57 protein-coding genes (1 of these 57 running past the window's edge) are annotated in these 56,291 nt (G+C 66.0%); 24 read left to right on the plus strand and 33 right to left on the minus strand.

What is annotated here, in order from left to right; genetic code table 11:
* Window positions 1-24: 24 nt before the first annotated feature.
* From dnaA to ACPVPU_RS00020, 4 genes are all read left to right on the plus strand, one after another.
* Window positions 25-1,482, plus strand: a complete 1,458-nt coding sequence (dnaA, locus tag ACPVPU_RS00005; RefSeq protein ID WP_448658854.1) for a chromosomal replication initiator protein DnaA — start codon at window positions 25-27, stop codon at window positions 1,480-1,482.
* Window positions 1,483-1,584: 102 nt separating this feature from the next.
* Window positions 1,585-2,700, plus strand: a complete 1,116-nt coding sequence (locus tag ACPVPU_RS00010) for an 8-amino-7-oxononanoate synthase (RefSeq protein ID WP_448658855.1) — start codon at window positions 1,585-1,587, stop codon at window positions 2,698-2,700.
* Window positions 2,697-3,329 carry a dethiobiotin synthase gene (gene bioD, locus ACPVPU_RS00015; RefSeq protein ID WP_448658856.1) on the plus strand — a complete coding sequence of 211 codons (633 nt, stop codon included), beginning with the start codon at window positions 2,697-2,699 and terminating at the stop codon, window positions 3,327-3,329. The genes ACPVPU_RS00010 and bioD overlap by 4 nt, the downstream gene beginning before the upstream one ends.
* A complete protein-coding gene (locus ACPVPU_RS00020; RefSeq protein ID WP_448658857.1) occupies window positions 3,326-4,597 on the plus strand; it encodes an adenosylmethionine--8-amino-7-oxononanoate transaminase in 1,272 nt (423 codons plus the stop codon). Before bioD ends, ACPVPU_RS00020 begins: the two co-directional genes overlap by 4 nt.
* 44 nt (window positions 4,598-4,641) lie before the next feature.
* Here the strand turns inward: ACPVPU_RS00020 and ACPVPU_RS00025 are convergent, their stop codons facing one another.
* Both ACPVPU_RS00025 and ACPVPU_RS00030 read right to left on the minus strand, forming a co-directional pair.
* Window positions 4,642-7,524 (minus strand): TIM-barrel domain-containing protein, encoded by a 2,883-nt coding sequence (locus ACPVPU_RS00025; RefSeq protein WP_448658858.1) that lies wholly within the window; start codon window positions 7,522-7,524, stop codon window positions 4,642-4,644.
* A 2-nt stretch (window positions 7,525-7,526) separates the two neighbouring features.
* Window positions 7,527-9,146 (minus strand): DUF5597 domain-containing protein, encoded by a 1,620-nt coding sequence (locus tag ACPVPU_RS00030; RefSeq protein ID WP_448660553.1) that lies wholly within the window; start codon window positions 9,144-9,146, stop codon window positions 7,527-7,529.
* Between the two features lie 137 nt (window positions 9,147-9,283).
* Here ACPVPU_RS00030 and ACPVPU_RS00035 point away from each other — a divergent pair, with 137 nt between their 5' ends.
* Window positions 9,284-10,912 (plus strand): alpha-L-fucosidase, encoded by a 1,629-nt coding sequence (locus ACPVPU_RS00035; RefSeq protein WP_448658859.1) that lies wholly within the window; start codon window positions 9,284-9,286, stop codon window positions 10,910-10,912.
* A gap of 59 nt (window positions 10,913-10,971) precedes the next feature.
* On the opposite strand, the gene ACPVPU_RS00040 is transcribed toward ACPVPU_RS00035, so the two are convergent.
* The 3 genes from ACPVPU_RS00040 to rpsU all read right to left on the minus strand — a co-directional run bounded on the left by ACPVPU_RS00040 (window position 10,972) and on the right by rpsU (window position 12,617).
* Window positions 10,972-11,181, minus strand: coding sequence for a hypothetical protein (locus tag ACPVPU_RS00040; RefSeq protein WP_448658860.1), 210 nt, complete (start codon window positions 11,179-11,181; stop codon window positions 10,972-10,974).
* A gap of 442 nt (window positions 11,182-11,623) precedes the next feature.
* Window positions 11,624-12,250 carry an FKBP-type peptidyl-prolyl cis-trans isomerase gene (locus ACPVPU_RS00045; RefSeq protein WP_448658861.1) on the minus strand — a complete coding sequence of 209 codons (627 nt, stop codon included), beginning with the start codon at window positions 12,248-12,250 and terminating at the stop codon, window positions 11,624-11,626.
* A gap of 160 nt (window positions 12,251-12,410) precedes the next feature.
* Window positions 12,411-12,617: a 30S ribosomal protein S21 gene (rpsU, locus tag ACPVPU_RS00050; protein ID WP_448658862.1), complete on the minus strand. Its 207-nt coding sequence runs from the start codon at window positions 12,615-12,617 to the stop codon at window positions 12,411-12,413.
* 168 nt (window positions 12,618-12,785) lie between these two features.
* Here rpsU and ACPVPU_RS00055 point away from each other — a divergent pair, with 168 nt between their 5' ends.
* Together ACPVPU_RS00055 and ACPVPU_RS00060 are read left to right on the plus strand one after the other, a co-directional pair.
* Complete coding sequence (locus ACPVPU_RS00055) at window positions 12,786-14,099, plus strand: dicarboxylate/amino acid:cation symporter (protein WP_448658863.1); 1,314 nt, start codon at window positions 12,786-12,788, stop codon at window positions 14,097-14,099.
* 11 nt (window positions 14,100-14,110) lie between these two features.
* Complete coding sequence (locus tag ACPVPU_RS00060) at window positions 14,111-15,379, plus strand: MFS transporter (protein ID WP_448658864.1); 1,269 nt, start codon at window positions 14,111-14,113, stop codon at window positions 15,377-15,379.
* A gap of 18 nt (window positions 15,380-15,397) precedes the next feature.
* Here the strand turns inward: ACPVPU_RS00060 and ACPVPU_RS00065 are convergent, their stop codons facing one another.
* The 5 genes from ACPVPU_RS00065 to glmU all read right to left on the minus strand — a co-directional run bounded on the left by ACPVPU_RS00065 (window position 15,398) and on the right by glmU (window position 23,349).
* Window positions 15,398-15,784, minus strand: a complete 387-nt coding sequence (locus ACPVPU_RS00065) for a response regulator (RefSeq protein ID WP_448658865.1) — start codon at window positions 15,782-15,784, stop codon at window positions 15,398-15,400.
* Between the two features lie 62 nt (window positions 15,785-15,846).
* On the minus strand, window positions 15,847-18,312 hold the full coding sequence (locus tag ACPVPU_RS00070; RefSeq protein WP_448658866.1) for an ATP-binding protein: 2,466 nt from the start codon (window positions 18,310-18,312) through the stop codon (window positions 15,847-15,849).
* Between the two features lie 35 nt (window positions 18,313-18,347).
* Window positions 18,348-19,724: an EAL domain-containing protein gene (locus ACPVPU_RS00075; protein ID WP_448658867.1), complete on the minus strand. Its 1,377-nt coding sequence runs from the start codon at window positions 19,722-19,724 to the stop codon at window positions 18,348-18,350.
* A 342-nt stretch (window positions 19,725-20,066) separates the two neighbouring features.
* Window positions 20,067-21,890: a glutamine--fructose-6-phosphate transaminase (isomerizing) gene (gene glmS / locus ACPVPU_RS00080; RefSeq protein WP_448658868.1), complete on the minus strand. Its 1,824-nt coding sequence runs from the start codon at window positions 21,888-21,890 to the stop codon at window positions 20,067-20,069.
* A gap of 97 nt (window positions 21,891-21,987) precedes the next feature.
* Window positions 21,988-23,349: a bifunctional UDP-N-acetylglucosamine diphosphorylase/glucosamine-1-phosphate N-acetyltransferase GlmU gene (glmU, locus tag ACPVPU_RS00085; protein ID WP_448658869.1), complete on the minus strand. Its 1,362-nt coding sequence runs from the start codon at window positions 23,347-23,349 to the stop codon at window positions 21,988-21,990.
* A 77-nt stretch (window positions 23,350-23,426) separates the two neighbouring features.
* On the opposite strand from glmU, the gene gph reads away from it, so the two are divergent.
* Window positions 23,427-24,110 carry a phosphoglycolate phosphatase gene (gene gph, locus ACPVPU_RS00090; protein ID WP_448658870.1) on the plus strand — a complete coding sequence of 228 codons (684 nt, stop codon included), beginning with the start codon at window positions 23,427-23,429 and terminating at the stop codon, window positions 24,108-24,110.
* Here the strand turns inward: gph and ACPVPU_RS00095 are convergent.
* From ACPVPU_RS00095 to ACPVPU_RS00110, 4 genes are read right to left on the minus strand one after another with little or no spacing between them, the layout of a single operon-like run.
* Complete coding sequence (locus ACPVPU_RS00095; RefSeq protein ID WP_448658871.1) at window positions 24,095-25,102, minus strand: nucleotidyltransferase domain-containing protein; 1,008 nt, start codon at window positions 25,100-25,102, stop codon at window positions 24,095-24,097. The genes gph and ACPVPU_RS00095 overlap by 16 nt on opposite strands.
* Window positions 25,099-25,962 carry an HprK-related kinase A gene (locus ACPVPU_RS00100; RefSeq protein WP_448658872.1) on the minus strand — a complete coding sequence of 288 codons (864 nt, stop codon included), beginning with the start codon at window positions 25,960-25,962 and terminating at the stop codon, window positions 25,099-25,101. Before ACPVPU_RS00100 ends, ACPVPU_RS00095 begins: the two co-directional genes overlap by 4 nt.
* Window positions 25,959-26,228, minus strand: a complete 270-nt coding sequence (locus ACPVPU_RS00105) for an HPr-rel-A system PqqD family peptide chaperone (protein WP_448658873.1) — start codon at window positions 26,226-26,228, stop codon at window positions 25,959-25,961. Before ACPVPU_RS00105 ends, ACPVPU_RS00100 begins: the two co-directional genes overlap by 4 nt.
* 43 nt (window positions 26,229-26,271) lie before the next feature.
* Window positions 26,272-26,697, minus strand: a complete 426-nt coding sequence (locus tag ACPVPU_RS00110) for a hypothetical protein (RefSeq protein ID WP_448660554.1) — start codon at window positions 26,695-26,697, stop codon at window positions 26,272-26,274.
* 129 nt (window positions 26,698-26,826) lie between these two features.
* Here ACPVPU_RS00110 and ACPVPU_RS00115 point away from each other — a divergent pair, with 129 nt between their 5' ends.
* From ACPVPU_RS00115 to ACPVPU_RS00150, 8 genes are all read left to right on the plus strand, one after another.
* Window positions 26,827-28,044 (plus strand): ATP-binding protein, encoded by a 1,218-nt coding sequence (locus ACPVPU_RS00115; protein ID WP_448658874.1) that lies wholly within the window; start codon window positions 26,827-26,829, stop codon window positions 28,042-28,044.
* Between the two features lie 70 nt (window positions 28,045-28,114).
* Window positions 28,115-29,161, plus strand: a complete 1,047-nt coding sequence (locus tag ACPVPU_RS00120; protein ID WP_448658876.1) for a substrate-binding domain-containing protein — start codon at window positions 28,115-28,117, stop codon at window positions 29,159-29,161.
* Window positions 29,158-30,534: a phosphate ABC transporter permease subunit PstC gene (pstC, locus tag ACPVPU_RS00125; protein ID WP_448658877.1), complete on the plus strand. Its 1,377-nt coding sequence runs from the start codon at window positions 29,158-29,160 to the stop codon at window positions 30,532-30,534. The genes ACPVPU_RS00120 and pstC overlap by 4 nt, the downstream gene beginning before the upstream one ends.
* The gene (gene pstA / locus ACPVPU_RS00130; RefSeq protein ID WP_448658878.1) at window positions 30,527-31,795 is read left to right on the plus strand and encodes a phosphate ABC transporter permease PstA; all 1,269 of its coding nucleotides are present in this window, start codon (window positions 30,527-30,529) and stop codon (window positions 31,793-31,795) included. The genes pstC and pstA overlap by 8 nt, the downstream gene beginning before the upstream one ends.
* A complete protein-coding gene (gene pstB / locus ACPVPU_RS00135; RefSeq protein WP_448658879.1) occupies window positions 31,795-32,595 on the plus strand; it encodes a phosphate ABC transporter ATP-binding protein PstB in 801 nt (266 codons plus the stop codon). Before pstA ends, pstB begins: the two co-directional genes overlap by 1 nt.
* 20 nt (window positions 32,596-32,615) lie before the next feature.
* The gene (gene phoU / locus ACPVPU_RS00140; protein WP_448658880.1) at window positions 32,616-33,311 is read left to right on the plus strand and encodes a phosphate signaling complex protein PhoU; all 696 of its coding nucleotides are present in this window, start codon (window positions 32,616-32,618) and stop codon (window positions 33,309-33,311) included.
* Between the two features lie 4 nt (window positions 33,312-33,315).
* Entirely contained in the window at window positions 33,316-34,008 is a 693-nt protein-coding gene (gene phoB / locus ACPVPU_RS00145; RefSeq protein WP_260021367.1) for a phosphate regulon transcriptional regulator PhoB, read from the plus strand.
* A gap of 80 nt (window positions 34,009-34,088) precedes the next feature.
* On the plus strand, window positions 34,089-34,985 hold the full coding sequence (locus tag ACPVPU_RS00150) for an SDR family NAD(P)-dependent oxidoreductase (protein WP_448658881.1): 897 nt from the start codon (window positions 34,089-34,091) through the stop codon (window positions 34,983-34,985).
* 37 nt (window positions 34,986-35,022) lie between these two features.
* Here ACPVPU_RS00150 and ACPVPU_RS00155 read toward each other — a convergent pair whose 3' ends face one another.
* Complete coding sequence (locus ACPVPU_RS00155) at window positions 35,023-35,364, minus strand: DUF2794 domain-containing protein (protein ID WP_448658882.1); 342 nt, start codon at window positions 35,362-35,364, stop codon at window positions 35,023-35,025.
* Entirely contained in the window at window positions 35,364-36,056 is a 693-nt protein-coding gene (epsC, locus tag ACPVPU_RS00160; RefSeq protein WP_448658883.1) for a serine O-acetyltransferase EpsC, read from the minus strand. Before epsC ends, ACPVPU_RS00155 begins: the two co-directional genes overlap by 1 nt.
* A gap of 163 nt (window positions 36,057-36,219) precedes the next feature.
* On the opposite strand from epsC, the gene ACPVPU_RS00165 reads away from it, so the two are divergent.
* The 5 genes from ACPVPU_RS00165 (at window position 36,220) to ACPVPU_RS00185 (ending at window position 41,278) form a co-directional block, all read left to right on the plus strand.
* Entirely contained in the window at window positions 36,220-36,981 is a 762-nt protein-coding gene (locus ACPVPU_RS00165) for a sulfite exporter TauE/SafE family protein (protein ID WP_448658884.1), read from the plus strand.
* Window positions 36,982-37,158: 177 nt separating this feature from the next.
* Window positions 37,159-37,719, plus strand: a complete 561-nt coding sequence (gene ahpC / locus ACPVPU_RS00170; protein WP_448658885.1) for an alkyl hydroperoxide reductase subunit C — start codon at window positions 37,159-37,161, stop codon at window positions 37,717-37,719.
* Window positions 37,720-37,835: 116 nt separating this feature from the next.
* On the plus strand, window positions 37,836-39,416 hold the full coding sequence (gene ahpF, locus ACPVPU_RS00175; protein WP_448658886.1) for an alkyl hydroperoxide reductase subunit F: 1,581 nt from the start codon (window positions 37,836-37,838) through the stop codon (window positions 39,414-39,416).
* A gap of 91 nt (window positions 39,417-39,507) precedes the next feature.
* Window positions 39,508-40,413, plus strand: a complete 906-nt coding sequence (locus tag ACPVPU_RS00180; protein ID WP_448658887.1) for a hydrogen peroxide-inducible genes activator — start codon at window positions 39,508-39,510, stop codon at window positions 40,411-40,413.
* A 136-nt stretch (window positions 40,414-40,549) separates the two neighbouring features.
* Complete coding sequence (locus ACPVPU_RS00185) at window positions 40,550-41,278, plus strand: fasciclin domain-containing protein (protein WP_448658888.1); 729 nt, start codon at window positions 40,550-40,552, stop codon at window positions 41,276-41,278.
* Window positions 41,279-41,332: 54 nt separating this feature from the next.
* Here ACPVPU_RS00185 and ACPVPU_RS00190 read toward each other — a convergent pair whose 3' ends face one another.
* Genes ACPVPU_RS00190 through pgsA form a run of 3 tightly spaced genes read right to left on the minus strand, consistent with a single transcriptional unit; the run spans window position 41,333 to window position 42,597 of the window.
* Window positions 41,333-41,782, minus strand: coding sequence for a molybdenum cofactor biosynthesis protein MoaE (locus ACPVPU_RS00190; RefSeq protein WP_448658889.1), 450 nt, complete (start codon window positions 41,780-41,782; stop codon window positions 41,333-41,335).
* A complete protein-coding gene (gene moaD / locus ACPVPU_RS00195) occupies window positions 41,779-42,039 on the minus strand; it encodes a molybdopterin converting factor subunit 1 (RefSeq protein ID WP_448660555.1) in 261 nt (86 codons plus the stop codon). Before moaD ends, ACPVPU_RS00190 begins: the two co-directional genes overlap by 4 nt.
* Before the next feature lie 3 nt (window positions 42,040-42,042).
* Window positions 42,043-42,597: a CDP-diacylglycerol--glycerol-3-phosphate 3-phosphatidyltransferase gene (gene pgsA / locus ACPVPU_RS00200; protein WP_448658890.1), complete on the minus strand. Its 555-nt coding sequence runs from the start codon at window positions 42,595-42,597 to the stop codon at window positions 42,043-42,045.
* A gap of 156 nt (window positions 42,598-42,753) precedes the next feature.
* Between pgsA and ACPVPU_RS00205 the strand changes: the two genes are divergently transcribed.
* Window positions 42,754-44,085: an MFS transporter gene (locus tag ACPVPU_RS00205; RefSeq protein WP_448658892.1), complete on the plus strand. Its 1,332-nt coding sequence runs from the start codon at window positions 42,754-42,756 to the stop codon at window positions 44,083-44,085.
* Here ACPVPU_RS00205 and ACPVPU_RS00210 read toward each other — a convergent pair.
* The 7 genes from ACPVPU_RS00210 to ACPVPU_RS00240 all read right to left on the minus strand — a co-directional run bounded on the left by ACPVPU_RS00210 (window position 44,080) and on the right by ACPVPU_RS00240 (window position 52,083).
* Window positions 44,080-44,238 carry a hypothetical protein gene (locus ACPVPU_RS00210; protein WP_448658893.1) on the minus strand — a complete coding sequence of 53 codons (159 nt, stop codon included), beginning with the start codon at window positions 44,236-44,238 and terminating at the stop codon, window positions 44,080-44,082. The genes ACPVPU_RS00205 and ACPVPU_RS00210 overlap by 6 nt on opposite strands.
* 408 nt (window positions 44,239-44,646) lie before the next feature.
* On the minus strand, window positions 44,647-45,780 hold the full coding sequence (locus ACPVPU_RS00215; RefSeq protein ID WP_448658894.1) for an OmpA family protein: 1,134 nt from the start codon (window positions 45,778-45,780) through the stop codon (window positions 44,647-44,649).
* Between the two features lie 105 nt (window positions 45,781-45,885).
* Window positions 45,886-46,392: a DUF2793 domain-containing protein gene (locus ACPVPU_RS00220; RefSeq protein WP_448658895.1), complete on the minus strand. Its 507-nt coding sequence runs from the start codon at window positions 46,390-46,392 to the stop codon at window positions 45,886-45,888.
* Between the two features lie 24 nt (window positions 46,393-46,416).
* Window positions 46,417-48,576, minus strand: coding sequence for a GTA baseplate fiber-binding domain-containing protein (locus ACPVPU_RS00225; RefSeq protein WP_448658896.1), 2,160 nt, complete (start codon window positions 48,574-48,576; stop codon window positions 46,417-46,419).
* A complete protein-coding gene (locus tag ACPVPU_RS00230; RefSeq protein WP_448658897.1) occupies window positions 48,564-48,965 on the minus strand; it encodes a peptidoglycan endopeptidase in 402 nt (133 codons plus the stop codon). Before ACPVPU_RS00230 ends, ACPVPU_RS00225 begins: the two co-directional genes overlap by 13 nt.
* Before the next feature lies 1 nt (window position 48,966).
* Complete coding sequence (locus ACPVPU_RS00235) at window positions 48,967-49,776, minus strand: DUF2163 domain-containing protein (RefSeq protein WP_448658898.1); 810 nt, start codon at window positions 49,774-49,776, stop codon at window positions 48,967-48,969.
* A gap of 3 nt (window positions 49,777-49,779) precedes the next feature.
* Window positions 49,780-52,083: a DUF2460 domain-containing protein gene (locus tag ACPVPU_RS00240; protein ID WP_448658899.1), complete on the minus strand. Its 2,304-nt coding sequence runs from the start codon at window positions 52,081-52,083 to the stop codon at window positions 49,780-49,782.
* 452 nt (window positions 52,084-52,535) lie between these two features.
* Between ACPVPU_RS00240 and ACPVPU_RS00245 the strand changes: the two genes are divergently transcribed.
* On the plus strand, window positions 52,536-52,847 hold the full coding sequence (locus ACPVPU_RS00245) for a hypothetical protein (RefSeq protein ID WP_448658900.1): 312 nt from the start codon (window positions 52,536-52,538) through the stop codon (window positions 52,845-52,847).
* Between the two features lie 178 nt (window positions 52,848-53,025).
* Window positions 53,026-53,421, plus strand: coding sequence for a hypothetical protein (locus tag ACPVPU_RS00250; RefSeq protein WP_448658901.1), 396 nt, complete (start codon window positions 53,026-53,028; stop codon window positions 53,419-53,421).
* A 31-nt stretch (window positions 53,422-53,452) separates the two neighbouring features.
* On the opposite strand, the gene ACPVPU_RS00255 is transcribed toward ACPVPU_RS00250, so the two are convergent.
* The 7 genes from ACPVPU_RS00255 to ACPVPU_RS00285 all read right to left on the minus strand — a co-directional run.
* On the minus strand, window positions 53,453-54,016 hold the full coding sequence (locus tag ACPVPU_RS00255; RefSeq protein ID WP_448658902.1) for a tail tape measure protein: 564 nt from the start codon (window positions 54,014-54,016) through the stop codon (window positions 53,453-53,455).
* Window positions 54,009-54,167: a phage tail assembly chaperone gene (locus ACPVPU_RS00260; protein ID WP_448658903.1), complete on the minus strand. Its 159-nt coding sequence runs from the start codon at window positions 54,165-54,167 to the stop codon at window positions 54,009-54,011. Before ACPVPU_RS00260 ends, ACPVPU_RS00255 begins: the two co-directional genes overlap by 8 nt.
* A 116-nt stretch (window positions 54,168-54,283) precedes the next feature.
* Window positions 54,284-54,643 carry a gene transfer agent family protein gene (locus ACPVPU_RS00265; protein ID WP_448660557.1) on the minus strand — a complete coding sequence of 120 codons (360 nt, stop codon included), beginning with the start codon at window positions 54,641-54,643 and terminating at the stop codon, window positions 54,284-54,286.
* 74 nt (window positions 54,644-54,717) lie between these two features.
* Entirely contained in the window at window positions 54,718-55,125 is a 408-nt protein-coding gene (locus tag ACPVPU_RS00270) for a phage major tail protein, TP901-1 family (protein WP_448658904.1), read from the minus strand.
* An 80-nt stretch (window positions 55,126-55,205) separates the two neighbouring features.
* Entirely contained in the window at window positions 55,206-55,589 is a 384-nt protein-coding gene (locus ACPVPU_RS00275) for a DUF3168 domain-containing protein (protein ID WP_448658906.1), read from the minus strand.
* Entirely contained in the window at window positions 55,586-55,783 is a 198-nt protein-coding gene (locus ACPVPU_RS00280; protein ID WP_448658907.1) for a hypothetical protein, read from the minus strand. Before ACPVPU_RS00280 ends, ACPVPU_RS00275 begins: the two co-directional genes overlap by 4 nt.
* Window positions 55,780-56,291: the 3' portion of a head-tail connector protein gene (locus ACPVPU_RS00285; protein ID WP_448658909.1), read on the minus strand. The gene runs 28 nt beyond the window's last position; only the last 512 of its 540 coding nucleotides appear in the window; its start codon lies beyond the right edge, outside the window; the stop codon is at window positions 55,780-55,782. Before ACPVPU_RS00285 ends, ACPVPU_RS00280 begins: the two co-directional genes overlap by 4 nt.

Genomic DNA, 56,291 nt, shown 5'->3' on the forward strand with positions numbered 1-56,291 from the left:
GTGGCAGGCCTTGCGGGACAGGAAGTGAACATAGCATACGAACCCAATCCTGCCGTTGCCGATGCGTGGAGCCGGGTGCGCGACAACCTGCGCACGTCCGCCGGCGCTCGCCTGTTCGATCAGTGGCTGAAGCCGATTCGGCTGATGGAAGGCGAAGGCGACCGGCATGTCCGCCTGGGCTTGCCATCGGCGTTCATGGCCAGCTGGGTCCGCAATCACTACGCCGACCGCATCTTCTTCGAATTCCGCACGCTGTTGCCGTCGATTCGCAAGGTGTCGATCGAAACCCTGCCCGCCGCCGTCGAAATGCGGATCGTGGAAGCGGCACCGGCCAAGCCCGCTGCCCCCCAACCGGACAAGCGCCCGATTGCCGCCGCGACGGATATGCCGAGCGCACCCGCTGCGGCAGCGCCGGTCAGTGCGATGGTCGCCCCGTCCGATCCCAGCCGGCGCAGCGGCGGCCAGCCCTTCGATCCCCGGCTGACCTTCGACCGGTTCCTGACCGACGAATCCAACCGGGTGGCGTGCAATGCGGCGCGAGCGCTGGCCGAACCGGGTCGCCCGCGGTTCAGCCCGCTATATCTGCACAGTGCAACCGGGCTGGGCAAAACGCATCTGATGCATGCCATCGGCCAGGCGTTTCTGGACGCGCAGCCCGATGCCACCGCCATTTACATGCCCGCCGAACGGTTCATGTACGAATTCGTGCAGGCTGTCCGTGCGCGCGATACCTTTTCGTTTAAGGCGCGGCTGCGCGGCGTCGACCTGCTGATGATCGACGACCTGCAGTTCATCGCGGGCAAGGAATCGACGCAGGAAGAGTTTTTCCACACCGTCAATGAATTCATGGGGGCGGGCAAACGGCTCGTCGTCGCCGCCGATCGCCCGCCACAGCAGCTGGAGGGCGTGGAAACCCGGCTGATGACCCGACTGGCATCCGGGCTGGTGGCGGATATCCGCCCGCCCGAACTGGCGCTGCGCAAGCAGATCCTGACCGCCAAGCTGGCCGACATGCCGGGCACCGCCATTCCGGTGGATGTACTGGACCTGTTGTCCCAGCGGCTGAGCCATTCGGTCCGCGAACTGGAAGGGGCGCTGAACCGGCTGGTCGCCTATGCCCAGCTGACCGGTCAGGCCGTGACGATGGACTTCGCCGTCGCGACGCTGGGCGAGGTGCTGAAGGGTGCGCAGCGCAGGATCACCATCGACGAAATCCAGCGGGCGGTGTCAGCACATTATCATGTGCGCCAGATCGACCTGATTTCTGCCCGGCGCGCGGTCGCCATCGCCCGGCCACGCCAGATCGCCATGTATCTGGCCAAGCGGCTGACGACGCGTTCCCTGCCCGAAATCGGCCGAAAGTTCGGCAATCGCGATCATTCGACCGTCATTCATGCGGTCAAGCGGATCGAGGAACTGCGCGCCAGGGACCAGGAAATCGACGCAGCCGTCACCGTCCTGATGCGCCAGCTGGAAGGATAGGCGGCATCCACCGCCGGGCGGGCCGGGCGCATCGGCGGGGATAGCACCGGGCAATCGCCCGACCGGCTTTCCTTCGATCGCGGCTGATCCTAACAGCGTGCCATGCGTGCCAGCGAAACCCTTTCCACCGATCTTGCGGGATTGGCCGCAGTCAATCGGCACCGGGCTTTGGCGCCGCGATCCGGCTTCGATTTTTCCTCCAACGACTATCTGGCTCTGGCGCGGTCGCCGCGCCTGGCAAAGGCCGCGCAGGCCGCGCTGGAACGCGGCGTGGCAGCGGGATCGGGAGGGTCGCGCCTGCTGCGCGGCAACGATCCCGAGCATGAGGCGCTGGAGGCGGAAGCCGCAGCATTTTTCGAGGCCGAGTCATCGCTGTTCTTTTCCAGCGGGTTCGCCGCCAATGCGACGATCCTGTCGACCCTGCCCCAGCGGGGCGACCTGATCCTGCACGATGCGCTGGTCCATGCCAGCGCGCATGAAGGGATGCGGCTGGCCCGCGCCGATGTGCGGTCCGTAACCCATAACAGCGTCCAGGCCTTTGCCGACGCCATCGCCGACTGGCGGCGATCGGGCGGCATGGGGACGCCGTGGATCGTGGTCGAAAGCCTGTACAGCATGGACGGGGACCGCGCGCCGCTGGAGGCGCTGGCAGCGCTTGCCGAGGCCCATGACGCGGTGCTGGTAGTGGACGAGGCGCATGCGACCGGCGTGTTCGGCGATCATGGCCAGGGCCTGTCGCAGCCATCGCCCCGCCGGATCAGCGTGCATACCTGTGGCAAGGCGATGGGGGTGGAGGGCGCGCTGGTCTGTTTGCCGACGGTAATGCGCGACTTCATCGTCAACCGTGGCCGGGCATTCATCTATTCGACCGCTCCGTCACCCCTGATTGCCGCCATGGTGCGCGAGTCGCTGCGCATCCTGGCCGATGAACCGGATCGACGGGCCGGGCTGCACACGCTGATCGCCGAGGCGAATCGGGTGCTGGCACCGCTGGGGATCGAAGCGACCGGCAGCCAGATCATCCCGGTCATCCTGGGCGACGACGGACGGGTGATGCAGGTGGCGGCCCTGCTGCAGGCCGCCGGGTTCGACGTGCGCGGGATCCGCCCGCCGACCATCCCCATGGGCACTGCACGCCTGCGCCTGTCGCTGACATTGAATATATCGGCAGGCGATCTGGGGGGCCTCGCGGCCGCGCTGCAGGATGCGATGGCGTGACGACGGCACCCGCCATCATCGTCGCCGGCACCGATACCGATGCGGGCAAGACGGTGTTCGCCGCTGCGCTGGTCGGTGCGCTGGGCGGCGTCTATTGGAAACCCGTCCAGTCCGGCCTGGCCGATGGCTGCGATTCCGACCGGGTTCGCGACTTGTCGGGCCTGGCCGCCGAGCGGATCCTGCCCGAGCGCTACCGGCTGAACGCGCCGCTTTCGCCCCACCGTGCAGCGGAACTGGACGGCGTTACGATCGACCCGGACCGATTGACCCTGCCGCGCCATGCCCGTCCGCTGGTCGTGGAGGGCGCGGGCGGCGTGCTGGTGCCGGTGACCCGCGATCTGCTCTATGCGGATCTGTTCGCCCGCTGGGGCGCGCCGGTCGTGCTGGTCGCCCGCACCACTCTTGGCACCATCAACCACAGCTTGCTCAGCATCGAGGCGCTGCGCGCGCGCAGCGTCCATATCCTGGGCGTCGCCTTCAACGGCGAGGCCAATGAAGATAGCGAAGCGACAATCGCGGCGTTGGGCAAGGTCCGGCGACTGGGCCGTCTGCCCCGGTTAGACCCGCTGACGCGCGAAACGCTGACTGCAGCATTTTCGCAGCATTTCCGGCTGGACGCCTTTGCATGAGCAGCATCTGGCACCCATTCACGCAGCACGGGTTGAACGAGCCGATCCCGGAAGTGGTGCGGACCGAGGGCGCGGCCCTGCATACCCGCGACGGTCGCCGGATCATCGATGCCATTTCCAGCTGGTGGGTGACGACGCACGGGCACAGCCATCCCCGGATCATGGCCGCGATCGCGGAGGCGGCAAGGCAGATGGACCAGATCATCTTTGCCGGCTGGACGCATCCCTATGCCGAAGCGGTGGCGGCGGGTCTGCGCGCCATTATGCCGCCTGCCCTCTCCCGAGTGTTCTTCTCCGACAGCGGCTCGACGGCGGTCGAGGTCGCGCTGAAAATGGCCCTTGGCTATTGGCTGAACATCGGCGAGCCGCGCGACCGCATCCTGGTGATGGAACACGGCTATCACGGCGATACGATCGGCGCGATGTCCGTGGGCGCGCGCGGCGTGTTCAACCGTGCCTATCAGCCACTGCTGTTCGACGTCGCCACCCTGCCCTTTCCCGTCGCCGGACGGGAGCAGGCGACGCTGGACGCGCTTGAAGCCGCGTGTCGTGCACGACCAGCGGCGTTGATCGTCGAGCCGCTGCTGCTGGGGGCGGGCGGGATGCTGATCTTCTCGCCCGGAACACTCGCCGAAATGGCGCGTATCTGCGCCGCGCATGACGTGCTGTTCATCGCGGACGAGGTGATGACAGGCTGGGGCCGTACGGGCACGCTGCTGGCGTGCGATCAGGCTGGCGTAGTGCCCGACCTGCTGTGCCTGTCCAAGGGGCTGACCGGGGGAGCCGTTCCGCTGGCGGTCACCATGGCGAGCGAGCGGATCTTCGAGGCGCATCGGTCCGCCGACCGGGCGCGGATGTTCTTTCATTCATCCAGCTATACCGCCAATCCCATCGCCTGTGCTGCGGCCACCGCCAATCTGGCGATCTGGCGCGACGAGCCGGTGCTGGACCGCGTGGCCAGCCTGACCGCCCGGCAACTCGGCTGGCTGGCGCGGATTGCTGCACGGCCATGGGCGCACAATTGCCGCAACATCGGCACGGTCGCGGCGTTCGAATTCGGGCAGAGCGGGGACGGCTATCTGGCCGATATTGCCCCGCGCCTGCTGGCCGCGTTCCGCGAGCGCGACCTGTTGATCCGCCCGCTTGGCAATACCGTCTATGTCATGCCGCCCTATTGCATCGACGACGCCGACCTGGCCGCGATCTGGCAGGGAATCGAGGCGGTGTGCGACGGGATAGCGCAAGTCCCTCTGCTCTTGCGGGAATGAGGGGAGGCCACCTTAGGGAGTGTCCCCTCTCTCTCCCAGCTCCGCTACCGCAACCGATCCGGTCCCAGCGTGACCGCCTTGCCGTCATAGACGATCTGGACCGGCCCGGCATCGAAGCTGGGGGCAACCGCCCGGTCGGGGCGATGGACGCGCACCGAAATGCCACGCTTGCCCGCCATGCCGGGATAGCTACCCCGGCGCGCGCCGATGGTCAGCGTGCCCGCCTCGTCATCCCAGCGGATCGGGGTGCGCGCATATTCGCCGCGGGCAAAGCCCATCGACGTGCCGTCATCCTCATACAGATCGAAACTGGCATCGGCCCCGGCAAAGACGTGCAGGACCAGCGGACCATCCGGCTGTTCGGCGGTATGTTGCACCGCTGGCCCGGTCGGCACGATCGATCCGGCGCGAACGAACAATGGCATCCGTTCGCGCGGTGCGTCAGCGGTGATCGCCTGCCCACCCTTCAAATAGTTGCCGGTGGCGAAGTCGTACCAGTCGGCCCCGGCGGGTAGCCAGACGCTGCGGCTCTTCGCCCCGAACTCGGTCACCGGCGCGACGAGGAAGGCCGGTCCGAACAGATACTGGTTGTTCACGTCCCAGCCCTTGCGGTCGCTTGGGAAATCCATCGCCAGCCCGCGCATGATCGTGCCGGATTTGAAATGCGTGTCCGCCGCCAGCGTGTAGATATAGGGCATCAGGCGATAGCGCAGCCGGGTGTAATCGAGCATCGACTGATACGCCGCCTGATCGTCGCCCGCGAGATTATAGACTTCGCGGAGCGGGAACTCGCCGTGACTGCGGAACAGCGGACTGAACGCACCAAACTGGAACCAGCGCAGGTTCAGTTCGCGCCATTCGGCAAGATGTGCCGGATCCTCCTTTGAATAACGGTCCTCGACGGCAAAACCGCCGATATCGTGCGTCCAGTTGGGCACCCCCGCCATGGACAGGTTGACCCCGGCCGAAATCTGGTCACGCAGATCATCCCAGCGCGCGACGATATCGCCGGACCACAGCGCGCTCGATGCGCGCTGGACACCGGCATAGCCCGATCGCGTCAGAATGAAGGGCCGCTTGTCGGGATAGCTACCGCGCAGGCCATCGGCCATGCCGTCGGCATGGATCAGCGGAAAGCTGTTGAACCGCGCCGCGCCGACGCCGCTGTCCGGATGGCTCATCTGGAATTTGCGTTCCTCGACCGACAGGTTGGAATGCCAGTCCGGTTCGGTCGCATCCATCCACCAGGCATCGAAGCCCATGCCGACCAGCTTGTCCTCGATCTGCTTGTAGTAAAGCTCGCGCGCACCCTTGGTGTAGGGGTTGTAGAAGGTGTTCAGATAACCCTTGCCCACCCAGTCGAGTTGTCCCGCCTCCAGCGGACGGCGATAGAGCCAGCCCTTGGCGTCCAGCGCCTTGGCATGGTCAGTCGTTGGATAGAATTTCGGCCAGACCGAAATCATGATGCGCGCGTTCAGCGCGTGCACTTCGTCCACCATCCCCTTGGCATCGGGGAAGCGGGCGGTGTCGAATTCATGGCTGCCCCAGGCGTTTTCGGGCCAGTAGAACCAGTCCTGCACGATATTGTCGATCGGGAACTGGCGCTTGCGATACTCGCGCACCACGCCGAGCAACTCGTCCTGCGTGTTGTAGCGCTGGCGCGACTGCCAGAAACCATATGCCCATTTGGGCATCATCGACGCCTGGCCGGTCAGCGCGCGGTATCCGCCGATCACCTGATCCAGATTGTCGCCAGTGACGACATAGTAATCCAGCCCCTTCGCCAGTTCCGATGACAACCACAGCGACTTGCGGTCCGGCTCGGGCAACGGATCATTGTGATAGAGCGCGATGTACCCTGCATTGGGCGACCATTCGATCCGAACCTCGACGGGTTTGCCCGCCGTCATCGGCAATTCGAAGTTATGGAACCAGGGGTTCCAGTTCTGGCGCCAGCGCGACAGCACTTCCTTGCCGTTGGCGAACACCTTCACATAATGCGAGCTGTAAAGCTTGAACTTGTGCGTGCCGCTGGCCGCCGGGTTCAGCATGCCGGTCCACACCACCCGCTGCTGCTGCACGGCATTGCCCGCCGTGTTCTGACCCGTGGTCGCAGCCACGGTCTGCGCCTTGGCGGCTTCGGGCCAGTTCTTCTGGTCGCGGATATATTCGTAGTTGATCGTCGTTTCCTGGCGGCTGACCGCCAGCTTGTCGTCCAGGAAATATTCGGCCTTCCATCCCGGCTGGCCGTCGCTGGTGACGGTCAGCCCCTTGTCGTCCGCCGATCCGACATGGGCATAGGGCACGGGATCGCCGAACCGCGTGATGCTTTCATTATCCCACAGCACGCCGTAATTGTTGGTCGACACCACGAACGGGATGGCGATCGCCATATTGTGCTGGGCAAGTTCCACATCCTCGCCATTGTAATTCATCTGGCCGTTCTGATGCTGGCCCAGGCCGAAAAAGCCCTCGTCCGTGCCGCGATTGAATTGCTGGTTCACGGCGACGAACTGCTCGCCCTCGACCGTCACCGGCTGGAATGCGCCGCGCGCCGCCTCGGTCAGGACCGTATTGCCGGCCGCATCGGCAAAGCTGACCTGTCCGTCGGACAGCCGGATGGTCGCACTGCCCCGTTCCGCTTTCACGGTAACGGTGCCGCTGGTCTCGGTGACCGTGAAGGCGCCATCGGGCTTGGCGACGACGATGATGCTGTCGGGGCGGTTGAAATCCGCCGTGGGGGTTGCCGACACGCGGAACCGATCCGCGCCATAGACGAGCACCCGCACCTTCTTCGCCGGGCCACCATCGGGGGTGACCACCACGCCGCCCGGCACCTTTTCCACCTCGGCCGCCCATGCAGGAACCGCAGACACGCCAGCCATCAGCAGCGCCAGCGCCGCCCCCATCCCGTTGAACGCGCGCATCGTCACTCCTTGAAACTGCCCATGGTAATTTTCAGAAACACCGGCTCGGCACCGAAATTCAGGCCGTAATCGGTCTGGTCGCCATTCCAGACACGGCGCATGATCCAAATGCCGTTCGCGTCGAACCGCCCTTCTTCGACGCGCAGCACGATGCCCTGCCGCCCGGCAGGCAGCCCGGCCCCGCTGAACTTCAAACGGACATCGGTGCCCGCCGCCAGGAACTCGTCGTCCGAAAGCTGCGCCACCACCGCACCACCGACCGGCTGCCCGGTGGTCGGATGCGGATCGATCTTCAGCCAGGGGCTGTCCCGGTCGGCAAATTGCCATTCCTCGTAATGGGCGCTGACCTTCCACTGGCCCATCACGGTTTCGTCAACCAGGCTGTCGGCCCCCTTGGTCGTGCCCCAGGTTGGCCGTTCCAGCGCAATCCTGGCCCAGACCCCGGCGGCAGGGGCGAACAGGCGATAGGGCGCGGCAAAGGCATCCAGCGTGGCGTCGTCCAGCACCTTGGCACCCAGCGGATAGTTGGAATAGCCGCTGGCATCCATGCCGAACGGCGCCATGCCGATTGCACCCTTGCCCAGCATCGGCCAGAAAAAGCGCGCGAACTTGGCATGGTTGCCATATTCCGGGACCATCAGCGCATTGTCGGCCCGCGCATAATGATCGAGCTGTTTCAGGAACTCGCGCGCTTCGCCCGAATAAATGTCCGGCGCGACGAAATCGATATGCGGGGCCGCCGCCTTCCACACATCGATCATCATCCAGTCGGGGCCGCCCGATGCCCCGCTATTCTCGCCCGGCTTGGCGAACGCACCGCTCAGCGCGGCGTTGGTGTACATCGGCAGCGGCTTTACCGCCTTTCCGGCGGCGGCGATCTCGTCGATATAGCTGGCGGTGTGCCAGGCATTGAATGCGGTGTCCGCATCCTTGCCGAACACCTCGGTCCATGTCCCCTTGCGGCCCGTCTGGCGGGCAAGCGCATCGGGCACCGGGCCAGCGAACAGGCGATTGGCGGCGGTCGAAAAATCGCGTTTCTGGCCATACACGCCGACTTCGTTCTGCGGCTGGACCAGGATGACGGTGTGCTGCGGATCGCGCGCCTTCAGATGCTGCATCAGGCGGACAAATGCCCGCTTGTCCGCTTCCAGCGTCGTTCGGTGATGCGGGGACAGGGCGTAATGCGTCCCGCCCACTGCCGTGCGCATCCTTGGAAACCGCTGATTGTCCCGCTTTACCCAGGCCGGGACATAGCTGGGCCCGGTATTCTTCCAGGTGGCGAACCATAACAGCACCAGACGCTTGTCGTGCGCCCGCGCCTGTTCAAGCAGCGTGTCGACATAGCTGAAATCGAACCGCCCTTCCTCCGGCTCCACCTGTTCCCACGCCACCGGGATTTCCAGCGTGTTGGCGTGAATGCGGTCGAGCACCGGCCAAACGGTATCCAGCATCGCCGGATAATTGCTGCTGTTATGCGCCTGTGCGCCCAGGATCAGGAACGGCTTGCCATCGACGATCAGGGCGTGGCGGCCCGCCTGATTCGCCAACCGAGGGACCGGGTGAGCCTCGCTTCCCTGCGCGCGGGCGGCTGTCATCGTTGTCAGCAGCGCCGCCAGCCCCATGATCAACCAGTTTCCGGCACGAACCACGCGACGCTCCCCCTCCCCGTCTTCTCTATGCGGTCATTTGGCATATTTATTTTCGGAATTGAATGGCTGATGCTGCTCACGCCGAAAAACAGCGAAGCGGGTGGGTGAGGATGCGGCGACGGTCATTGATAAGGATCGGACTTGCAGCGGCGGGCGTCGCCGCCCTGCCGGGTCGGGCACAGGCGATGACTGGCCGCGCGGTCCCCGCCAACTGGTCGGCGCTGACCGCGGCCTATCGCACACCCGACTGGTTCCGGGACGCAAAGTTCGGGATCTGGGCGCACTGGTCGGCGCAGTGCGTGCCGGAGGCGGGGGACTGGTATGGCCGGTTGATGTATCTACCCGGCGATTACCGCTACGATCACCACGTCAGGACCTATGGCCACCCGGCCGATACCGGCTTCATGGAAATGGAGAACCGCTGGAAAGCGGAGGCATGGGATCCCGCCTATCTGATCCGGCGGTACAAGGGCCTGGGCGCGCGCTATTTCATGGCGCTGGCGGCGCATCACGACAATTTCGATTGCTGGAACAGCCGCCACCACGGATGGAACGCCGTCCGCGTCGGGCCGAAGCGCGACATTGTCGGCACCTGGGCGAAACTGGCGCGGGCAGAGGGGCTGCGCTTTGGCGTGTCGAATCACATCAGCCATGCATGGCACTGGTGGCAGACCGCCTATAGCTATGATGCCGAAGGGCCGCGGGCGGGCGAGCGTTATGACGCGGCGCGGCTGACCCGGGCCGACGGCAAGGGCAAATGGTGGGAGGGGCTTGACCCGCAACAGCTCTATACCGGCCCGGCCTTCGTCCCGCCGGACGGCATCACGACGAACGCGGCGATGCGCGACTGGCATGATGTGCATAGCGGCCGGTGGATGCAGCACGCCCCGCCGCAGAACCCGCATTTCGTCGCCAAATGGCTGGCGCGGCAGACGGACCTGGTGGAACAGCATGACCCGGATCTGGTCTATCTGGACGATTACGGCCTTCCGTTCGGATCGACGGGAATCGAGGCAGTGGCCCATTATTACAGCCGCAGCGTCGAGCGGCGCGGCGCCGTCGACGTGGTGCTGACCGCCAAGCAACTTTCCGGTTATCAGAGGCGCGCACTGGTCGAGGATATCGAGCGCGGCTTTTCCGACCGGTTGCGCGACGAACCCTGGCAGACCTGCACCTGTATCGGCGACTGGCACTATAACCGCGCGCGCTATAACGACCGGTCCTATGTCCCCGCCGAACAGGTCATCCAGCGGCTGGCCGATGTCGTGTCGAAGAATGGCAACCTGCTGCTATCGATCCCGATGCGTGGCGACGGCAGCATTGACAGCGAGGAGGAGCGCATTCTTGACGGCATCGGCGCATGGATGCAGGCGAACGGCGAAGCCGCGATCTACGGCTCCCGCCCCTGGCGTATCTTTGGCGAGGGGCCGACGGTCATCAAGGCCGGCATGCATACCGAGGATCAGTTGAAGGCCTTCACCGCCGACGACGTCCGCTTCACGGTGAAAAACGGCGCGCTGAACATCCTGTTCCTCAAATGGCCGACCGCACTGGTCCGGGTAGCGGCGCTCGGCAACAACGCTCTGCCCGGATCGAGCATCGTCCGCGCGGCGATGGCATCGGGCCAACCGGTGCGGATCGATCGCACCGACGCCGCCCTGACCCTGACGCTACCCCCGCCCCCCGCGAAAGGAGCGGTGGTGCCGGTGGTCCGGATCGAGGGGCGCGGGCTGCTCTAAACCTTGGCGGTGGACTTAGGAACGACTGCCAATGCGTGGAAAATCGACATGGCTACCGACTAAAAACGTGAGAAACGATAGATGGCGTAGGTGAGCAGAACAGCAATGAGGATCGCCGCAGCCACCACTATCGAATGACGAGCGCCATCACTTAACGGCGGTAGAAAATGCTCCGAAAGCCGGGAGGTCCCTACGCCCAAGACAGGGCCAATGAGGTAAAGCCACCACGGCACCTTCCTTGCGGCGATCTCGTTTGGTTTGGCCATCACTGGCAGTCTATGTCGACCACTCAATGTTCGCAATCGGGGCAAGGGCCAACGGGCAGGATTGACCGAGTGCCCCGCCAATCCGTTCATGCTGAGCCTGTCGAAGGCGACGATGTCTTTCGCAACCCCGATCCTCCCCTGCAAGGGGAGGTGGTCTGCGCCAGCGGGTCGGAGGGGTCACCGCTCACGAGAGGGCGCCACCCCTCCGTCAGGCCTGCGGCCTGACACCTCTCCCTGGCGGGGGAGGATCATATGCCCCCGGTTTGCAACAGACGGTATCGCCTTCGACAGGCTCAGCACGGGCTGGGCTGGACCGGGTGGCGACGGCAGCAACAGCCTTCGACCCTTTGCCTCGGCCTGGCCCGCACGCGCCCGGCGGGACCAAGCCAAAGCGCCAAAGCAAAAACGCCGGACCCCTCGGCCCGGAGTTTCGTGGTTCGTTGCCTTACTGACCGGCGCCCTGCGGCGGACCTTCGGCGCCGGGCGGCGGCCCGCCGGCACCAGGACCGCCCGGGCCCATCATCTGCATCTGCATCTGACGGAACGCCTGTTCGGGCATGAATTCCAGCATGTCGACGTCGAACACCAGCACCTTTTCCGCCAGTTCGGCCTGGGGCGAGCCCGGCTGCAGCTTGGCGACGATGTCCGGCGAACCATAGCCCAGTTCGGGCTTGATCCAGATGCGCGCCTTTGATCCGCGCGGCAGAAGCTTCAGCGCTTCCGAAAAGCCGGGGATCGACGCGCCGGGCGCGACCGGGAACGGCACCGGCTGCTGGCTGCGGTCAAATTCGGTCCCGTCGGTGAAGGTGCCGACATAGTTGATCAGCGCGACATCGGCATCGGTCGGCTTGGCATCGCCCTGCCCCGGCGACAGGATTTCATATTGCAGGCCGGACGCCGTCGTCACCACGCCGGAGCGCGAGGCATTGGACGACAGAAAGGCCGTTACCGGATCAGTGGCGCCGACCCGGGCCAACAACACGGCAAGCACCACCGCCGCAACGATTCCGACCCAGATCCACACCACATAGCTGCGCTTGACGGGAGCGATCGGCACTGCGGTTGCGGACATGGACAAGGATCCTCGAAACGAAAAAAGCCTGGAAACCAGAAAGGGGCGACTGTTGCAGCCGCCCCCCTAACCGGTCGTGCCGGAACAGTCCACGTCCAAACCCGGCCTTCGGGCAGACGGGTCGCATTCCGGCCGCACCACAACGGCGCGGCGGAGATGCTTACTTGGCGCCGTCGCGCTCCATGCGCTTGCGCTCCATCTTGCGGGCGCGACGCACGGCGGCGGCACGCTCGCGAGCGCGCTTTTCGCTGGGCTTTTCATAATGACGGCGCAGTTTCATCTCGCGATAGACGCCTTCACGCTGCAGCTTCTTCTTGAGCGCGCGCAGCGCCTGGTCGACATTATTGTCGCGGACGATGATTTGCATAAGGCCGTCGTTGCTCCGGTGAACAATAGAATAGGGATCGCCGGGAACGTATTCCCGGTCGCTGGCGCAGGCCCCTAACAGCGATTCCCCGCCGGTTCAAGCATTTTGCGGGCTGGCGGACCATGGTGCGCCGCGATAGGCTCTGCTTTTCGGGCAAAGGGACGGTGCATGGCGATCACCATCGATGGCAGCGCGGCGGCACCGGCCGCACCAAAAGGCCGATGGTGGACACATCTGTACAGCTGGGTGCTGATCGGCATCGCGGCGGGCATCGCCGTCGGCGTTGCCGCACCCGAAACCGGCGCGGCGCTGAAACCGCTGGGCGATGCGTTCATCCGGCTGGTCAAGATGATCATCGCGCCGGTCATCTTCCTGACATTGGTCACCGGCATCGCCGGCATCCGCGACATGGCAGAGGTCGGCCGGGTGGCGCTGAAGGCGTTCCTCTATTTCCTGTTCTTTTCATCGCTTGCCCTGGTCGTGGGCCTGATCATCGGCAATCTGGTCCAGCCCGGGGCCGGCCTGAACATCGATCCGGCGACGCTGGACGCCAGCGCAGTCACGGGCTTTACCGAAAAGGCGCATGAAACTTCGCTGGTCAAGTTCCTGCTGGGCATCATTCCGACGACGCTGATCAGCCCGTTCGTCGGCGACAACATCCTGCAGGTGCTGCTGGTTTCCATCCTGTTCGGCACGGCATTCGTCCTGGTCGGGGATCCGGCACGGCCAGTGCTCGACCTGCTGGAACGGGTGGGCAAGGTGGTGTTCCGGATCGTCGGCCTGTTGATGTGGCTGGCCCCGATCGGCGCGTTCGGCGCGATGGCGTTCACCGTCGGCGAATTTGGGATCGGCAGCCTGGCCAATCTGGGCAAGCTGATCGCCACCTTTTACGCGACATCGCTGATCTTTGTGCTGTTGGTGCTCGGCACGGTGGCGGCGCTGGCCGGATTTTCGATCTTCAAGCTGATCCGGTATCTGCGGGCCGAGTTGCTGCTGGTGCTGGGCACCTCGTCATCCGAGGCTGCATTGCCCGCCGTGATGGGCAAGCTGGAACAGGCCGGCTGTGCCAAGGCGGTGGTCGGGCTGGTGATCCCGACCGGCTATTCCTTCAACCTGGACGGCACCAACATCTACATGACGCTGGCGGCGCTGTTCATTGCCCAGGCGATGAATGTCGAATTGACCCTGGGCCAGGAAATCGCGCTGCTGGGGGTTGCCATGATCTCGTCAAAGGGCGCGGCAGGCGTGACCGGCGCAGGCTTCGTGACGCTGGCGGCGACGCTGTCCATCGTGCCTGCCGTCCCGGTGGCGGGCATGGCGCTGATCCTGGGGGTGGACCGGTTCATGTCGGAATGCCGGGCACTGACCAATTTCATCGGCAACGCCGTCGCCACCATCGTCGTCGCACGGTGGGAGGGTCAGCTGGACCGCGACCGGCTTGTCGCCGCGCTGGACGGCCGGGTGGACGAGGAACTGGCTTGACGGCGCCTGCAATGACGAGCCGCATCCGGTCGATCATCGGCGGGTCGGCGGGCAATCTGGTCGAATGGTATGACTGGTACGCCTATGCCGCCTTCACCCTCTATTTCGCGCCGCATTTCTTTCCATCGGGCGATCCCACGGTGGAATTGCTGCAGGCGGCGGCGGTGTTTGCGCTGGGTTTCCTGATGCGGCCCATCGGCGGCTGGCTGATGGGCGTCTATTCCGACCGGCATGGGCGAAAGGCGGGGCTGACGCTGTCGGTCACGCTGATGTGCGCTGGGTCGCTATTGATCGCTGTGACGCCGACCTATGCCACGATCGGCGTGGCCGCCCCGGCCCTGTTGTTGATCGCGCGGCTGATGCAGGGGCTGTCGGTCGGGGGCGAATATGGCGCCAGTGCCACCTATCTGTCCGAAATCGCGGGGCGCAACCGGCGCGGCTTTTTCGCCAGTTTTCAATATGTGACGCTAATCGGCGGTCAGTTGTCCGCGCTCGGCCTGTTGTTGCTGCTGCAACAGTTGCTGCCGCGCGAGGCGCTGGACGCATGGGGCTGGCGCATCCCGTTCCTGATCGGCGGCATCCTGGCGATCAGCGTCTTCTGGCTGCGGCGCGGGCTGATGGAGACGGAGAGCTTTCACAATGCCGACCCAGCCGCGCGGCAGCGATCGGGGCTGGTGGCATTGCTGCGCGATCATCCGCGAGAAACCGGCACGGTCATCGCGTTGACCGCCGGGGGCACGCTCGCCTTCTACGCCTATTCCATCTATATGCAGAAGTTCCTCGTGAACACGTCCGGGTTCAGCCGGGAAGTCGCCTCGACGATCAGCGCCGCCAGCCTGTTCGGGTTCATGGTGTTGCAACCGGTCATGGGCGCGCTGTCGGACCGGGTGGGACGAAAGCCGCTGATGGTCGGCTTCGGCGTGCTGGGGGTCACCCTGACCTGGCCGATCTTCACCATGCTGGAGGGGGTGCGCGATCCCGTCACCGCCTTCTGGATCGTGATGGGGGCACTGGCCATCGTGTCGGGCTATTCCGCGATCAGCGGGGTCGTGAAGGCGGAGATGTATCCGGCCGCGATCCGGACGCTGGGCGTTGCCCTGCCCTATGCGCTGGCCAATGCCGTCTTTGGCGGGACGGCAGAATATGTCGCCCTGCAGCTGAAATCGGCGGGGTGGGAACGCGGGTTCTACCTCTATGTCACCGCGATGATCGGCGTCTCGCTGATCACCTATCTGTTGATGCCGGATACCCGGAAGACCAGCCTGATCCACGAGGATTGAGGCGGGCCGAGGGACCGTTCACAGCAACAGGCCGCCGCCCCGGCTGGCCATGATCCGGCCCATCGCTTCGAACAGGGCATCCATGGCGACCGGCTTGAACAGTACCTCGTCCGCACCGGCGGCCAGGCACCGGTCGCGCAGATCGACGGCCGTATCGGCGGTGACCACGATCAGCGGCAGTGCCGCCTTTGCATCCGGCCGCGCCCGGATGTGGCGAATGGCCTCCATCCCGTCCATGCCGGGCATGCGCAGGTCGACCAGAACGACGTCGAAATCCTGATCGTTGATCAGCCGCAGGCCATCCTCGGCCAGCGGCGCCTCAACCATCGATGCCCCCGCCACATCCAGCATATCGCTGACCACGCGGCGGTTCATCGCATCATCTTCGATGAACAAAACCTTCATTTGCGACCTGTCCCGTCTTTTTGCCGGGCTATTGTGTGTTGCATGGCTATATCGCTATCGCGCTAAGCGGCCTGGGGCACAAGGCCCCTTTCCATCGTGTAACCAGCGAATTGTTGCAAGCTGGTAACAACCACATCGCCTGCAACCGGTTTTTGCAGGATTTGCGACGCACCTGCCGCCAGCAGCGCCTGTCGGTCCGCGTCCGCCATCGGCTGGGCCAGCATCAGCAGCGGGATCGGTCCATCCTCACCCAGAGCGACCAGACGGGCGATGACCGCCGCCGCATCCCCGCCCGTGCTGAGCGTCGCCTCGTCGGCCAGGATGGCGCGGCATGGCGGATGCTCCAGCGCCTCGTCCACCGATCCGACGAGCGCCACTGCGGGGAAGCGGGGCGCGAGCAGCGTTTTCAGCATGGCCCGCGCAATTGGATTGCGCTCGATCACCAAAATGCCGGTATCGTCGGCTGCGGGGACCGCGCCCGTCATCGCCGCGGGTGCATCGGCACGGATCAGCGGCAAGTCGACCGTAAAGGTCGATCCGACGCCGACGGTGCTGTCGACCGCGATATCGCCGCCCATCGCCCGCGCCAGATTGCGACAGATGGCCAGTCCAAGCCCGGTGCCGCCGAACTGGCGCGTCGTCCCGGAATCAGCCTGTTTGAACGATTCAAAGATTTCCTCGCGCTTTTCGGGCGGAATGCCGATGCCCGAATCGCTGATTTCCAGCAGCAGCCGGTCGCCCGCCGCCCGCGCGGCCAGGGCGACACGCCCCTCCACCGTGAACTTCAGCGCGTTGGACAACAGGTTGAACGCGATCTGGCGCAACCGTGCGGGATCGCCTTCCATCCATCCCAGCGCAGGATCGATGCTCAGGTCGAAGCTCAGCCCCTTTGCCCGCGCCTGATCCTGCCACAGCCGCGATACGTCGGTCAGCGTGGCGGGCAAGTCCATCGGCACCTGTTCGATGGTCAGGTTGCCCGTTTCCATCTTCGCCACGTCCAGAATGTCGTCGACCAGCGCGCGCATGGTGACGCCGGCACCATGCACCACCGTGATGCGATCGCGCGTCGCAGCCTCCAGCCGGGGATCGGCCAGCATCACCTGGGTCATGCCCAGAATGCCGTTCAATGGCGTGCGAATTTCATGGCTGGTCGTCGCCAGGAATTCGGTCTTGGCCGCCAGCGCCTTTTCAAGCGCTGTGTTGGTCCGGCCGAGTTCGACGTTGGCGGCGCGCACCTGGTTGCGGCTGCGACGCAGGGTGATGACGCCAAATCCCAGCAACGCGACCAGCACCGAAACCGCGACGGCGATGCCGATGAACAGGGTCAGCTGAAATCGCTGGCGCGCGCGTTCGAATTCGACGTTGCGGCGCAGTTCCTCCGCCTTCAGCCGGGCGATCTGCAGTTCCTGGTTCTGGAAATCGAACCGGGCCGCCATCAGGGCGGTCTTGGTGGATATGGCCAGTTTCGTGGCCTGTTCATCCAGCCGTTCCAACGCCTTCAGATGCACCAGCGCCTCACGCTGATCGCCGGCCGCCTCGAACGCCAGATAGGCGCTCAAATGCGTGTCCCGATACGCCAGGCTGGAATTGTCGGGATCGACCCCGTCCAGACTTTGCCGGGCCAGTGAAATCGCACGCCCGACATTTTTGCGGTCCAGCGCGACGCGCGATGCGACGCCCAGCAGTTGCGCCCGCGCGCTTTCGGTGCCTGGCCCCTGCAACAGCGCAAGTCCCGCGTTGATCGACTGGTCCGCCCGGTCGAGCTGGCCAAGCGGCCGATAGGCGCGGGCAAGGTTGCGATGAATGGTCGCCTCGACCTTGCTGCTGCCAAGAACCCGGACGCGCTGGAGCGCGGCTTCGAATTCCTGGACCGCCTCTTGGTAACGGTCCATTTCGACGAGGACGTTGCCCCGGTTGTTCAGGATGAAAACGGTCAGCTGTACATCGTCGTCATAGGCGGTCAGCGCCTGTCGATAATATTTCAGCGCGCTTTCGTAATCCGCGCCCTCCCGATACAGCGATCCGATCGCGACCAGCGCGACCGCCTGGCTACGCCGGTCCTTTGCATTCAGGAAATGACGATAGGCGGCCTGGTAATCGCTCAGCGACGCCGCGACATCAGTGCCGGCCGCCCGCACGCCGCCGCGCGTCAGCAACAATTGCCCGCGGGTCCGGTCGCTGACCCGTCCTCCCTTTGAAATCGACAGGGCCTGTTCGATCAGCGGCAATGCGCGGTCGGCCTGCCGCATCCGCAGCGCCGCCTCCGCCTGCAGCCCGATGGCGGCCGCCAGCGCGTCGTCGGCACCGGCCGCCCTTGCCTTGGCCACGGCAGCAGCAGCAGTCGCGTCGGCTCGCTCGGGATCGGTCGCCATCTGGGTCCGGGCAAGCTCGACCATGGCGGCCACGGGCTGGGCTGCGGATGCCGGAACGGCGACCAGCATGGCCGGCAGGACCAGCGCGATCAGCCGCAGGGCATGGCCGAACGGAATGACAGCCCGGATGGGCCAGGGGAGAAGATGGGACGCCACGGTCCCAAGGATGACCGAATGTCGTTAAGGACTGGCTAAACCGCCTGACCGACCTGTTTCCAGAAGCGGTCGCCGCGGTGAAACGAAAAGGTCGGGCGGGTCAACGCTTCCCGGTAGCGGTGCTGGCCCAGATAATCCTTCAGCGCGTCGATCTCGATCGGCCGACTGATCAGATAGCCCTGGATCAGGTCGCATCCCATCACGCTCAGAAGTGCCATCGCCGCCGGCGTCTCCACCCCTTCCGCCACAACCTCCATGTCCAGCGCATGGGCAAGATCGATCGTCGACCGCACGATCAGCGGATCGCGGTTGCTGCTGGTCAGCTGGGTGACGAACAATTTGTCGATCTTCAGCTCCGATGCCGGCAGCTGCTTCAGATAGGCCAGCGACGACAGGCCAGCGCCATAATCGTCGATCGCAATGGGAATCCCGGCATCGGCGAACAGCTTCAGGTGCCGGATCGCCACCTGCGGATCGCGTATGACCGATGTTTCGGTGATTTCGAACCCGATGCGCCCGTTGCTGGCGCTGACCATTTCCGACGCCAGCCGGACGAACTCGGCATCGGCCAGCAACAGGCCGGAAATGTTGACGAAAATCGGAATGTCGTGATCCACCGATGCCAGGTCGCCCTGATCCTCGATCGCCTGGGCAAGGGTCCACAGCGTCAGCGGCCCGATCTGGTCCGCCTGTTCGGCCAGGGTGATGAAGTCGCCGGGCAGGATCAATCCGTGCACTGGATGCCGCCACCGGACCAGCGCCTCGACACTCGCCACCTCCTGGCGGCGGACATGCACCTTTGGCTGATAATGCAGCACCATCTGTCCGTTGGCGATGGCACCCGGCAGGTCACGGATCAGCGCCATGGGATCCAGCCCGTCGTCGGATTCGCCAAGCGTGCGGACGATGTCACGCTCATCGGACTGCGCCTGGCGCAGCGCCGCTTCGGCCAGTTCGATCAACCGGATCGGGTCGTGGCGTGGGTTGCCAATGGCCGCGCCCAGCGTGATTCCGATCCGGTGCCGTTCGCCCTCGAGGATCAGCGGTTCGGAAAACAGCGCGCGGGCGTCGGCCAGCACCTGTTCCGCCTGCTCATCGGCATCCAGGGACAGCGTCAATTCCAGCGTCCGACGCCCGCTGATCGTGATCCGCGCGTTGGGCAGGCCGTGATGCAGATGATCGGCGATTCGATCGACCAGGGTAAAAGATGCCGCGATCCCCAGATGCCGACGCAGCACATCGAAATTGGCGATGCGGACCAGGATCAGCATTGCCTGGGATCGATCCGTCGGCAGGGCGGCTATTCTTGCCCCTTCGGATGCCCGGATCGACTTTGCCAATTCCAGGGGTGCCGCCGGCACGGTCCCTGCCGGTCGCTGGTAACTGGGACGCAAGGGCGCGGTTCCGGACATCCTCTCACCCCTATCTGTCAAGGGTTGAAGGAACGGTTAATTGTCGTTCGTGGGTGTCCCGGAACTGGCCGGAATGCAAATTGCGAAATGCTTAAAAATCGATTAATCATTTCGACGCGCATCGTGCGCCAAAACAGGAGAATCCTGATGTTCGCTCTGTTGTTTCGTGAATCCTACGGCGAAGACCTTCGCCCCTGGTAACGGACGCTTCCGGGCCGGCTGGATTCGACAGAATCCGTCCGGTCCGGACGTTTCACGAAACGCTGATCGAACGCCGGGTTCCCGATCCGGTCTTGCTGGATGCAGGTACCGGTTTTCGCCGTCTTCCCGTGTGACCGAGGCCTATTCCACCGTCACTGATTTCGCCAGGTTGCGCGGCTGATCGACGTCCGTGCCCTTGGCCACGGCGACGTGATAGGCCAGCAGCTGCACCGGCACCGCATAGACCAGCGGCGCGATCAGCGGGTGCACCTTCGGCATGGTGATCGTTGCCAGGCATCCCTCGCCCGCCGACGCCACGCCGTCATAGTCGGAAATCAGCACCACCTTGCCGCCGCGCGCCTGCACCTCCTGCATGTTGCTGACGGTCTTGTCGAACAGCGGGCCAGATGGGGCGATGACGATCACCGGCACGGCGTCGTCGATCAGCGCGATGGGGCCATGCTTCATCTCGCCGGCGGCATAGCCCTCGGCATGGATATAGCTGATTTCCTTGAGCTTCAGCGCCCCTTCCAGCGCCAGCGGATAATCGGTGCCGCGGCCCAGATAGAGCACGTCCCGCGCACCGGCAATAAAGTGCGCCATCTCCTGGATCTTCTCGTCATAGGCGAGCGCGGCGTTCAGCGCGGCAGGGGCTTCGGCCAGGTGGCGGACCACTTCCTTTTCCGCGCGCGCATCCAGCCGCCCCTTGGCCCGCGCCAGATTGGCGGCAAGCGCGGCGAGCACTGCCAGCTGACAGGTGAACGCCTTTGTGGACGCAACGCCGATTTCCGGCCCGGCATGGGTGGGGAGCAGCAGGTCGGCCTCGCGCGCCATGGTGCTGGTCGGCACGTTGACGACGGCGGCGATCTTCTGTCCCTCGGCGCGGGCGTGGCGCAGCGCGGCCAGCGTATCGGCAGTCTCGCCCGACTGGCTGATGACGATCATCAGCCCGCCATCCTCCATTACCGGCTCGCGGTAGCGAAACTCGGATGCGACATCCAGGTCGACGGGCACCCGCGCGAACTGTTCGAACCAGTATTTGGCGACCATCCCCGCATAGAAGCTGGTGCCGCACGCGACGATGGTCACCCGGCGGATCGCGCCCAGGTCGAATTCCGGGATCGGCAGCGACACCTGATCCTGTTCGCGCCGCAGATAGGATTTAAGCGTCTGGGCAACGACGATCGGCTGCTCATAGATTTCCTTGAGCATGAAGTGCCGGTGATTGCCCTTTTCCACCTGTGCGGCGGAAACGCCCGAAATCGTGATCGGCCGCTCGACCGGCTGATTGTCGCGGTCGAAGATTTCCGCCCCGTCGCGGGTGATGACGACCCAGTCGCCCTCCTCCAGATAGCTGATCCGCTGCGTCAGCGGGGCAAGCGCCAGGGCGTCTGAACCCAGGAACGTCTCGCCCTCGCCGTAACCGACGACCAGCGGCGAGCCGAGCCGCGCGCCGATCAGCAGGTCGGGATGCTGGCGGAACAGTATGGCCAGCGCGAACGCACCGTGCAGCTGCGGCAGCACCTCGCGCACCGCATCGCGCGGGTCCATGCCCGCCTCGATCCGGTCGCTCAGCAGATGGGCGACGACCTCGCTGTCCGTTTCGCTATCGAAATGCCGCCCCTTGGCCAGCAATGCCTCGCGCAGCGGCTTGTAGTTCTCGATGATGCCATTGTGGACCAACGCCACCTCGCCCGTCGCATGGGGATGGGCGTTGGCGGTGGTCGGCGCGCCGTGCGTCGCCCAGCGGGTGTGCGCGATGCCGATGGTGCCGGGCAGCGGCTCGGCGATCAGTTCGCGGGCTAGGTTGTTCAGCTTGCCCTCGGCCCGCCGCCGCTCGATCGCCCCGTCGAACAGCGCGGCGACCCCGGCGCTGTCATAGCCCCGATATTCCAGCCGACGAAGGCCATCGACCAGCCGCTCCGCCACATCCGAATTGCTGACGATGCCGATAATGCCGCACATACTGGGATTAGCCTTTGATTTGGAACAGGGTCTGACGCTCAACCGTCGAATGCCACGCAATCCTTGGCATCCGGTTTACCGTGCGCAAGTTCGCAATTCAGCCGGATTTGGCTTTTTCCGCTTTTTTCCGCTTCATCGCATCGTGGAACCGGTCGGCCCAACCGGGCTTCACCAGCTGTTCGGCGCGGACGATGCGCAGTTCGCCGTCCGCCACATCGCGGCTGACCGCACTACCCGCGGCAACGATGGCGTCGGCACCGATGCTGACCGGTGCGATCAGCGCGCTGTTCGATCCGATGAAGGCGCGCGGACCGATGACGGTCCTGTGCTTGAAATAGCCGTCATAATTGCAGGTGATGGTGCCCGCCCCGATATTGGCCCCTGCCCCTACGCTGGCATCGCCGACATAGCTCAGGTGATTGACCTTGGCCCCCGCTCCCAGCTCGGCCGCCTTCAGCTCGACGAAATTGCCGACCTTTGCCCCTTCGCGCAGCACCGTTCCGGGGCGCAGCCGGGCATAGGGACCGATCACCGCGCCAGCCTCAAGCACCGCACCCTCCAGGTGGCTGAAGGCATGGATGGTCACGCCGTCATGCACCGTCACGCCCGTGCCGAACACCACGTTCGGTTCCACGGTCACGTCGCGGCCGAGCACGGTATCGTGCGCGAACCACACCGTCTCCGGCGCGATCAGCGTGGCCCCGTCCGCCATCGCCTGCGCCCGGCGGCGCTGCTGCCAGGCCAATTCCACCCCGGCGAGTTCGGCGCGGCTGTTGATGCCGGCCACTTCGGCCTCGTCGGTCTCGATTACCGCGCTCGCCCGGCCGTCGGCGGCGGCGAGCATGACGATATCGGGCAGATAATATTCGCCCGCCGCATTGTCGTTGCCGACCCGCGCCAGCAGCGCGAACAGGTCCGCCGACCGCACCGCCATCAGGCCCGAATTGCACAGGGTGACCGCGCGTTCCGCTTCACTGGCATCCTTGTATTCGACCATGCGGTCGATCCGGTCGCCCTGGCTCAGGATCCGGCCATAGGCTGCGGGGTCGGCGGGGCGAAAGCCCAGCACGACACAGGCCGGCGCATCGGGCGCGCCCAGCCGCTCGACCATCCGCCGCATCGTCGCCGACGTCACCAGCGGCACATCGCCATAGAGGATCAGGACGGTCCCGTTGAAACCCGCCAGCGCCGCCTCTGCCTGCGCAACCGCATGGCCGGTGCCCAGCTGTTCCGCCTGCACCGCAGTCGCCACGCCGAGCGGCGCCACCGCCGCTTCCACCTGTTCCCGGCCCGCGCCCACCACCACGACCCGGCGTTCCGGCGCCAGTTCATCGATGCTGGCCAGCAGATGCAGCAGCATCGGCCGCCCGGCGACGGGATGCAGCACCTTGTGCAGATCGGATTTCATGCGGGTGCCCTTGCCCGCGGCAAGGATGATCGCGGCGATGGATTGGGTCATGCGGCCTCCCGGTCTCGGCCCCGCGTCCCTGCCATGCCGGGCTTGCCATGGCCATAGGCGACGGCCATTGCGCAGGCATGAATCAGCCCTTTTCGATCATCGGCTTCGATCTCGACGGCACGCTGGTCGATAGCCGGGCGGATATCGCTGCCGGGGTAAACGCTGCCCTGAACGGGATCGGGCGCGCGCCGCTCGCGCTGGATGCGGTGACGCGGATGATCGGCGGCGGGGTCACTCGCCTGCTGGAACAGGCGCTGGCGGCGACCGGCGGGGCGGAAGGCGTGGATTTCCCGGCCCTGCGCGCCGCGATGCTGGCGCATTACGGCGCGCATCTGTCTGTCCACACCCGCGTTTATCCCGGCGTCGAGGCCGTGCTTACCCGGCTGGCGGCCGACGGTGCGCGGCTGGCGGTGGTGACCAACAAGCCGGAGGCGTTGGCCGTGGCGCTGCTCGACCAGCTGGGCCTGGCTCGACATTTCAGCCTGGTCATCGGCGGCGACACGCTGGGCCCAGGCCGCGCCAAGCCCGATCCGGCACCCGTCCTGGCGATGACCGAGCGACTGGGCGGCGGCCAGGCGGCGTTCGTCGGCGATTCGCATTTCGATGTCGGCGCGGCGCGCGGGGCTGGCCTTCCGGTAATCGCGGTCGATTTCGGATTTTCGACAATACCCGCCGCCGATCTGGGGGCGGACGCGGTGATCGCAGCCTTTGCCGACCTGCCCGCCGCACTGGCTGATCTCGCCGGTCAGGCGGGGCGATAACCCTTTCGCCATTTAGTCCACAAATGCTGTGCCAGCATCGCGGGTGGCATCCGCAGCCAATGCCCGCGCAGGTAAAAGGCGAATTCCGTCGCCTTGTGCCGCTGTCGTCCCCAGCCGTCGCGCCCGGTCAGGCGGCGAAGGAACAGACTGTCGCTTGCCCGCTTGCCCCGCCATTCGGCCGGAATGTCGCTGCCGAACAACTGCGCGGACAAGCGACAGGCACGCGCCATTGCCCCGGTCAGTCCGTGCAGCCCCGCCCGCTCGACCAGTCCCTCATGCCCGCCCTCGGCCAGCAGGCAATGAATGTCCCACAGGTTGCGCAGCCCCCCCGCCATGTCGCCGTCGGCGATCAGATGCGCGGCTGCATGACACAGCATGTCGGCATGGCTCAGCACCGACAGCCCCCCGCCCAGCTCGACACGGCCAGCGATCAGCGCCGCTGCATCGGGCCGCACCCGCGCGGTGAGCGGCAGGATGGTGTGGTGCACGTCGATCATCCGGTCCCGCTCGCGGTGGATCATCGGCGGCAGCTCGTGCATCCAGCGGCGATAATAGGCATCGTCATAAGGGTCGGGCTTCACCCATTCCCAGCCGCCCGGTCCCAGCAGCGCGGCCTCGACCGCATCCAGCGCATCGCGCGGCACCAGGATATCGAGATCGCCGATGGATCGCCCTACCCCCGCCGACAGCCCGGCAGCCACGAACGCCGTCCCTTTCAAGAGCACGACCGGCACACCCAGCGAGGCCAGCACGCGCCGCGCCATTTCCGCCTCCCAAATGGCGGCCGTCCGCCCCTGTTCGGCCGAGGCCCGGGCATCGGTCAGGATGCGTGCGGCGGCATCGGGCATGGGCAGCCCGTTCAGCCGGTGCGCCAGCGTGCCGACGATCTGCTCCGCCCGCGCCGCCGCGATCAGGCTGGTCCAGCCTGCCGCGTCCAGCGCAGCCGTGCTCGCGGGATCGCGCAAGGCGGCGATGAGCAGCCGGGCGCTCACGCCGCGTCCCCGAACAACCGCTCGACCATCGCCACCGCGCTGTCGGTATCGGGATAGTCGATGGCCCGCGCGGGCACGGTCTGCACCAGTCGTGTCAGCGCGGTGAAGCCCCGCTCGCCCAGCGCGACATAATTGGTCGATGCCTGGGTCAGCCGGACGAACACCTCGCTCGGCTCGACCGGCCGTTCGTCGGCGGCATGGCCATAGCTGGGGAACAGGATCAGCGCGGGTCGCGCCGTCACGTCCATCGCGGCAATGGCGGCGGCATCGGGGATCAGGTGGCGGATATCCCCCTTTGGCGTGTCCGGCTGCGGCGGGCCGAACCGGCCGCCCGGCAGCGCCGCCTGCATCACCGCCACCGACTGGTTCTTCAGGCTGATCAGCCGGGGAAAGGCATGGATCAGCCCGGTTTCTGGATCGACCAGCGCAAATTCGTCGCCCATCAGCCGCCAACCCCGCGCCATCAAGAGCGCCGACAGCGTGGATTTGCCCGACCCCGACACCCCGGTCATCAGCACGCAGCGCCCGTCCCGTTCGACGGTGGACGCATGGAGCAACAGGTAGCGGCGCTGCGCCAGCGCCATCTGAAGGTTCATGCCCATTTCGGCGGCCAGCAGGCCCAGCGACAGCGGCAACGGCGCGGCATCGGGGATGGTGTAATCGCCGCCGATCATCACTGACGGGCGGATCACCCGTCGCCACGGCCGCGCCGCGAACAGCCGGACGGTGAAATCCGGGATGCCGTCCGCCGGTTTTGGATAATCGCGGTAACATTCGGCCAGCTGGGCCACGGGCAGCCGCCAGTCGGAACCGATGCGAAAGCCCACCGGCCCCACGCGCACCTGAAACACGTGTCTCACAGCAGCTCGACCAGTCCGGTCGTCACCAGTTCCTCCAAGCGTTCCGCCAGGGCGTCGGCATCGCCGTCGACCAGATCGAACCGATCGGACAGCCGGGCGAACAGCGCGTCGATATCCAGCGGACCGTCCTCCAGCGCGGCCAGCAATTCCGGCACCGGCGGCGCCACCAGATGCGTCTGGCCGGAACGCCGGTCATGGATTGCGGTCAGCGCGTCCAGCGGCTCGATCAGCAGCGTCTGGGAAGGGGCGGCGCGATAACGGGTCACGCCCCCGTCCTAACGGCAAAGCGGTTAGGGGGAAATTAAGCGCTCAGCCCCGGGGCATCTGAAGCGAGGCGAAGCAGGTAAAGCCGCTGGTCCCCTGCTGAAGCCGCCGGATATAGTTGGTATAGGCGCGGCTCTGCTCATAGCTGGTGCCGGGCAGGGTGTTGCCCGCCAGAGCGCGCTTGACCTCCTCACCCTTGAACGCGCGGCCGGGCGGCGCGAACGCACCATCGGTGCCGGGCGGAACCACCTTGCCGTCCGCTGCGATATACTGGCCGGCCCGGCCCGGATCGGGCACCGGGATTTCACAGGTGGAAATGGATGCGGTCGTCTGCGCCAGCGCCGGGCGGATCGATACCACCACCGATGCGCCGGCCGCACCCAGCATCAATGCGCGGCGTCCCGCATTGGCGGGGCCGCTCGCCTGCTGGGTTGCGGGCGGCGCAGTTTCCGGCTGGTCGGGCGTGTCCATCGCCCGCTTGTCCTGCGCCCCGATGCGTTGCGCAATGGTAAAAGAGGGTAAACCGCCCACAATTGCGTCGCCGATTGTCCTGTTGCGGGGCATTGCGGCCTGCCGATTGCGCCGATAGGGGCGACGACGATGCCGATCACCCTCGCCTCCCGCCTTGCCGTCGCGGTCCTGCTCGTGCTGGCCGGTGCCCTGGGGGTGGCGGCGCTGGGTGCCGACATCAACATCCTGGTCATCACCATCGTGTCCGGGATCGCCGCTGCACTGATCGCGCACGGCATGGGCGACCGGCCGTCCCGCCGGGCCGAAATCGAAGCCGGCAGGTCGGCGCCCGACCTGCCCCGCGTCGGCGACCTGATCGAGGCGATCGCGGAGCCCATCCTGCTGATCGCCGACAACCGGGTCATGCAGGCCAATGGGGCCGCCCGCGCGCTTCTGGGGACGCATATCCTGGGTCAGGACGTCCGGATCGCGATCCGGCACCCGGCCGCTGCGGAACGCCTGCTGGCGCGCAACGATCCGGCCGGCGGCGCGCCGATCCATCTTGTCGGCCTGGGCACCCGCGACCAGCGCTGGGAACTCAGGACGCGACGGCTGGCCACCGGCCAGCGGCTGGTGCACCTGATCGACCGGACCAGCAGCTATGCGACCGAGCGGGTCCGCGTCGATTTCGTCGCCAATGCCAGCCACGAACTGCGCACGCCGCTGGCGTCGATCCTTGGCTTTATCGAGACGCTGGGCGACGAGGCCGGCGACGATCCCGAAACCCGTGCCCGGTTCCTGAAGGTCATGCATACCGAGGCGGTGCGGATGCAGCGGCTGATCGACGATCTGATGAGCCTCAGCCGGATCGAGGCGGAAAAATATCGGGAGCCCGATGCCCGGGTCGACCTGGCCGAACTGGCCGCAGAGGTGGTCCAGTCGATCCGGTCGGCCCAGGATCCGCGCGCGGACGATATCCGGCTGATGATCGAACCGGTGCCGACGGTGCGCGGCGATCAGGCGCAGCTCAGCCAGGTGCTCTACAACATCGTCGGCAATGCGATGAAATATGGTCGCCCCGGCACCCCGGTCACCGCGGCGCTGCGCATGAGCGGGGCGATGGTCGAAGTGTCGGTCCGCGATCAGGGCGAGGGTGTCGCGCCGGAACATCTGCCCCGGCTGACCGAGCGCTTCTACCGCGTCGATTCGGGGCGCAGCCGGGCCATGGGCGGCACCGGGCTGGGCCTGGCCATCGTCAAGCATATCGTCGAACGGCATCGCGGCCGGATGGACATTGCCAGCCAGGTCGGCATCGGCACCACGGTCACCATCCTGCTGCCGATCGAAGGCGATGTCATCAATCCGTAACAGGATTGCAACACAGGCAGCCGGGTAGGGTGCTAGCGGAGCCGGAGCAGGGGCCAATTCCGCACCGCTGATGGAGATTTCTATGCTCGGCCGGCCGGTGCTGGTTGCGATTCTCGCGCTGACGACCGCCGCCTGTGGCGGGCCGAGCGCGCGTGAGCAGATCAAGGTGGTGGGTTCTTCCACCGTCTATCCCTTTACAACGGCCGTCGCAGAACGGTTCGTCAACGCCGACCCCAGTCGCCGGGCGCCGGTGATCGAATCGACGGGCACCGGGGCGGGGTTCAACCTGTTCTGCGCCGGCGTCGGATCGCAGCATCCCGACCTGCAAAATGCATCGCGGCGGGTGAAGAAGAGCGAATTCGAACAGTGCCAGGCCAATGGCGTGCGCGACATCATCGAGGTTCAGGTCGGGGCCGACGGGCTGGCGATCGCCGAATCGGTCAATGGTCCGAACATGTCGCTGACCCGCGCCCAGCTTTACACCGCGCTGGCCGCGACGATTGACGGACGCCCCAATCCCCACCGACTATGGTCGGACATCAGCCCCGATCTGCCGCGCATCCCGATCAAGGTGCTGGGGCCGCCAACGACCAGCGGCACGCGCGATTCGTTCAACGAACTGATGATGGAGCCGGGCTGCGTCGCTGCGTTTCCCGCGCTGGAGGCGCTGAAGAAAAGCGATGATCCGGACGCATTCAAAAATGCCTGTGTCCGTATCCGCGACGATGGTGCGTATATCGATTCGGGCGAGAACGACAATCTGATCGTCCAGAAACTTTCGACCGATCCCAATGCGCTCGGCATTTTCGGATTCAGCTTTCTGGAGGCCAATGCGACGCGGGTGCGCGGCGTACCGATCGAGGGGGTGGTCCCCACCTATGAAACCGTCGCCAATGCGCGGTATCCCGGTGCCCGGCCATTGTTCATCTATGTCAAGAAACAGCATCTGCGCGCCGTGCCGGGCCTGAAGGAGTTCCTTTCCACCTATGTCAGCGCATGGGAACCCGACGGTCCGCTGGTGCGCAAGGGCATGATCGCGGCCCCGGCCCAGGTCCGAGTCGCCAATGCGGCCATCGTTGCCCGCCAGTCGGTGCTGTCGGCGGAGTCGCTGAAGTGAACCCGGTGGTCCTGTTCTTTCTGGTCATCGGCCTGGCGCTGATCGGCTGGCTCGTCGCCCGTGCCCGCGGCGCGGCGCTCGAGGGGGTCGATGGCCGTCGGCCCCATTCGCTGCCGGCACAGCATGGCTGGTATGTGGCGATCTGGGTCGCGCTGCCTGCGCTTGCCTTTCTCGGCATCTGGGCGGCGATCATGCCGTCCCTGGTGACGGACGCAGTGCTGTCCCACCCCGCCGCCGCCAGCATGCCGGACACGGCATTCGAGCGTCAGTCGATCCTGGCAGAGGCCCGTGCGCTGGCCAATGGCGACGCCTATGGTGCCTTCAATCCCGAATCGGAACGGCTGGCGCCCGTCTATGCCGTCTATGCCGATCGCTATGGCTGGATCGGCACTGCGGTCGCGCTGCTGCTCGCCTTTGCCGGCGGCGCCTATGCCTATACCCGCATCCGCCCCGATCTGCGCGCGCGGACCCATGTCGAACGCGTGGTGATGATGGTGCTGCTGATCGCGTCGCTGATCGCAACGCTGACCACACTCGGCATCTTCCTGTCGCTCCTGTTCGAAAGCGCGCGCTTCTTTTCCATCGTGCCCATCACCGATTTCCTGTTCGGCACCCGCTGGAACCCCCAGGTGATCAGTGCGGCCGATCCCGGCGAAACGCTGGGCGCGGTACCGCTGTTCTGGGGCACCTTTTTCATCGGGGCGGTGATTGCGATGATCGTCGCCATCCCGTTCGGCCTGATGAGCGCCATCTATCTGACCCAATATGCAGCACCCGGCGTGCGCCGGTGGATGAAGCCGGTGCTCGAAATCCTGGCTGGCGTGCCGACCGTGGTTTACGGATATTTCGCCGCACTGACCGTCGGGCCTGCGATCCGTGACCTGGCGGTTTCCTTGGGCTTTACCTATGCCAGCAGCGAAAGCGCGCTGTCTGCGGGGCTGGTGATGGGCATCATGATCATCCCGTTCGTCTCCTCGATGGCCGATGACAGCATCGCCGCCGTTCCGCGCGCGATGCGCGACGGATCGTTGGCGATGGGCGCGACCACCAGCGAGACGATCCGCCGCGTTCTTTTGCCCGCTGCCTTGCCCGGCGTTGTCGCGGGGATGCTGCTGGCCGTCAGCCGGGCGATCGGCGAGACGATGATCGTGGTGATGGCGGCCAGCGGTGCTGCGAACATCACGCTGAACCCGTTCGACAGCGCGACGACGGTGACGAAGCAGATCGTCGACCTGCTGACCGGCGAAGCAGAGTTCGACAGCCCCAAGACGCTGGCGGCATTCGCGCTTGGCCTGACCCTGTTCCTCGTCACGTTCCTGCTCAACATCGTCGCGCTGCGCGTGGTGAAGAAATATCGGGAAGCATATGACTAAACCCGCACGGCCAGAGCGCGCGCAGACCGACTGGCGGTCCGATGCCATGCGCCGCCGCATCCAGCAGCGCTATGGCGCCGAACGGCGGTTTCGCCTGTTCGGACTGGGCGCGGTGGCGGTTTCGGCCGGCTTCCTCGCCTTTCTTTTGATTTCGATGCTGTCCAGCGGCCTGGGCGGTTTCAACCGGACCGAAGTCGCGCTGCCGCTCGACCTGAAATCCGCCGCGCTCGAGGTGACGCCCGAACAGCTGGCATCGCCCGGCGCCGATCTGGCGCTGGCCAGCGCCGGCCTTGCCGATACGGTCGAGGCGGCCGCACTTGCGGCATTCGGCGATACACCGGTGCCGGTGGTGTCGGAATATAGCTGGCTGGCGGTGCGCGACGCGATCAAGGCCGATCCGTCGCTGATCGCCAAATCGACGCGGATCGACGTGCCGGTATCCAGCGAGATCGAGGAAGCGGTGAAAGGCGATGGTACGCCCGAGGCAGAGGCAATCGCAAAGCGGCTGGACGCTGAAGGCGTGCTCAATTCCGGGTTCAACTGGCAGTTCCTCAGCGCATCGGATTCGACCGACCCCAGCGCCGTCGGCATCTGGGGCGCGCTGAAGGGTTCGTTCCTGACGATGCTCGTCACGCTGGCGCTGGCTTTTCCGATCGGCGTGTTCTCGGCCGTCTATCTCGAGGAATATGCACCCAAGAATCGCTGGACCGACCTGATCGAGGTTTCGATCAACAACCTGGCCGCGGTCCCGTCAATCATCTTCGGCCTGCTGGGACTGGCGGTGTTCCTCAACACCTTCAACCTGCCGCGCTCGGCGCCCATCGTCGGCGGGTTGACGCTGGCGCTGATGATCATGCCGGTCATCGTCATCGCGGGGCGCAACGCGATCAAGGCGGTGCCGCCGTCGATCCGCGACGCAGCGCTCGGCATCGGCGCATCGCGGGTGCAGGTCGTGTTCCACCATGTGATCCCGCTCGCCTTGCCCGGCATCATGACCGGTACCATCATCGGCATGGCCCGCGCGCTGGGCGAAACGGCCCCCTTGTTGATGATCGGAATGCGCGCATTCATCGTCAGCCCGCCGGAGGGGCTGTCCGATCCCGCCACCGTGCTGCCGGTCCAGATCTTTCTGTGGTCGGATCAGATCAGCCGCGGCTTCATCGAAAAGACGAGCGCGGCGATCATCGTGCTCCTGGTGTTCCTGCTCGCCATGAACGCGTTCGCCATCTATCTTCGCAACAGGTTCGAGACCCGCTGGTAATGACCGACACCCTGATCAATCCGGCGACCGCGCCGACCACCGCGCCGATCAAGATGGCCGCGCGCGACGTTCACGTCCATTACGGCACGACCCATGCAATCAAGGGCGTGTCGATCGACATCGACATGGACAATGTGACGGCGTTCATCGGCCCGTCGGGCTGTGGTAAGTCCACCTTCCTGCGCACGCTGAACCGGATGAACGACACGGTGGCCAATGCGCGGGTGACCGGCGACATCACGCTGGATGGCCAGGACATCTATGCGCCATCGATGGACGTGGTGCAGCTGCGCGCCCGAGTCGGCATGGTGTTTCAGAAGCCGAACCCGTTTCCGAAATCGATCTTTGAAAATGTCGCCTATGGACCGAAGATCCACGGGCTGGCGACGGGCAAGAGCGACCTTGCCGACATCGTCGAACAATCGCTGCGCCGGGCCGGCCTGTGGGACGAGGTCAAGGACCGGCTGAACGACAGCGGCACTGCCATGTCGGGGGGGCAGCAACAGCGACTGTGCATCGCCCGCGCCATCGCGGTCGATCCCGAGGTCATCCTGATGGACGAGCCGTGCTCGGCACTGGACCCCATTGCCACCGCCAAGATCGAGGAGCTGATCCACGAACTGCGCGGGCGCTATGCCATCGTGATCGTGACGCACAACATGCAGCAGGCAGCTCGCGTGTCGCAGCGCACGGCGTTTTTCCATCTGGGCAATCTGGTGGAATATGGCGTGACCTCCGACATCTTCACCAATCCCCGCCAGGAGCGGACCAAGGATTACATCACCGGCCGCTACGGCTGAGTGCAGGAGGTTCAGGCGGCATGAGCGAACATACGGTCAAGGCGTTCGACGAGGATATCGGCGAGCTGCGCGGGCTGATCGCCCAGATGGGCGGCATGGCCGAAAGCGCGATCGACGCGGCGATGGTCGCGCTGAAGCGGCACGACCTGAAGGCGGCGACCGAAATCATCGAGGGCGACAAGGCCATCGATGCCCTGGAGTTCGAGATCGAGCGGCTGGCGGTGCGGCTGATCGCCCTGCGCGCGCCCATGGCCGACGACCTGCGCGAGGTGGTCAGCGCGCTCAAGATCGCCAGCGTGCTGGAACGGGTCGGCGATTATGCCAAGAACATCGCCAAGCGCGTGCCGATGATCCGGGATGGCAACGACATGGCCCCCTTGTCGCTGCTGCCGTCGATGGCGACGATGGCGACCGATATGCTGCACGACGTGCTCAACGCCTTTGCCGCCCGCGATGCGGAGGCGGCGGTGCGGGTGTGCGAACGCGACAATGCGGTCGATGATTTCTACAATTCGATCTTTCGCACGCTGGTTACCTTCATGGTCGAAAACCCGTCGACCATCGGCCAGGCCGCGCATCTGTTGTTCATTGCCAAGAATCTGGAACGGGTGGGCGACCATGCGACCAATGTCGCCGAAATGGTCTATTACACCGCCACCGGCCATCACATGAGCGACCGGGATCAGGGCGACCCTGTCCCCGTCATCGGGAGCTGAACCCATGTCACGCGCAACGATGCTGCTGGTCGAGGACGATCCGGCGCTGGCCGAATTGCTGATCTATCATTTCAAGCGCGAGGATTTCGAGGTCAAGCACACGCCGGACGGCGAAGAAGCCCTGTTGCTGGCCAAGGAGGCATCGCCCGACATCGTGCTGCTCGACTGGATGGTCGAGGGGTTGTCGGGGATCGAGGTCTGCCGTCGCCTGCGCCGGATGAGCGAGACGGCGAACGTGCCGATCATCATGCTGACCGCGCGCGGCGAGGAAGAAGACCGCGTCCGCGGCCTGGAAACCGGCGCGGACGATTACGTCACCAAGCCCTTTTCCCCGCGCGAACTGGTCGCCCGGGTCGGTGCGGTGCTGCGCCGTGTCCGCCCGGCGCTGGCGGGCGAACAACTGGTCTATGCCGACATCGAAATGGATACGGTGGGCCACAAGGTGCGGCGCGGCGGCGAGGTGGTGCCGCTCGGCCCCACCGAGTTCCGGCTGCTCAAGCATTTCCTGGAACACCCCGGCTGGGTGTTCAGCCGCGAACGGCTGCTCGATGCGGTCTGGGGCCATGACAGCGACATCGAAAGCCGCACCGTCGACGTCCATATCCGCCGGCTGCGCAAGGCGATCAATCAGGGCGACCGGCCCGACATCATCCGCACCGTCCGGTCCGCCGGATATGCGCTGGATTCGGGGAACTGAGCGAAGTCCCGGCGTGCCACCGTTGACGCTGGCCGGTTGAGCCTGCACCAGTCCGTCCAGATTGATCAGGGGTGGATGAAATGGCGATCCGGTTCGATGGACGCGTGGCGATCGTTACCGGTGCAGGCGGCGGGCTTGGCCGCGCCTATGCGCTGGAACTGGCCCGACGCGGTGCGCGGGTCGTGGTCAACGACCTGGGCGGCACGCGGGATGGCAGCGGCCGATCGGATGCGGCATCGCGCGTGGTCGCTGAAATCGAGGGTCTGGGCGGTCAGGCAATAGCCGACGACGGCGACGTCACCCGCTTTGCCGACATGCAGGCGATGGTCGCCCGTGCCGTCGACCGCTGGGGCGGCGTCCATATCCTGATCAACAATGCCGGCGTCCTGCGCGACAAGAGCTTTGCCAAGATGACGCCGGAGGATTTCGAATTCGTCGTCCGCGTTCACCTGATCGGATCGGCCAATGCGACCAAGGCGGTATGGGACGGGATGCGCGATCAGGGCTATGGCCGGATTCTCATGACGGCCAGTTCGACGGGGCTTTTCGGCAATTTCGGCCAGGCCAATTACGGCGCCGCCAAGCTGGGCCTCGCCGGGTTGACCAGGACGCTGTATCTGGAGGGCGCCAAGCACGATGTGCGGGTGAACACCCTGGCCCCGGTCGCCGGCACGCGGATGACCGAGGATATCTTTCCCGAGGCCGCGTTTCACGCCTTTGCCCCCGAATCGGTGGTGCCCGCCGCGCTGTATCTGGTCAGCGACGATGCCCCGACCAACGCGATCGTCGGCGCAGGCGCTGGCGTGTTTCAGGCAAGCTATGTCACCCTGACGCAAGGAGTGCACCTGACCGGAGACGACCTGTCGCCAGAGGGGGTAGCAGCGCACTGGGCGGCGATTACCGACCGGTCCGGCGAGTTCGTTCCCCAGTCCGGGGGACAGCAGGCGCAACTGATCTTCAGCCAGCTGAACCGGTGATCGAGCGCCTATCGGCCCATGTCCGGCGTGTCGCCAGCTAGTCCTCGATCAGTTTCAGCAGCCGCCGTTCGACGGGGGCCAGCACCGGGCCGAGTTCGTGGCCGCGCTTCAGCACCAGGCCCTGTTCGTTGACCAGCGCCCACATCCCTTGGCGATTTCGCAGGCTTGGGCGCTTTTCCACCCGGATTTCCGGGTTTTCGGCGGTGCGTCGAAATGCGGCGAAGACAGCGACTTCGCGGTCCAGTCGGATGGCATAGTCGCGCCAATGGCCAGCGGCGACCATTCGCCCATACAGGTCGAGGATACGGCCGAGTTCCTGCCGGTCGAAACCGACCTGGCCTGGCCTGACCATGGCGGGGAACGGGGTGACTGTTCCCATCAGGCGCGGTCGCGCATCACCCCGGCGTCACGTTCGGCCAACAATTCGTCGACCCGCTTGCGCATTGCTTCAAGCTCGCAGCGCAGGATTTCCAGCTTCTGGGTCTGCGGATCGAACGTTTCGCGGCACGGCGTGCCATAGGGCATGAAGCCCTGGCCCTGTTGATAGCTGGATGCGTCCATCAATACGGGCTTGGCGGGGATGCCCACCATCGTCGCACCGTCCGGCACATCCTTGGTCACCACCGCATTGGCCCCCACGCGCGCACGCCGCCCGACGGTGATCGGCCCCAGCACCTGCGCACCCGAACCGACGATCGCGCCGTCCAGCAAGGTCGGATGCCGCTTGCCGGCCACGCCATTGTCCGGGCTGGTACCGCCAAGCGTCACGCACTGATAAATGGTCACCTGATCGCCGATCTCGGCGGTTTCGCCGATAACGGTGAAGCCATGGTCGATGAACAGGTGATGCCCGATCCGCGCGCCCGGATGAATGTCGATCGCCGTCAGGAACCGCGACAGATGATTGACCGCCCGCGCCAGGAAAAACAGGCGCGCCCGGAACAGCCGGTGGGCGACGCGGTGAAACCCCAGTGCCCAGACACCGGGGTACAGCATGATTTCAGCCCGCGACCGGGGGGCAGGATCACGCGCCTTGATCGAATCCAGATAGCGTATCAGGCGCCCGAACATCGGCCGTCCCCTTTTTCCCAAGCGCGCTATCTAGGGGCAAGACGCGCACAATTCCAGTGGGGCGAAAGTTCTGCCTTAACCCATCAAACCCGATCAATCTTGTCGAATATCAAAAAGCCGTCATGGTGCGCGCACGAATCGGTGGCGGGCGACAGGGATTGGCGTGGAACTTTTCGGTTTCGATCTGACGGGCATCTTACCGTTCATCGCCATCGGCTTCGCAGCCCAGATCATTGATGGCGCGCTCGGCATGGCCTTCGGCGTCATTTCCTCGACGTTGATGGTCAGCGTGATGGGGGTGCCGCCTGCCCGCGCATCGGCGGGCGTGCATCTGGTCGAGATGTTCACGACGGCGGCGTCGGGGATCAGCCATGTCCTTCACCGCAACATCGACTGGCGGCTATTCTCCCGGCTGGTAATCCCGGGCGTCATCGGCGGCGTGATCGGTGCGTATCTGCTGTCGATCAGCGGGGATAGCGCCCGGCCGTTCGTCATGGCCTATCTGACCGTGATCGGCATCTACCTGATCTTTCGCGCATTCGGCATCCCCCCAAAGCCCAAGCAGCCGCGAATGATTGCCCCGCTGGGCCTGATCGGCGGCTTTCTGGATGCGGCGGGCGGCGGCGGCTGGGGACCGGTGGTCACCTCCAACCTGTTGATCCAGGGCAGCGATCCGCGCACCACCATCGGCACGGTGAACAGCGCCGAGTTTTTCCTGACCACCGCCATCTCGATCACATTCATCAGCCAGATCGGGTTCGAAGCCTTTACCCAGGCGACGATCGGCCTATTGCTCGGCGGCGTGATCGCGGCACCGGTCGGTGCGTTGCTCGTCAAGCGGATCAATGCCCGGATCTTGCTGGGTCTGGTCGGGGTCGTGTTGACGGCGACCAGCGCATTCAGCGTCTATCGCGCGCTGACCTGATCCACCCTGCACCAGCGTATCGCCCCGGATGGCGATGCCTGCCCGATCACCGGTTCAATCAATCACAATCGGACAATTGATCGACCAGGGCGATTACTGGAAGCGAGAGTTCCGTTTTGCTTTGCAGCGCAGCATACCTATATCCCGCACTGCAACACCAATTCAGGAGGAATCATCATGGCCCTTATCGGTAGCCAGCTTAAGCCGTTCGCCGCAACCGCGTTCAAGGAAGGCAAGTTCATCGACGTCACCGACGCCGACGTCCGTGGCAAGTGGGCAGTGTTCTTCTTCTATCCGGCCGACTTCACCTTCGTGTGCCCGACCGAACTGGAAGATCTGGCCGACGTGTATCCGACCCTGCAGAAGATGGGCGTCGAAGTCTATTCGGTCTCGACCGATACGCATTTCAGCCACAAGGCATGGCATGAAACCTCGCCGGCGATCAGCAAGATCACCTATTACATGCTGGGCGACCAGAACCACGTGCTGGCCAAGAACTTCGACGTTCTGCGCGACAGCGGCCTGGCCGATCGCGGCACCTTTGTTGTCGATCCCGAAGGCGTGATCCAGCTGGTCGAAATCACCAGCGAAGGCGTGGGCCGCAATGCCCAGGAACTGCTGCGCAAGATCAAGGCCGCCCAGTATGTTGCGGCGCATCCCGGCGAAGTCTGCCCGGCGAAGTGGGAAGAGGGTGAAAAGACCCTGGCTCCGTCGCTGGATCTGGTCGGCAAAATCTAAGCGTCAACCGAACAGCGCCCGCCCCTCCCCTCCCGGCGGGCGTAACGCGGCCCGGAGCGATACCCCCCTCCCATCGCTCCGGGCCGTTCGTTTTTCAAAGATACAGGAGTGTTTCCATGCTCGACGCGCATCTGAAACAGCAGCTTGAAGGCTATCTGGTCCACATCCGCGAGCCGATCGAACTCGTCGCCAGCCTGGGCGACGACGCGAAGTCGCGTGAGATGGAGACGCTGCTGAACGACATCGCCGGCCTGTCCGGCAAGATCGCCGTGGTCCGCAAGGACGACGACAAGCGTAAGCCCAGCTTCATGATCCGCCGGGCCGGCACCGATATCGGCGTGCGCTTTGCGGGCCTGCCGATGGGTCACGAATTCACCAGCCTGGTCCTTGCCCTGCTGCAGGTCGGCGGCCACCCGTCAAAGGCGGCTCAGGAAGTGATCGAGGCGGTAAAGGGCCTCGAGGGCGAACTGCACTTCGAAACCTATTTCTCGCTGTCCTGCCAGAACTGCCCGGACGTGGTGCAGGCGCTGAACCTGATGGCGGTCCTCAACCCGAATGTCAGCCACGTCGCCATTGACGGCGCGCTGTTCAAGGAAGAGGTCGACGCGCGCCAGGTGCTGGCGGTTCCCATGGTGTTCCTGAACGGCCAGCCTTTCGGCTCGGGCCGGATGGAACTGGAACAGATCGTCGCCAAGCTGGACAAGGGGGCCGAGGCAAAGGCAGCGGAGAAGCTGAATGCCAAGGATCCGTTCGACGTGCTGATCGTCGGTGGCGGCCCTGCCGGTGCGGCTGCGGCCATCTATACCGCGCGCAAGGGCCTGCGCGTCGGCGTGGCGGCGGAGCGGTTCGGCGGCCAGGTGCTCGATACCATGGGCATCGAAAACTTCATTTCGGTTCCCTATACCGAGGGGCCGAAGCTGGCGGCGCAGATGGAAGCGCAGGTCCGGGAAAACGAAGTCGACGTGATGAACCTCCAGCTGGCGGAACAATTGATCCCCGCCACGCACGAAGGTGGCCTGCATCAGGTGGTGCTGGCGAATGGCGGTCGCCTGTCCGCGCGCACCATCATCCTGTCCACCGGTGCCCGCTGGCGCCAGATGGGCGTGCCGGGTGAAGATGAGTTCCGGAACAAGGGCGTGGCCTATTGCCCGCATTGCGACGGTCCGCTGTTCAAGGGCAAGCGCGTGGCCGTGATCGGCGGCGGCAATTCGGGTGTCGAGGCGGCCATCGATCTCGCCGGGATCGTGGCGCACGTGACCCTGATCGAATATGCCAGCGAACTGCGCGCCGATGCCGTGCTTCAGCGAAAGCTGGCCAGCCTGCCGAACGTCAAGATCATCACCTCTGCCATGACGACGCGTGTCAACGGGACGGACAAGGTCACCGGCCTCAGCTACAAGGACCGCAATTCGGGCGACGAGCACGATATCGAACTGGAAGGAATCTTCGTCCAGATCGGCTTGGTTCCGAACACCGAATGGCTGAAGGATACGGTGGCGTTGACGCCGCGCGGCGAGATCGAGATCGACGCGCATGGCGCGACCAGCCAGCCGGGCATCTTCGCGGCCGGGGACTGCACGACGGTTCCGTACAAGCAGATCGTCGTTGCGGTCGGTGCCGGGTCGACTGCCGGTCTTGCTGCTTTCGACCATCTGATCCGCCTGCCAGCGGAAACGCCGGCAGCACAGGCGGCCTGATAAGGACAAAGCCCTTTCCGCTTCGGCGGGAAGGGCTTTAATCATTGGCGGGCTGACTTATATTCCAGCCATTCATCGTCTGGAGCGATTAATGGCGGCCACCTACCTCCCCACGCTCAAACAACTGCAATATCTGGTCGCCCTGCGCGACACCGGCCATTTCGGCCGTGCCGCCGAAACCTGCTACGTCACCCAATCGACCCTGTCCGCCGGCATCCGCGAGCTTGAGACGCTGATCGGCGTCGTGCTGGTCGAGCGGACCCGCCGCGTCGTCCGCTTTACCCCGCTTGGCGAATCGATCGTGGCAAAGGCCCGCCTGGTGCTGCGCGAAGCGGACGAACTGGCGGATATGGCAAGGGCTGCGGGTCAGCCGCTGTCGGGCGAAATGCGGATGAGTGTCATCCCGACGATCGCGCCGTTCATGCTGCCCCGCATCCTTCCGCGGCTGCGTGCCGACTATCCCGATCTTAAGCTGTATCTGCGCGAGGAACCCAGCGCTGCCGCGTGCGAGGGATTGAACCATGGTCGCACGGACTGCGTGCTGCTGGCGCTGCCCTATGCCTGCGGCGATGTGGAGATTGCGCCCCTCTTCGACGATCGGCTGTTCGTCGCCTATCCGGGCGACGACCATGCGCCGCCACCCGGTCCGGTCGTATCCGACGACATCGACGAAACCCGCCTGCTGCTGCTCGAGGACGGTCATTGCCTGAAGGATCATGCGCTGGCCGCCTGCAGCCATCCGGAACTGCGGGGGCAGGCCACGATGCTGGGCACGTCGCTCCACACCATCGTCCAGATGGTCGATAACGGGCTGGGCGTCACGATGCTGCCGGAAATGGCGATCGATGCTGGCATCCTGGCCCATACCCGCATTGTCTCGCGGCCTTTGCTCGCGGAGAAGGCGGTTCGCCGCATCGCCCTTGTCTGGCGAAAGGCCAGCCCGCGCGAACGCGATTTTCGCCTGCTCGCCAACATGCTTGCCGCCGCGCACGACTGAGCGATGGATCGGCACGGGCGGTCGCTGCTCCGCCTACTGTCGTTGCCGCACTGCAACCATTGACGCGGTGATGCGTAATTCTACGTGGTGCCGTTCCGGCACCCAGAATTTCGAACAAACCATTCGGAGAGTTCAGATGTTGAAACTTGCTTTTGCCGCCAAGCTGGCCGCCGCCAGCACCCTGGCCCTTTCGACCGCAGCGCTGAACGCGCAGGAAATGCAGCCGACCGCCCCCTCCGCCCAGACGGAAATGCCGGCAACGCAGACTGACCCTGCCACGGATCAGTCGACGACCACTGCGGCTCCCGCCGCGCCTCAGGCAACTGCCTCGACGACCACCATCGTCGATGCGGCCACCAGCACGCCCGAACTGAGCACGCTGGCATCCGCCGTGCAGGCGGCTGGACTCGTTGAAACGCTGAAGGGTCCGGGTCCGTTCACCGTGTTCGCCCCGACCAACAACGCCTTTGGCCGACTGGCCCCCGGCACGGTCGACACCCTGCTGAAGCCCGAGAACAAGGCGCTGCTGACGGACCTGCTGACCTATCACGTCATTGCGGGCGAGTTTGATGCGGCCAAGCTGGTCGAACAGCTGAAGGCGAACAACAACACCGCCCAGCTGACGACCGTCGAAGGACAGCCGATCACCGCAACGCTCGAAAACAATGCCGTGATCCTGACCGATGCGAACGGCAACAAGAGCTATGTGACGCAGTATGACGTCAAGCAGGCCAATGGTGTCGTTCACGTCGTCAACGGCGTGCTGATCCCGAAGCAGGATGCCCAGGCGGCGGAAGCCGCGTCGTCGGCCGATGCTCCGGCTGAAACGGCAGCCACGACCGATACCATGTCGGCGACTCAGTAAGTCCCGACCGATCGGTGAAAACAGCGGCCGGCGTCCATGCGACGTCGGCCGCTTCTATATCGAACGCCAGCGGTCAGCAGCGTCCCTGTCACCATCACGCGGCGCGACCCATCGTGCCATCCCGCCTGCAACCTCCTGTTTCCAGAACGGCGCATCGGTCTTCAATCGGTCGATCAGAAAGGCGCACGCCTGCAACGCATCATGGCGATGGGTGGATGCCGCCGCGACCCAGACCACGCGGTCGCCCGGCCGCATCGTGCCGACCCGGTGAATGATCACCACGCCGGCCAGGCTCCACCGATCCCCCACTTCCATTGCCAGATCCTGCAGACTGGCCTCGGTCATGCCCGGATAATGTTCCAGCGTCAGCGCGGTGACGCCGTCATCGGCGCGGACCAGCCCGGTAAAGCTCGCCACCGCACCGATTCCCTCCAGATCGCCAATGTCGCTGACCGCACGGGCCAGATCGATCGGTTCGGCCTGCACGCGAATCTCGACTTTCATCCGCCCGTCACCGGTGGAAAGAACGCGACTTCCCGGGCGGTGCCGAGCGGCGCGTCGATGGGCGTGAATGCCTGGTCGATCGCGGCTCGGATTCGGCTGCGGTCGGCAAAGGCGGTGGCATGGCCCGGGCTCACCGTGGTCAGATGATCGATCAACGCATCGATGCTGGTCACGCCCTCGGGCACCGCCAACCGCTCCTCGCCCCGCCCGACGGCTTCACGCACCCATGCGAAATACAGGATATGCAGGCTGCGCACCAATCAGCTGTCCATGTGCGTCAGCCCGACGCGCAGATAATCCCAACCGGTCACCACGGTCAGCGCGGCGGCCAGCCAGAACGCGCTCAGCGCCACCGGGGCGATCCACCAGATCGACGGCAACCCCAGGATCAGGATCAGCGCGCCCAGCGAAATCAGCTGCAGGGCGGTTTTCCATTTGGCCAGCTTGGAAACCGGCACCGATATCTGCAGCCCCCCCAGAAACTCACGCAACCCCGATACCGTGATTTCGCGCACCAGGATGATCAGTGCCGGCACGATGTGGATGCCGGTCACCACCCCCTTTGCACACAACAGCAACAGCACCGCCGCCACCATGATCTTGTCTGCGATGGGGTCCAGAAAAATGCCCAGCTTCGACACCGTGCCCTGCGCCCGGGCCAGATACCCGTCCAGGTAATCCGTCGCCCCGATGATGCAGTACAGCGCGAACCCGGCCAGATAGCCAGCCTGCCACCCCGGCCACCACAACAGCCCGACCAACAGGGGAACCCCCAGGATGCGCGATAGCGTCAACAGATTGGGCAGGTTCAGCATGACCGCCACTCCCTATGCGCTGGGGCGTTCACTGGCAATCGGACGGATGGGCCTTGCCTTGAATCGGCGGTCGCTGCTGCGGGGATTGAAGCAGGGCCGAAGCCTGGGCTATGCCGCTGGCACTTTCGTTCACCCCCTAATGGGTCGCGTTTCATTATGACCAATGCCCTTGGCCTGCTTCGCCAGCGCCGCTTTCTGCCGTTGTTCATCACGCAGTTTCTGGGGGCGTTCAACGACAATCTGTTCAAGACCGCGATGGTGCTGTTCGCCACCTATCAGATCTTCAACAATCCCGATGTCGAATTCAAATTCAACGCGCTGGCAACCGCCTTCGGCATCCTGCCCTTCTTTCTCCTGTCCGCCCTGGCCGGGCAATTGGCCGACACGATGGACAAGGCGCGGATCATCCGGGTGGTCAAGACGGCGGAAATCGGTCTGATGCTGTTCGGCGGAGGCGGCATGCTGCTGGCCAATGCCGGCTATCATTCGCCCGGGATTGTCATGATGCTGGCCGCGGTCCTCGGGCTTGGGGTGCACTCCACCTTTTTCGGGCCGATCAAATATGCGATCCTGCCCCAGCATCTCGACGATGATGAAGTGCTCGGCGGCACCGGGCTGGTGGAGGCCGCGACCTATCTGTCCATCCTGATGGGCACGGTGACGGCGGGGTTCGTCGCCCGGGACATCGAACTGGCAGCGGCCCTGGTCCTGATCGTGGCCGTCATCGGCTGGTTTACCGGACGCATGGTGCCCCCAGCGCCCCGCGTCGGCCCCCGGCTGAAGCTCAATTACAATCCGATCACCGCATCCTGGCGGCTGATCACCGCCACCATGCATATCCCCCGGCTGTTCCTCGCAATTTGTGCGATCAGCTTTTTCTGGACGATCGGGTCGGTGCTGATCATCACCTTCACGCCGCTCGTCAAGAACGTGCTGACCAGCGATGAACAGGTTGCCAGCCTGACCATCGCGGTCTTTTCGGTCGGCGTCGCCATCGGCTCGGTAATCATCAACGGCTTGCTGAAGGGGCATGTTTCGGCGCGATACTCACCCGTGTCGGTCATCGCGATGGCCGCGATCATCGTTCTGTTTTCGGTCGAGGTGCGGATGTGGGTGCCAGCCCCGGCTGGAACGCTCTACACCGTCGGCCAATTCGCCAGTCAGGGTCAGGGCCTGTTGGTCATGGCCACGTTGCTGGCGGTCGCCGTGTTCGGCGGGATGTTCGTCGTCCCGCTCTATGCCTTTCTGACGACGACCGTGACCAAGGATCAGACGGCACGCACGGTGGCGGCCAATAATGTCGTCAATGCCGGTGCGATGACGGCAGGCGCGCTGTTCGTCATCGCCCTGACGGCGCTGGGCATCTCATCGGAGGACATGCTGCTCGTCGTGGCCGGCATGTGCCTGATATCCGCCTGGATCGCGCATCGTCTGCACAGGGCATGTCTGGCGGAGGACGCAGCGGCCAGTGACAGCGCCGCGCTATAGCAGCAGCGTGTAGAAGCATACGAAAAAGGCGAGGAAGCTCAGAAAGAACAACCGGATGTCACTATCGTCCGGCTTGGGCAGCTTTGGGCGCGGCAGGTTGAGCGCCTGGCGGAAAAGATTGGGGCTCGCCCGTTCGATCTGATCGATGTCCATCGGAGCAGTTAACGCTCCGTTGACCATTCGGACCAGCCGCATTTGTGGTTAAGCCTGTCCGGCTGCGGGACGGCAATCGGCGAACGGCACAGCACCTCTGGTGGGGGCAGCACCAGACAGCCACCGGGGCGACCGCGATTGCACGCACTGCTCTGGCTTTGAAATCTGGACGACGATCCGCCCACAATCCTGCGATCCGGCCCACCGGTCGACCGGTTGGCGCGCTTGCAGCGCAGTCGGGCCGGTCGATCGGCTCATCCGACGTCCCACCGTTCAGCGGGTCATCCGCCCCGCCAGCCTGCCAGACGGGATACGCCGCTGCCCAGCAGCTACTTCCCCGGTTCGCGCCCAAAAGAAAAGGGGGCCGGTTTCCCGACCCCCAATTCATTTCGTCCGTTATCCGGTCGATCAGTTGCCCGAACCCGGGCCATAGCTGATTTCGACGCGGCGGTTCTGCAGTTCGCGGACGCCGTCGGCGGTATCGACGCGCGGACGGCTTTCACCGAACGCTTCGGTCGAGATGACGCCTTCACCGATGCCACGGCCCGACAGGTAGGCCTTGACCGAGTCAGCGCGACGCTGCGACAGGCCGACATTGTACTGAGCCGAACCCGAACGGTCAGCGTGACCAGCCAGCATCACCTGTGCGTTGCCGCACGACTGATAGTTGGTGATCGCGTTGTCCAGAATGCTCGCTGCTTCCGGCGTGATGTCCGACTTATCCCAGTCGAAGAACACGATGTACGGCCCCGGGGTGCACTGCACCGGAGGCGGCGGCGGCGGCGGAGGCGGGGGCGGAGGAGGCGGCGGCGGCGGCGGCGGAGGCGGCGGCGGCGGCGGCGGAGGCGTCGGCGCACCGAAGTTGAACGTCACGCCACCCAGCAGCGAGTGCGAGCGGAACCGGCCTTCAAACGTACGGCCCTGGATGTCAGAGAACGACACGTTGTCCGCGTTGAAGAAACGATACTTCAGCGACACATCGACGGTTTCCGACAGCGGAGCGCGGATGCCGGCCAGAGCCTGCCATGCGAACACCGTGTCCGAGTTGTCGAGGAACGCACCACGGTTGTTGATGCGATAGTCGTGCGCCTTGACGCGAGCGACACCGGCACCACCGCCGACAAAGCCCTGCAGACCATCGTCCGGACCGAAGTCCAGCAGCGCATTGGCCATGAAGCTCAGCGCCGAGGTACGGCCGCCGATTTCATAGGCACCGGCCGGCGCATTGCCGACGACGCCGTTGGTGTTGAACACCGCAGTGGTGGTCGAGCTGACATAATCGTCAACGGCCGCACTGCGATAGCCGACTTCGGCTTCCAGGCGGACCGGGCCGAAATCGTAACCGACGACCGCGTCGGCGTCATAGCCGTACTCGCTGTCGACGGTGCCGGTGGCGCCGTTCACGGTGGCGATGGAATAGTCGATATCCTCGACGATCATCACGCCGCCATCCAGGCCCACATACCACGCCTTGTCGCGTGCTAGGGCCGGGGTGGCAAGCGCGGTCGAGGCAAGCGCCAGTGTAATGGCCAGCTTCCGCATCATAATCCCCTTTCATGGTTGTCCTACGGACAGCGCAAACTCCCTACTCAAAGGTAGGTTTCCGCGCAAGCGAACAAATGTGCCGACTGTTGCACAAACGACACATCAATCGAGGGGCTCGATCAGGCCATGTGCCTGCATTGCCGACAGAACCTGGCTGACTGCCGTGCGTGCCTCGCTATCGACCGTGAAGCCGCCGGTCGGCGCGTCGATGGCGGCCTGTCGCTCGCCCGTCACGCGGCGACCGGCGGCATCGGCAACGAATCCCCGCCACTCCCCGATTCGCCACACGGTTCCGTCGAACCGTGCCATCTGATCAGCAGCCCGGTACCACAGGGTCATCCCCTCCTGCGGCTCGACGAACCGCCATCCGCCGATGGTCCAGCAGGCGACTTCCGTTTCCCGTCCGGCCCATGCGTCCGTTGCCGGTGCGGCCACGATCCACGCATCCCCCGGCTCCGGCATATCCGGTGGCACGGATGCACTGTCCGCTACCGCACCGCACAACAACAGGTCGATTCGGGCCAGCGCCTCGTTGTGCGCCATCTCCTTTTGCGCCTGGCCCGGATGGATCATCGGCAGGGCCCAGCGCGGGGTTGCATCATCGGTCATGGGTGTCCTCGCTCGCTATTCGGTTCAGGAAATGGTCCGCACCAGCGGCTTCGACGCGGCATAGTCGCCGATCTGCACTATGGCGATGCGCCACGGCCTGGGACGGCCTGCCGGATCGATCGACAGCGCCGGGGCCATCGTTTCATCGACGCTGGTCAGCCCGGCCCCGTCGGTCACCTCGACCCGGTATCGCTCGACCGCCTCGCCCAGCGGCGCATCGATCGCATCGACCCAGGCCCAGCCGGTGCGGCTGCGGCGCGTCCAGCGGACAATCGGCATCGCTTCGGGGTCTGACTGGATCGTCATCCGCACCGGCGATGGCGGCCTGACGGATCGCGCGTCGATGGGCACGCTGACCGTGACGGGTTCCACATCGCCGATCCCCTGTGCCGCCACGGTCTGGCTGCCGCCGACCGCCGCCATCGTCAGATCGGCGGATACCAGCGCATCCCGATCAATCAGGCAAAAACCTTCGCCGGGCGCATGATCCATCGCCCATTCGGTGCCCCGCCGCCCCCGCCAAAGCCCAGACAGGCGCCATCGTCCGGAACCCAGCGGCTCTGCCTGCATGAACTGGATCAACTCATCGCCGATCATGGCCAGATTGGCACCCGCATCGATGGCAGCGTGATCCGCATCCTGCAGCATGTCGTCCGGTGCGGTCAGCGTGACGATCGGGCGATGGACCTGATCGATCATCAGCGCGCTTGCCGGGCCGGGGGGCAGTTCGACCACGCCGATCACCGCCGCTTGCGCGGTGCGGCCGATCGGCTGCCATGTCGTGCCCGCCGCCGCCTTCAGCAGCACCGCCTGTCGCCAGCCCGGTTCGGGCCCGCTGGCCGCGATCGCCAGCCGGGGCGTGGCCGGAGGCGCAACCGGATCGATGCCCAGTTCGAATGCGATCAAGCGCGTCGGGCCATGCTGCCCGTCCCGCTCGACAACCGGTCGGCCGGGGTCCGCCGCCGCCAGCGCCGGACGGGCGGTGCTGGCGATCCGCACCAACTGGGCTGAACGCTCCTGTCGCTCGATCACGACCGTATCGATGCGCCACATCCCCGGCTCGCCCGCAATGCGCACCCGCTGGCCGGGCGTCATTGCCAGGATGGAGGCGTCCAGTCCGATCCTGCGCCGCTCTCGGGCGGCATCGGCCTGGATCAGCGTGCGCTCCGCCATCGCCCGTGCCTCGTCGGCCGAAATGGCGGCAACCACCGGCACCACGCGCTCGGCCATCCCGCCACCGGGCCGGACCGCACGCTGCACGCCGATCTGATAGTCGCGGGCGGGATCGTAATGCATGATGCCGATCACGCCGGGTCCGTCGTTCGATGGCGCGAACGTCCGCTGCATCGCCCGATTGGCGGCACCCGCCGGCCGCCACCCGCGGTCCGCCACCGTCACCGGGTCGCCGTCCGTCCGCTCGGCCAGCACCAGCCTGTCGCCTTCGGCCGTCCACCAGCCCCCGGAGATCGCGGCAACCTGCTGGGCGGCTTCCCTGATGCTTGCGCCCTCGATGGCGATCCCGTGCAACGCGGTGCCCGGCGCTTCGGCGTCCAGTTGGCGGGACAGTTCGGTCAGCACCTCCCGCCCGCCGACCGGCCCGCCATCGGCAATCACCTCGACGGTCAGCGACGGGATGCGATTGCCGAACTCGTTCAGGTCCAGCTCCTCGAACACCAGATAGGCATGGCCGCGCCATGCGGGCGCTTCGGCAATGCCGATGGCGGATGCGATCAGCGGATCGACCGCCTGGTCCGGGTCGCCGGTGTGCAGCCGGAACCCCGTGCGGACCTTCCAGTCCCCGGCCTGCCCCCGGATCAGCCGCCCATCGGCCCAAACCCGGCCAATGCCTTGGATGCGCCGCGCGGACACCAGCACGGCAAAGGATGCGCTGTATTGATACTGGGTCACGCTCGGCCCGCCCTTGCCGCCACCGGTGGTGCTGCGCCGCTCGATCAGGTCGGTGGCCCAGATGACGGTGCCTGCCACGCGCATCCGTCCGAACAGGCGGGGGATGGGCGTGCCATAGCTCGATGTCTGGACCTTCAGGTCGGACAGTCGCGGCCCTTCCCGGCGGGGGCCGCCGATCACGCTCCGGTCGGCCATCTGGCCCAGCACGGCCCCGATCGCCCCGCCGATCGGCCCGCCGACCGCCGTGCCCAATGCGGTCAGTATCAGCGTCGCCATGCGCCATCCCCTTCCTTGACGTGCCACCTTGCCAGCACCGGCCATGGCAGCGGGCCGGGCCGCTCGACGACACGGCCAAGCCCCGCATCGGCATGGACGATGCCCCCGGCTTCGGTGGCGATCCCCAGATGCAGCTGTGTCGCCGCCGTCCGCATCAGCATGATCTCACCCGGCGCTCCGGTGCCGGGAACCAGCCCCGCATGGCCGGCCCATTGCCCCGCGCGCTCGGCATCGCTCATCCGCAGGCCGTAACCGCGCGGCACCGCCTCCACGCGGTCCAGCGCCAGCGCGACCAGCCCGACACAGTCCAGTCCATGCCGGCAATCGCGCCCATGCAACCGGAACCGCACGCCGATCAGCGCGCGGGCACGTTCCAGCACGATCTCCACCTCAATTCCCCGGATACCGGGTCAACAGGTCCATTCCCGGCAAATGCGGTTCCCCCTGGAAATTGACGGCATTGCCGAACCGCGCGGAACAGGTTGCCAGCCGCCGGTCGCAGCCCTCGGTCAATTCGACCAGCGCGCCGACATCGGCATTCGGCGGCGCGCTCCACAACTGGACGCTGTCCCCGTCGCTTGCCGCCACGGGCCGCTCCAATCCGCTGTTCGGCCCGGTAATCCAGCGCAGGCGGCCCTGCCCGAAACGGCCCGCCTCGCCGAGCGGACGATCCATCCATATGCGATCGTCCATGACCGAGGCGGTGCGGGCCAGCATCCGCCGCCCCGCCATCGGCACCCGGCACCGCGCATCGCCCAGGGTGGCGCGGCATCCCGCACTGGTCGTCTCGACCACCGGGCCGCCCAGCATGGCACCGCGCCCGGTCAGTTCTGCGGTGAATCCCGTGTCGCTCATCTCCACGGCACCAATGCTGCCCTCGCCCTGCGGCCACGACGCGCCACCGGGATCGGTCCAGTCCACCACGAACAGGGTGACGCGCGCCCCGTCCCATCGCCCGGCCAGCAAGGCCTCTGCCTCGATCGCGCCGTGGCTCAATCCGCCGGCCACGCTCATGCCGTCCCCGTCCAGTGCCGCCGTCCGTTCGACCGCGCCCGGCACCATCCCCGGCGCCGCGCGATAGGTCAGTCCGCCAATGTCCAGGTCGCGGTCATGCCCTGTCAGGCCGATGGCCACCCCGTCGCGCCGCTCGATCCGCCAGCACCAGGCCAGCGTGGTGAGTTCCCCCTCCAGCCCCGCCATTACTCAATCCTCGCGCAGTTCAATGAGCGGCACGCTCGGCGCCACGCCTGCCCGGAACGTTGCCCGGCTGACGCTCAACCGGTCCTCGGCAAAGCGGACGGCCACGTCGAACGCAAATCCTGCCGTCACCGCAGCGCCCTCCGGCGGCGGCACGTCCAGCACCACCCATCCGCCCGGCTCGACCGAGAATGTCGCCGTCTCGACACCGCCCACCCCCACGCGCACGCTTCCCGCCACCGGCCGGGTGATCCGCCGCGCCACCTCGCCATAATGCTTGATCAGCGCAAACCGCATCCGCTCGCCATCGCCGGTGCCCAGCAGCTCGTCCGTCGGCCCCGGCCCCTCGCCCGCCCCCGTCCGCCAGTCGAACGGATCGCTCAGGCGAAAGCCCCGCGCCGGGCCCATCCGCGCGCGATAGAATGCGAGCAGTTCGGCAATATCCGCCTCACTGCGCACCCCCGGCCCGACGTCGTACCGGGTCCGCGCCGATGCCCAGTTGGCGCCGCGCTGCTCGTGCCCGCCGCTGCTTTCCAGAATGTCGGTCGAATGTTCCGGGCTCACCTCCACCTCGCGCCCCAGCGCCAGCGGAAAGCGCACATCGTCGAACGGCGTCATCGCGTCCTCCCCCTCATCGAAATGAATGAACCCGTCGCGCATCACCTGCGGCAGCGCCCAGACGAACGTCTCCACCACGCCCCGCGCCCGTGCGACCTCTGCCGCTGCGTCGATCGCAGCCCATTGCCCGGCATCCTCCGGGCGCAGCACGAACCCGCTGAAATAATGCTGGCGCTCCACCGGATAGTTCAGCCGCGCCTCCGCCGCCGCCACGCCCCGCGCGGTCAGCGGCGTGTTGCCCATCGCTGCCCAGTCATAATCTTCGAGCTGCAGCACATCGAACGCCGGGCTCGCCCAGCCGATGGGCATATTCGCACGCTTCAGCTCCGGCGCCAGCGGGTCGAGCACCTGCGGCAGATAGGCGAGCAGCAACAGCTCGGCATCCGCAGCTACCGCCCGCACCGCCGCCCCCAGCGCCGCCGTGCTCTCCGCCAGCATCGCGCCCGCCTGATCCAGCAACGCCACCTGCGCCGCATTCAGCGGCCCACGCACCGTCGATATTTCCGGCGGATCGCCCCCGAACGCCGCCCGCGCGGCATCGTCGTACAGGCAGGGCCGCCCGTCGCCCGGAAATACCCACCACCACGGCTCGCCCACCTGGAACCGCACCGGCATCCCGGCCTCGACCGCAATACCAACGAATGCCCGCGCCACCGCGTGCAGATAGCTCATCGCCCCGGCATGGGCAGGCGACAGCAACGTCGACGGCGGCACCCATCCGGTCAGCGCCGGGCTGCCGTCGAACGTCCGCTGCTTCCAGTCGCCCCAGCAATAGGCATCGAACAATTCGTAACTCAGCGACCAGATCACACTGTATCCCAGCGCCATGGCCCGCGCCGCGAAATCCCGGTGCCACGCCGCGCAAGGGCTATTGATCGCGCCGCCCGCCAGGCTCGCGTAAAACCCCCCGCTCGCCGCCTCGAGCCGGGGATAATGGCTCATCCCGACATAATGGACGATCGACCCGCGATAGCCCAGGTGCAGCGCATTGCGCAGCAGCCGCTCCGGCGTCAGGTTATAGCTGTCGTCATAGCCGGAACAGATGGACAGGCCATGTTCCGGCACCATCGCCTCGCCGATGGCCAGCACCGCGCCCGATCCCTCGCAGCGCATATCCGACAGTTCCGCCCAGCCCTCGACCGCCCCCGGCAGATCGCCGCCCGCCTCGTCATAACCCGGCGGCACCAGCGAGACGAACATCCGGTCGACATCGCCCGCAAACACCGGGTCCGCCTCGTCAGGCAACAGGAACCCGCCCTCCAGCGCGGCAAAGTCCAGCGTCACCCGCGCATCCTCCGGCGCGCCCTCGGCATAGTTCCACAGCCGCACATACCAGGCGCGCGGCGCTCCACCTTCATCCCGCCCCTCGATAGTCAGCACCGGGCCGTTGACCGCATCCAGCGGGATCAGCCCGCCCGACCGCCAGCGAAACGACAACACGCACCGCCGGAAATCCCGCGCCGTCTCGTATGTCAGCAGCGGATGATCGAACCGGTCCTCCACCTCCCAGATCAGCCCGGCCAGATCATTGCGACGATAGAACACGCAGTCCACGCGCATCGCATCCCAGGCCGTCGTCGTCACCGCCGCCATCATCGGCCGCGGAAAATTGACCGTCCAATAGGCAGGATCGAACCGCGTCAACACGCCCTCCTGCTGCACGCTCCGCCCGCGCATCAACCAATGCCCCATGATGATGTCCTTACAGAAAAGCCCCTCCCCTTCAGGGGCATCGGGTGAACCGCGTGCCGCGCGGTTCAGGTCAGTCCGGGGGACTGACCGATCCGGTGCCGGGTTGGGGCGGAGAAGCGGGCGAACCCACCCTCCGTCCCGACAGAACGGACCCAACCGCCGCCAACAAAATCACCGTCGCCCCGGCCTTGAGCCCAGGCTCGGCTTCTTCCCTTGAACCAAGGCAGCCTTCTGGCCGAGCCGACGCTGATCAAGAACACACGGTGTTCCCGCGAAAGCGGGAACCCAGAGCCCCAAGCGACACCCTCGCAACCCTGCGCTCCCGCTTCCGCAGGAGCACGCTTAATGGGGACTGCCCCCCTGACCCATTCGCTTCGAGCGAAGTCGAGATCCGCAGCGACCCAGGCAACACCCGGCTTGCCCAATCCATGCGGTCGCCGCATGCATGACTGATGCGCTTGCCAGCCCGCACCACCCTGCTCGTTTCCATGATCCTGTCAGGATGCGTAGCCAGCCCCTCCGGCTCCCCGTTTATGGTCATCGTGCGTGGCCCAGCCGACGCTTGCGCCCTCGAAGTCGATGGTCGCAAGATCGCGGACAGCCACGCCCTCCTTGCCGTTGCGCGCGAGCAGCACAGGCGGGGCAGAACAGCCATCGTTAAGGGCGATGAGCAACTGCCCTATCGCTGCGTCGGCGGCGCAATCTACACCTTGCAAAGTGCCGGCTATCGCGACGTCCGATTCGAGACTGGCCCGGCTCAATAATTCGCCCCCTCCCGCGCCGCCCGCACCGCCCAAGCCACCTGCCGCCCCGCCAGCTCCCGCGCCCGCGGCCCGTCCGCGCCAGCCCCCGCATTCCCTGTGTTAGCCACCCGCGCCTTGCGCATATGGCGCCGCCCGCTATCGTCAGCCCACATCTCGCGCACAAGGAACTGCCAAGTCTATGGACGACGCCCCGCCCAGCTTGCGACGCGCCGCCCTGCCGGATCCAATGGACGATCCGGTCGCGCGCGTGGGCATGGCGCAGCCGGAACTCGCTTATGATTATTTCAAGAGCATGGTGTCGGTCAGCGTTGCGACGCTCGGCGGTATCCTAACGCTGGGTGAAACCGTGTTCGGGGCGCGGATTGACCCATTGCAGATGGGCCTTGCGGCGCTGCCCGTAGCCATCTCCGGCCTGCTCGCGCTTCAGGCCAAGACGGACATCATGCAATTGTGTCAGGGCGTGAAGCCTCCGCTCAACAGCGCACGGATCGCGCTCAGACTGGTCCCGGCACTCTACGGCGTGGGCATGGGCGCCTTTCTGCTGTTCCTCGCGCTGTCCTATGCGGGCACCTGAGCGGTTGGCGTACCGATAGGGGGCGCATCGGTCACCCCTCCAGCGCCGCCCGGACCGCCCGCGCCACCTGCCGGCTGGACCGCTCCAGCGCCCGTGGCCCGTCCATGCCCGCGCCCGCATTCACCGTGATCGCCACCCGCACCTCGCGTGGCCCGGCGCTGCCCTGCGGCATCACCGTCCCGCTGGCCGTCGGCACGAACAACTCCGGCCCGCGCTCGCCCACCCAATAGGGCCGCGCCGGACTGACCGGACCGCCGGTCGCCCGCCCCGGCGCGCCGGCGATCAGCCCGATCAGGGCCCCGCCCAGTCCGCCGCCGCGACGCCCGCCACCGCCGAACAACGCCTCCAGCCCGCTGCCCAGCGCTGCATCTGCGATTTCGCCCAGCACCGCCAATGCGCTCCGCCGCAGATCCTCGAACCCGAACTTGCCCGTTCGGATCGCACGCGACAGGCTCGTCTCGATCGCCCGCCCCGCCCGATCGACGCCGGCCGCCAGCGGCCCGTCCAGGCTCCCGCGCATCGTCGCCACGTCCGCCGCGAACGCCCGCGTATCGGCGCGCACGCTCACCACCAGCCGCTCGATCTCCTCATCCATCGGGATGCTCCTTCATTAACCGGGCCAGCGTATCGAGGTCCACGCTCGCCTCCGCCTCCGGCCCGCGAACTGCCTCGACCAAAGCCGCCACCTCATCCGGCGTCGCTCGCCAGAACGCATCCGGCGACCATCCGAACAGCGCCCCCATCATCCCCGCCAGCCGCCGCGCAGCCCCGGCAAATTCCTCCCGTGCAAGGGGAGGTGGCAGCCCCGGCGCAGGCCGGGGTTGACGGAGGGGTGTGCCCGACCGCAGATCGGATTTTCCCATCACCGACCCGCCAGGATCTGCCGGATCAGCGTCTTCAGCACCGGCGTCGCCGCCGCCATCCCGCCCGCGACCACCGCCTCGCCAAAGCTGTCCCGCGTCATCCCCTCCGGCCGCTCGGCCAGGCAATGCCAGAACAGCGCGACCATCTCAGCAATCGCCAGCCGCCCCTCCGCCGCCCGCTCGACCAGCGCGAACAGCGGCCCCAGCTCCTGCTCCGCCGCCACCAGCGCCGCAAAGCTCGGTCGCACCACCAGGCTCACGCCCGCGACGCGCAGGCTCGCCTCCCCCCTTACAGGATTGGCAACCCTACTCCCCCCCCCTTCAGGGGCGTCGGGTGAACCGCGCCCCGCGCGGTTCAGGTCAGTCTGGGAGACTGACCGACCCGATGCCGGGGCGGGGGTGGGGTGGTGGGGCGGACGTCCTTCTCCGCCCATCACGCGCTCACCACCGCACCGGAGGACTCCAGGCTCACCGTATAACTCCGCTCGCCATTATGGTCCCCGGCATAATCCAGCCGCGTGATCAGGAACCTGCCCGTCATCGTCTCGCCACTCTCGAAACTCAGCCGGTAATCGTCGATCGTGCCCGCCAGCGCATTGCCGCGCAGCCGCGCCTCCGCCGCCGAACCCGTAAACACGCCCGCGCCCGACACGCTCACCATCCGCGTGCCCGCCCCCGAAAGCAATTCGCGCCAGCCGCCCGAATCTTTGCTGGTGATCGCCACCTGCTCGCCCGCGATGCTCAGCTGCGTCGTGCGCAGCCCCGCCACGGTCGTGAACGCCACCGGTTCGCCGCCATCGCCCACCTTCAGCAAAAACGCGCTACCCCGCTCCGCCGCCATAATTTGTCTCCCATCAGAATATGTCTTGCTCCTGCGAAAGCAGGAGCCCAGAGCCCCAAGCCAACCGCTCGCGGACTTCGCTATTCCACCCGCACCATCCGCACCCGAAACTCGGCAAGCCCGATCCAGCGCCCCTCGCCGCCGCGCGCCACCCGGCTCCGCACCAGGCTCAGCGCCACCAGCCGCCAGCCCTCCGCCAGCCCCGTCGGCAGCGCCAGCACCGCCGCCTCCACCTGCGCCAGCATCGTCTCCGCCTCGTCCGGTCGCTCGCCCTGCGCATGGACCTGTACCGCGATCCGCCCCTCGCGCCCCTCGCAGCCGCGCGCCGACCAGTCGGCCAGCACGGGGCTCTCGACGATCAAGTGCGGGAGCAGCGCCCGCCCCGGCGGCCCGTCCAGCACCGCCACGCCCAGCGGCCTCAGCGCCTTCGCCACCGCGCCTTTCAGCACCGCCGCCGCGCTCATCGCCCCGCCTCCCGCACGTCCGCCTCGGTCAGCCAGCGGCGCAGCAGCCCGCGCCCGCGCGCCACCACCGCATCGCCCTCGACCGAGGCACGCACGCCGGGCACCGCCTCCAGCCCCGCTGCGATCCGCTCCCGCCGCGCCCGCACCCGATCCTCGACCAGCGCCCGCCCCCGCGCCTCCAGCCGCGCCATCATCGCCCGGCCCCCAGCGTCAGCGCGCGATAGGGCCGCCACAGCGCGGCGACGGCAGCGGGCGGCTGAACCTCGGTCCCGCGGTGATCGTGCAAATGCCCGATCATCAGCACCACACCCTGCGCAATCGGAGCAGGGATCGCGGCCCAGTCGGCCGCCGCGCCCGCCGCATAGGTCACGCGCACCCGCCCCGCGCCGCCCGGCTGCATCACCCGCACCCAACCCTGCCCCGCCGCGTCGATATCCACGGCATAGGCATCCACCGGCAGCGCAAAGGCCGCACCCTCGGCGGGCAGCCCCTCGACGCCGGTAATCGCCGTCACCCCGGCCAACGGCAGTCGTTGCCAGGCATGGCTCGCCGCCAGCACCGCCGTCCCGGTCCGCGCCACCCATGCCGTGCCGGTAAACTGCTCCGCCAGCGTCAGCGCGGTCGCCGCCAGCCCCTCGACCAGCGCCGCCTCGCCACTGCCCATCCGCCAGTATTCGCGCGCCGCCGCGCCCGCCGCCGCCA

This window comes from Sphingomonas paludis (genome assembly GCF_053502515.1).

Coding starts and splice junctions, on each gene's coding strand:
- glmS (WP_448658868.1), bottom strand. CDS start 21,890: ATGTGCGGCATTATCGGCATCGTCAGCAATTCGGATGTGGCGGAGCGG.
- ACPVPU_RS00110 (WP_448660554.1), bottom strand. CDS start 26,697: ATGGACACGCCCGACCAGCCGGAAACTGCGCCGCCCGCAACCCAGCAG.
- ACPVPU_RS00280 (WP_448658907.1), bottom strand. CDS start 55,783: ATGATGGCGCGGCTGGAGGCGCGGGGGCGGGCGCTGGTCGAGGATCGG.
- ACPVPU_RS00155 (WP_448658882.1), bottom strand. CDS start 35,364: ATGGGAACAGTCACCCCGTTCCCCGCCATGGTCAGGCCAGGCCAGGTC.
- ACPVPU_RS00035 (WP_448658859.1), top strand. CDS start 9,284: ATGCGGCGACGGTCATTGATAAGGATCGGACTTGCAGCGGCGGGCGTC.
- ACPVPU_RS00255 (WP_448658902.1), bottom strand. CDS start 54,016: ATGGATGAGGAGATCGAGCGGCTGGTGGTGAGCGTGCGCGCCGATACG.
- ACPVPU_RS00055 (WP_448658863.1), top strand. CDS start 12,786: ATGGCGATCACCATCGATGGCAGCGCGGCGGCACCGGCCGCACCAAAA.
- ACPVPU_RS00215 (WP_448658894.1), bottom strand. CDS start 45,780: ATGCGGAAGCTGGCCATTACACTGGCGCTTGCCTCGACCGCGCTTGCC.
- ACPVPU_RS00235 (WP_448658898.1), bottom strand. CDS start 49,776: ATGGCGGGGCTGGAGGGGGAACTCACCACGCTGGCCTGGTGCTGGCGG.
- pgsA (WP_448658890.1), bottom strand. CDS start 42,597: ATGCTGAACCTGCCCAATCTGTTGACGCTATCGCGCATCCTGGGGGTT.
- phoU (WP_448658880.1), top strand. CDS start 32,616: ATGAGCGAACATACGGTCAAGGCGTTCGACGAGGATATCGGCGAGCTG.
- ACPVPU_RS00045 (WP_448658861.1), bottom strand. CDS start 12,250: ATGTCCGCAACCGCAGTGCCGATCGCTCCCGTCAAGCGCAGCTATGTG.
- ahpC (WP_448658885.1), top strand. CDS start 37,159: ATGGCCCTTATCGGTAGCCAGCTTAAGCCGTTCGCCGCAACCGCGTTC.
- ACPVPU_RS00245 (WP_448658900.1), top strand. CDS start 52,536: ATGCGCTTGCCAGCCCGCACCACCCTGCTCGTTTCCATGATCCTGTCA.
- ACPVPU_RS00240 (WP_448658899.1), bottom strand. CDS start 52,083: ATGGGGCATTGGTTGATGCGCGGGCGGAGCGTGCAGCAGGAGGGCGTG.
- ACPVPU_RS00075 (WP_448658867.1), bottom strand. CDS start 19,724: ATGTCCGGAACCGCGCCCTTGCGTCCCAGTTACCAGCGACCGGCAGGG.
- ACPVPU_RS00030 (WP_448660553.1), bottom strand. CDS start 9,146: ATGGGGCTGGCGGCGCTGCTGACAACGATGACAGCCGCCCGCGCGCAG.
- ACPVPU_RS00150 (WP_448658881.1), top strand. CDS start 34,089: ATGGCGATCCGGTTCGATGGACGCGTGGCGATCGTTACCGGTGCAGGC.
- ACPVPU_RS00250 (WP_448658901.1), top strand. CDS start 53,026: ATGGACGACGCCCCGCCCAGCTTGCGACGCGCCGCCCTGCCGGATCCA.
- epsC (WP_448658883.1), bottom strand. CDS start 36,056: ATGTTCGGGCGCCTGATACGCTATCTGGATTCGATCAAGGCGCGTGAT.
- ACPVPU_RS00270 (WP_448658904.1), bottom strand. CDS start 55,125: ATGGCGGCGGAGCGGGGTAGCGCGTTTTTGCTGAAGGTGGGCGATGGC.
- ACPVPU_RS00120 (WP_448658876.1), top strand. CDS start 28,115: ATGGAGATTTCTATGCTCGGCCGGCCGGTGCTGGTTGCGATTCTCGCG.
- gph (WP_448658870.1), top strand. CDS start 23,427: ATGAATCAGCCCTTTTCGATCATCGGCTTCGATCTCGACGGCACGCTG.
- ACPVPU_RS00220 (WP_448658895.1), bottom strand. CDS start 46,392: ATGACCGATGATGCAACCCCGCGCTGGGCCCTGCCGATGATCCATCCG.
- ACPVPU_RS00225 (WP_448658896.1), bottom strand. CDS start 48,576: ATGGCGACGCTGATACTGACCGCATTGGGCACGGCGGTCGGCGGGCCG.
- ACPVPU_RS00025 (WP_448658858.1), bottom strand. CDS start 7,524: ATGCGCGCGTTCAACGGGATGGGGGCGGCGCTGGCGCTGCTGATGGCT.
- pstA (WP_448658878.1), top strand. CDS start 30,527: ATGACTAAACCCGCACGGCCAGAGCGCGCGCAGACCGACTGGCGGTCC.
- ACPVPU_RS00185 (WP_448658888.1), top strand. CDS start 40,550: ATGTTGAAACTTGCTTTTGCCGCCAAGCTGGCCGCCGCCAGCACCCTG.
- ACPVPU_RS00275 (WP_448658906.1), bottom strand. CDS start 55,589: ATGAGCGCGGCGGCGGTGCTGAAAGGCGCGGTGGCGAAGGCGCTGAGG.
- ACPVPU_RS00020 (WP_448658857.1), top strand. CDS start 3,326: ATGAGCAGCATCTGGCACCCATTCACGCAGCACGGGTTGAACGAGCCG.
- ACPVPU_RS00115 (WP_448658874.1), top strand. CDS start 26,827: ATGCCGATCACCCTCGCCTCCCGCCTTGCCGTCGCGGTCCTGCTCGTG.
- pstB (WP_448658879.1), top strand. CDS start 31,795: ATGACCGACACCCTGATCAATCCGGCGACCGCGCCGACCACCGCGCCG.
- glmU (WP_448658869.1), bottom strand. CDS start 23,349: ATGACCCAATCCATCGCCGCGATCATCCTTGCCGCGGGCAAGGGCACC.
- ACPVPU_RS00065 (WP_448658865.1), bottom strand. CDS start 15,784: ATGAAGGTTTTGTTCATCGAAGATGATGCGATGAACCGCCGCGTGGTC.
- phoB (WP_260021367.1), top strand. CDS start 33,316: ATGTCACGCGCAACGATGCTGCTGGTCGAGGACGATCCGGCGCTGGCC.
- ahpF (WP_448658886.1), top strand. CDS start 37,836: ATGCTCGACGCGCATCTGAAACAGCAGCTTGAAGGCTATCTGGTCCAC.
- ACPVPU_RS00190 (WP_448658889.1), bottom strand. CDS start 41,782: ATGAAAGTCGAGATTCGCGTGCAGGCCGAACCGATCGATCTGGCCCGT.
- rpsU (WP_448658862.1), bottom strand. CDS start 12,617: ATGCAAATCATCGTCCGCGACAATAATGTCGACCAGGCGCTGCGCGCG.
- ACPVPU_RS00260 (WP_448658903.1), bottom strand. CDS start 54,167: ATGATGGGGGCGCTGTTCGGATGGTCGCCGGATGCGTTCTGGCGAGCG.
- ACPVPU_RS00060 (WP_448658864.1), top strand. CDS start 14,111: ATGACGAGCCGCATCCGGTCGATCATCGGCGGGTCGGCGGGCAATCTG.
- ACPVPU_RS00210 (WP_448658893.1), bottom strand. CDS start 44,238: ATGGACATCGATCAGATCGAACGGGCGAGCCCCAATCTTTTCCGCCAG.
- ACPVPU_RS00180 (WP_448658887.1), top strand. CDS start 39,508: ATGGCGGCCACCTACCTCCCCACGCTCAAACAACTGCAATATCTGGTC.
- ACPVPU_RS00205 (WP_448658892.1), top strand. CDS start 42,754: ATGACCAATGCCCTTGGCCTGCTTCGCCAGCGCCGCTTTCTGCCGTTG.
- ACPVPU_RS00010 (WP_448658855.1), top strand. CDS start 1,585: ATGCGTGCCAGCGAAACCCTTTCCACCGATCTTGCGGGATTGGCCGCA.